We start from the raw sequence: 53959 nt of genomic DNA on the forward strand, positions 1-53959 counted from the left end.
GACCGCGAAGGAGAATAAACACCGAGTGAGTGGGAATAAATCAAAATGAATGGGAAAACAACTCTCTAGAGAGCAACACCCAATCATTCACATAGTATAAACTTTCTAAAAAGTGCGATTTCGTATCAAGGCGAGCGTTATGTGATTTTTCTGCTATAATAGATAAAGTTTGTACGTAAAGGAGAGAGCATAATGGGAAAAGTATTTGTATTTGATCATCCATTGATTCAACATAAATTGACTTTTATTCGAGATAAGAAAACGGGTACAAAAGAGTTTCGTGAATTAGTAGACGAAGTGGCTACATTAATGGCATTTGAAATTACACGCGATATGCCTCTTGATGATGTTGAAGTAGAAACACCAGTGACAACTGCGAAAGCAAAAGTTTTATCTGGTAAAAAAATAGGTATCGTGCCAATTTTACGTGCTGGAATCGGCATGGTAGACGGCATTCTGAAATTGATGCCTGCTGCTAAAGTTGGTCATATTGGTTTATACCGTGATCCAGAAACATTACAACCTATTGAATATTATGTGAAGCTCCCAGCGGATGTTGAAGAGCGTGATTTTATATTAGTTGACCCAATGCTAGCAACAGGTGGATCTGCACTAGTTGCCATTAACGCATTGAAAAACCGTGGTGCTAAAAACATTAAGTTTATGTGCTTAATCGCTGCTCCAGAAGGTGTAGAAATTCTTAAAGAAGCTCATCCTGATGTCGACATCTACATTGCGGCACTTGATGAAAAACTGGACGACCATGGTTACATCGTTCCTGGACTAGGTGACGCTGGTGACCGTTTGTTCGGAACCAAATAAGTAAGGAAGTGCTTTGACGTTGACGAAAAAATGGAAAGTAATGACGATTTTTGGTACACGACCAGAAGCAATTAAAATGGCACCACTTGTTTTAGAACTTGAAAAACATACGGATGATATCGAATCAATCGTGACGGTAACGGCGCAACATCGCCAAATGCTTGACCAAGTATTGGATACATTCGGCATCAAACCAGATTTCGATTTGAATATTATGAAAGACCGTCAAACTTTAATAGACGTGACAACACGAGGACTTGAAGGTTTGGACGCTGTTATGAAAGAAGCGAAACCGGATATCGTGTTAGTTCACGGTGATACGACAACGACTTTCATTGCAAGCTTAGCGGCTTTTTATAATCAAATTGCAGTTGGTCACGTGGAAGCGGGACTTCGTACATTCAATAAGTACTCTCCGTATCCAGAAGAAATGAACCGTCAATTAACAGGTGTGATGGCAGACCTTCACTTCTCACCAACTGAAGTGTCAGCTGAGAACCTTCGTCGTGAAAATAAACCAGAAGATCGTATTGTGGTAACGGGTAATACTGCGATTGACGCGTTAAAAACAACGGTACGTGATGAGTACACACACCCAGTATTAGAAAAAATGGGTACAGACCGCATGATTTTATTGACGGCACATCGACGTGAAAATTTAGGACAACCAATGCGCAATATGTTCCGTGCGATTAAGCGATTAATTGAAGAGCATGATGATGTTCAAGTTGTTTATCCAGTTCACATGAATCCAGCTGTTAGGGAAGTAGCGAATGAAGTACTTGGAAACGATCCACGTATTCACTTGATCGAGCCATTAGAAGTACTCGATTTCCATAACTTCGCATCACGTTCTTTCATTATATTGACGGATTCAGGCGGCGTTCAAGAAGAAGCACCTTCTTTAGGGAAGCCAGTTCTTGTTTTGCGCGATACGACTGAACGTCCAGAAGGAATTGCAGCTGGTACATTAAAGTTAGCTGGCACAGATGAAGAAACAATTTATGGCTTGGCGAAAGAATTACTTACAAATGAAGAAACATACGCTACGATGTCACAAGCATCAAACCCTTATGGCGATGGGGAAGCATCAAGACGTATCGTGGAAGCATTGAAAGTTTATTTAAATAGATAGAAATTAGGACTGCTTTGGCAGTCCTTTTCTATATGATTTTCACCACGTTTTAAAGTGAATTTTAACTAAAAACTCATTCGAAATTTTTGAAATTAGTAACTTAGGATTGGAGTATTAACAGGTCTATTTAATACCAACTCATCCGTGTGTTCATAAATTTGTCGACTATATGTCGAGCTGTACGACTTTGTGAAGTTTTTCACGGGAATCAATTGACATCATTTTAGCCCTATTGTATGCTTACAAAGGTATAAATGAGAGGGCTTTCAACGGGAAACTATGCTTTGAGACCTTATCAAATATACTTCTACCAGATTCACGGTTTTACAAAAAATGCAAAAACGTGAGGATCATCATGCGTCAAACAAGACGTCCTTTACAAGGAATGGCTCTGTACTCGGCTATTCTCTCACAACTTGTTGGTTCTATTTTAATCGGTGTCTTCACAGGTATGTGGCTCGACAGCAAAATAGGCACCACCCCGTTATTTTTAGTTCTGTGTCTGTTCATTGGTCTAGTTACCGGTGTTACAGCCATAATTCTGACCATTCGAAAATACGACTCAGGAGATACATAATCTATGCTAGATTTACAGCAAGTTTACGCTAGGCAAAAGAAACTCATATTTTTTTTGCTCGCATTTTGTGCACTAGGCTGGGGTTTTACACCTTATCCAACCGTGTTTGCTGGCTTAGCATTAGGCGGCCTTTTCGGTCTGTATAATTTTTGGCTCCTCGTACGAAGATTGGAGAAATTTGACCGCTCCTTAAGTGAAGGGAAGAAAGTAGCGTCACTCGGCACGGCACTCAGGTTCGCCTCAGGTATCGCCGCGGTTGCAGTTGCTATGTCCATTCCTGAACAATTTCATTTAATTAGCACGGTCATTGGGTTGATGATTCCATATGTTTACTTACTTGTAGACAGAATTGTATACCATGTGAAATACCATTAATCAAATTGTGAAAGAGAGGTGAATACATCGTGCATCATGAGAATCCAACCGTTGAATGGCTTGGACTAACGTTCAATCTATCTAACGTTTTGATGCTATCGGTTACGGCACTCATAGTTTTCTTAATTGCTTTTATCTCCACACGTAAATTAAGTATGAAACCAACCGGTATGCAAAACTTTATGGAGTGGGTTATGGACTTCGTAAAAGGCATTATCAAAAGCAACATGGACTGGAGTACAGGTGGTCGATTCCATGTACTTGGAATTACACTGATCATGTTTATCTTCGTGGCAAACATGTTAGGACTTCCGTTTTCAATCATCATAAACGGCGAACTTTGGTGGAAATCACCAACTGCTGATCCGCTAGTTGCTATGACACTTGCTACAATGGTCGTTATTTTGACTCATTTCTACGCAATTCAAATGAAGGGTATCAAAGAATACGGAAAAGACTTCTTACGTCCGCTTCCTTTCTTAGCACCTTTGAAAGTAATTGAAGAGTTTGCAAATACGTTGACACTCGGTCTTCGTCTTTACGGAAACATCTATGCAGGGGAAATCCTACTTGGTTTACTCGCAAGTTTAGGCTCTGCAAGTTATCTACACTTTGCTGGTGCAATAATACCAACAATGGCTTGGCAAGGTTTCTCGATTTTCGTTGGAGCAATCCAATCGTTTATCTTCGTAATGTTAACGATGGTTTATATGGCCCACAAAGTGAGTCAAGACCATTAATATAATGTTCATTTATTTGAACAATTAACACAAAAAACATATATTCCAAGGAGGAAATTATTATTATGGTAGGTTCAGTAGGTTTATTAGCAGCAGCTATAGCAATCGGATTAGGTGCACTTGGTGCAGGTATTGGTAACGGATTAATCGTTTCAAAAACAGTTGAAGGTATCGCTCGCCAACCAGAAGCTCGTGGCGTTCTTCAAACAACAATGTTCATCGGTGTTGCACTAGTTGAAGCACTTCCAATCATCGCAGCAGTTATCGCGTTCATCACTTTAAACCGTTAATCAACAGCGAATATACGAAATGGCGGAGTTTATCTTTGACGATTCTTCGCCATTCTCTTATGAAAAACGATCATTTTGCTTTACTTGCGATTTGAAAAACATCTTATATTAATCACACATATAATGAAGCTCTTGAAGGGAGTGAAACAATCGTGTTTTTGGATTATCTCGTACTAGGTGCCACTGAAGCTCATGAACCAGAATTTTTGAACACAGGTGACATCTTTGCTACTTTAATTATTTTCATCATCTTGATGCTCTTGCTTGCGAAATTTGCTTGGGGTCCTTTGATGGGAGTTATGAAACAACGTGAAGATTTGATTGCGAGTGAAATCGAAGCAGCTGAAGCTAGCCGCCTAGAATCACATCAATTATTAGAACAACAACGTAGTTTATTAAAAGAAGCGAGAACGGAAGCACAAGCGATTGTTGAGAACGCGAAGAAACAGGGCGATGTACAACGTGAGGAAATCATCACAGTTGCACGTGCTGAAGCGAACCGTTTGAAAGAATCAGCTGTCCGTGAAATCGAAACAGAAAAAGATAAAGCGATCGCATCAGTTCGCGAAGAAGTTGTATCTCTATCTGTTCTTGCCGCATCTAAAGTTCTTGGAAAAGAAATTTCTGAGGAAGATAACCGTGCGTTAATCGAACAAACGATTGCGAAGGCAGGCGATGTAGGGTGAGTCAATCAACTGCAGCGCAACGCTACGCCTTAGCGTTATTTCAACTTGCACAACAACATAACCAACTAACTTCAGTAGAGGAAGATTTACGTGAAGTGAAAGTTGTTTTTAAAGAAAATAATGATTTGCAAGCATTGCTTGCTTCTCCAAAACTTTCTTTAGAACGTAAAAAAGAATTAATTCGTGAACTGTTTGGCAAAGCCAATCCACTTGTTGTAAACATTCTTCAATTGTTGGTTGACCGCAAACGTATTAACGAAACAGTAGAAATCGCAACTGAATTTGAAGCACTTTCAAACGACGCACAAGGTATCGCTGATGCGAAAGTATATTCTACACGTCCGTTGACTGACGATGAGCGTGCAGAGATTTCGTCTGCATTTGCCCACAAAGTTGGAAAACAAACGTTACGTATTGAAAATGAAATTGATCCATCATTACTTGGTGGCATTCGTCTTCAAATCGGCAACCGTATTTTCGATAGCAGCGTTAGCGCGAAGCTAGATCGTTTAAAGACACAATTACTTAGTTAACTATAATTAATGAAAGAGGTGACATACATGAGCATCAAAGCTGAAGAAATCAGCGTTCTAATTAAGCAGCAGATTGAAAATTATCAATCTGAAATGAAAGTTAGCGATGTAGGTACAGTTATCACAATTGGTGATGGTATCGCTCGTGCTCATGGTCTCGATAACGTCATGGCTGGAGAACTTGTTGAGTTCTCAACTGGTGTACTTGGAATGGCACAAAACTTGGAAGCTAACAATGTTGGTATCATTATCCTTGGTCCATATACAGACATCAAAGAAGGCGATGAAGTACGTCGTACAGGCCGTATTATGGAAGTACCAGTTGGACCAGAATTAATCGGTCGTGTTGTCGATCCACTAGGACAACCAGTTGACGGATTAGGACCAATCCACACGACAAGAACTCGTCCAATCGAAAGCCCAGCTCAAGGGGTAATGGCTCGTAAATCAGTTCATGAACCTTTGCAAACGGGTATCAAAGCGATTGATGCATTAGTACCAATCGGCCGTGGTCAACGTGAGTTAATCATCGGTGACCGTCAAACAGGTAAAACATCTGTTGCTATTGACACAATCTTAAACCAAGCTGACCAAAACATGATTTGTATTTACGTAGCAATCGGACAAAAAGAATCGACTGTACGTAACGTAGTTGAAACGCTTCGTAAAAACGGCGCTTTAGAATACACAATCGTTGTTACAGCTTCTGCATCACAACCAGCTCCATTATTATACCTAGCTCCTTATGCTGGTATCACAATGGCTGAAGAATTCATGTTCGAAGGCAAGCACGTATTGGTTGTTTATGATGACTTATCTAAACAAGCTGCTGCTTACCGCGAACTTTCATTATTACTTCGTCGTCCTCCAGGTCGTGAAGCATATCCAGGGGATGTATTCTACTTACATAGCCGCTTACTTGAGCGTGCTGCGAAGTTGAATGAAACACTTGGAGCAGGTTCGATTACAGCTCTTCCATTCGTTGAAACACAAGCTGGCGATATCGCTGCTTATATTCCAACAAACGTAATTTCGATTACTGATGGACAGATCTTCTTACAATCTGACTTATTCTTCTCAGGTGTACGTCCAGCAATCAACGCGGGTCTTTCAGTATCACGTGTTGGTGGTTCAGCTCAAATTAAAGCAATGAAAAAAGTTGCGGGTACACTACGTTTAGACTTAGCTGCATTCCGTGAACTTGAAGCATTCTCTCAATTCGGTTCTGACCTTGATAAAGCAACACAAGGAAAACTTAACCGTGGCGTACGTATCGTAGAAGTATTGAAACAAGCCTTGAATAAACCGATTAAGGTTGAAAAACAAGTTGTTATTCTTTACGCTCTAACACGTGGTCACTTAGATGATATTCCAGTTCAAGATATCACTCGTTTCGAAAACGAATTGCATAGCTGGTTAGACTCAAACCACACAAACGTTTTGGATCACATCCGTACTACAAAAGATCTTCCTGCTGACGAAGACTTAGTAAACGCGATCTCTGCGTTTAAAAAGACATTTGCAAAATCAGAGTAATCTTTTTGGATGAATAAAAAACGATAAGGTGGTGAAATACCAGTGGCATCATTACGCGACATAAAAACCAGAATTACATCAACAAAGAAAACGAGCCAAATTACAAGAGCGATGCAAATGGTCTCAGCTTCTAAATTGAACCGTGCTGAATTGAATGCGAAGTCATTCGTTCCGTATATGGGTAAAATTCAAGAAGTCGTTACTGCAATTGCAACAGGTACTCAAGACAGTGGACATCCAATGTTAACTTCTCGTCCTGTAGCTAAAACTGCATACTTAGTCATCACTTCTGATCGTGGACTTGCGGGTGCATACAACAGTAACGTTTTACGTGCTGTAACGAATGCTATTCGTGAGCGTCACACATCAAATGACGAATTTGTAATCTTTGCAGTTGGACGTGTTGGGCGTGATTTCTTCACGAAACGTGGCCTTACAGTGATTGAAAGCATGGTTGCTTTACCAGACCAACCTTCATTTGCTGATATTAAGGAAATTGCGCGCAAGGCTGTTGGTATGTTCACAGAAGGTATGTATGATGAACTTTATATGTACTACAACCATTTTGTTAGCGCCATTCAACAAGACGTTACAGAGAAAAAGGTGCTACCGTTAACGGACATCGCCCCATCAAGTTCAACTGCTTCATATGAATTCGAGCCTTCAGCCGATGCCATTCTTGAAGTGTTACTTCCACAATATGCGGAAAGCTTGATCTACGGTGCTTTACTAGACGGCAAAGCAAGTGAACATGCTGCACGTATGACAGCAATGAAGAGTGCAACCGATAACGCAAGTGAATTAATAGGCGCATTAACATTACAATTTAACCGTGCACGTCAAGCGGCGATTACTCAAGAAATTACAGAAATCGTTGGCGGCGTAGCGGCTCTAGAATAGAAGTAGTAAGTAAGACAGGAGGGAACAGTATGAACAAAGGACAAGTTCTTCAAGTAATGGGTCCCGTTGTTGACGTTAAATTTGACAATGGTCACTTACCAGCAATCTACAATGCATTGACAGTTTTGATCGAACGTCCAAACCAAGCACCTTCAACGTTAACTCTTGAAGTAGCATTACACCTTGGTAACGACTCTGTCCGCACAGTAGCAATGTCATCTACGGATGGTTTAATGCGTGGTGCGGAAGTTACAGACGCTGGTTCAGCAATTAAAGTTCCAGTTGGTGACATCACTCTAGGTCGTGTATTTAACGTTCTTGGTGAAGTAATTGACTTAGGCGAATCAATCCCGGCTGAATTACGCCGTGACCCAATTCACCGTCTAGCACCAACTTTCGAAAACCTTTCAACAGAAGTTGAAATTCTTGAAACAGGTATCAAAGTAGTAGATTTATTAGCTCCTTACATCAAAGGTGGTAAAATCGGTCTCTTCGGTGGTGCAGGTGTAGGTAAAACTGTACTAATTCAAGAATTAATCAACAACATTGCACAAGAGCACGGCGGTATCTCAGTATTCGCAGGTGTTGGAGAGCGTACGCGTGAAGGAAATGACTTATTCCACGAGATGAGCGATTCTGGCGTAATCAAGAAAACAGCAATGGTATTCGGTCAAATGAACGAGCCGCCTGGTGCACGTATGCGTGTTGCCTTGACTGGTTTAACAATGGCTGAGTATTTCCGTGATGATCAAGGTGCAGACGTACTATTGTTCATCGATAATATCTTCCGTTTCACTCAAGCAGGTTCTGAGGTATCAGCCCTTCTAGGTCGTATGCCTTCAGCCGTTGGTTACCAACCAACACTTGCTACTGAAATGGGTCAATTGCAAGAGCGTATCACGTCTACAAACGCCGGTTCAGTTACATCTATCCAAGCGATTTATGTACCTGCCGATGACTATACGGATCCAGCTCCAGCAACAACATTTGCTCACTTAGACGCAACAACAAACTTAGAGCGTAAATTATCTGAAATGGGTATTTACCCAGCAGTAGATCCTTTGGCTTCAACTTCACGTGCTTTGACACCTGAAATTGTTGGCGAAGAACACTACCAGTTAGCTCGTCAAGTACAATCAACTTTACAACGTTACAAAGAACTTCAAGATATCATTGCGATTCTTGGTATGGATGAGTTATCTGATGAAGACAAGCAAACGGTTAACCGTGCACGTCGTATTCAGTTCTACTTATCTCAAAACTTCCACGTAGCTGAGCAATTCACAGGTCAAAAAGGTTCATACGTTCCTGTTAAGGAAACTGTTAAAGGATTCAAAGAAATCCTTGAAGGTAAGTATGACCACTTACCTGAAGATGCTTTCCGTTTAGTTGGACGCATTGAAGAAGTTATTGCAAAAGCGAAAAGCATGGGCGTTGAAGTTTAATTACAGGGACCAGGAGGGGAAAAAATGAAGACCATCAAAGTCAATATTGTCACTCCCGACGGCCCGGTATACGATTCAGAAGTCAACATGATCATTGCTAATACTGCAACTGGTGAAATCGGTGTGTTACCTGGACATATTCCAATGGTTGCTCCACTACAAGTGGGTGCCATTCGTTTGAAAAAAGACGGACAAACAGATATCGTTGCTGTAAGCGGCGGTTTCCTTGAAATCCGACCTGACCAAGTATCGATCTTAGCTCAAGCAGCTGAAGTATCATCTACCATCGATGTAAACCGTGCAAAAGAAGCAGTGAAACGTGCTGAAGAACGTCTGAACTTATCAAAAAAAGACGACGTCGATTTCACCCGCGCGGAACTATCATTGAAACGCGCAATGAATCGTATCAACGTTTATGAGGGTAACATCTAAAAAAACAAACGAGTCGAGGAGAATCTTCTCTTCGACTCGTTTTTTTATGGCTTACGGAGAGCTCAAGAATGGCAACTGAAAATTGATGAAGTCCTTGTAAAAGATATGGGCGGTTATCAAGATTAAAGTGGAAACAAACCATAATACATGACCAAAATCAAAACTGTAGTTATATCTCTATTGAATTGAAATTCAACCAACTTAATTAAAGGGAGTTCATCGATATGTATAATGAAATCGGTCAACAAGCAATTCTTGGTGTTTTGTCGCATGCATTTTTTATCGGAATTACATTCTTTGCACTGCGAGCAGTTATGATAGAAAAAATCGTCAAAAAACATCATGTTTTTCAAGTCCAACTTTTATATATCCTTTTAAGTATTGCCATAGGTACGACTGTTTCTGACTTTTTCCTGTCAATGTCGAGCTGGTCAAGACAATTACCATACCTATTTACGTAGCATGTTCTCTTTATGTCCATAAAGATGAACCAGTTCATAACTATGGCCATGGAGAGAAATTTGTATTCCCCGGGAAATAATATTGTCGAAGGATGTTTCAAACTATAATTATAGGGAACAAATTAATAGATTCATTTAAAATAAAAAAGAGTTTCAATATGACCGACACAAAGAACTCGTGACTTACGTATCATATAAGACAGTTTCTTGTCGATTTTTATTTAAAAAAATGAATGTATCGATACTTGTGTTAATCACAAAATGACTGTAATATGAGAAATGTTTTCATTCCTAAATAATGACATCATACGAGTTAAATCGACAGATAAATATATAAAATTAATTTAAAAGAACATGGAGGGTCAATCATTGGAAAAGATAGTTGTAAAAGGCGGCCACAAGTTAACAGGTAAAGTAAGAGTAGAGGGTGCTAAAAACGCGGTATTGCCAGTTTTGGCAGGAGCTCTTTTAGCTTCAAAAGGAAAAAATATTATTCGCGACGTTGCGAATTTAGCTGATGTTTATACGATAAATGAAGTGTTAAAGAGTTTAGGTGCTAAAGTAGAATATTACCCGGAACGCAATGAAGTGATTATCGATTCATCTGAAACTTTATTAAATGAAGCTCAATTTGAATATGTACGTAAAATGCGTGCGTCGATCTTAGTTATGGGTCCAATTTTAGCTCGTAATGGTTTTGCTCGAGTTGCGCTTCCTGGTGGTTGTGCAATCGGTTCCCGTCCAATCGAGTTGCATCTAAAAGGTTTTGAAGCAATGGGTGCTGAGATTTCATTTGGTCATGGATTCGTAGAGGCAAAAACTCAAGGTCGCCTTAAGGGTGCTAAAATTTATTTGGATTTCCCAAGCGTAGGTGCTACTGAAAACATCATGACGGCTGCAGCATTAGCTGATGGTGTAACTATCATTGAAAACGCAGCTAAAGAGCCTGAAATTGTTGACTTAGCTAACTTCATTAATGAAATGGGTGGACGTGTAACAGGAGCTGGTACTGACACGATGCGCATTGAAGGTGTACTTGAACTTGAAGGTACACTTCACCATATTATCCCTGACCGTATTGAAGCAGGTACATTCATGGTAGCTGCTGCAATTACAAAAGGTGACATTACAATTACGAACGCTATCCCTGAACATATGACAGCACTAATTGCTAAAATGGAAGAGATGGGTGTTCAAATTAATGAAGAAGAAGACGGCCTGAGAATCCGTGCAACTGAAACATTAAAATCCGTTGATATTAAAACAATGCCTCACCCAGGTTTCCCTACTGACATGCAATCTCAAATGATGGCATTAATGTTAACGGCAACTGGCAATGGTATGCTTACTGAAACTGTATTTGAAAATCGTTTTATGCACGTGGAAGAATTCCGCCGCATGAACGGTAATGTTAAAATAGAAGGTCGTTCTGTAATTATGGAAGGTCCATCAGATTTACAAGGTGCAGAAGTGGCAGCAACTGACTTACGCGCAGCTGCGGCATTAATTTTAGCTGGTTTAGCTTCTGAAGGAGTAACTCGTGTAACTGAACTTTATCACTTAGATCGCGGTTACGTGAACTTCCACTTGAAATTAGCATCACTTGGTGCAGATATTGAACGTGTTAACACTGAATCTTCTGATGAAAAATCTATGCAAACCGTTTAATTCACTTATCCTATACTATGCAAAAACCGACATCTTATACCCAGATGTCGGTTTTTTTTGTTGAAATTTGTTTGAGATTTTCCTTAGACCAAGCTTTAGCAGAGGATGTGTCGGAAGCGACCTGGAAACTTGCTGTGTCTGCGTATAACCCAAAATTTTGTGCTACTAATGTTTTTCAGACGTCAGAGCCAATTTTTCAGACGTGGAGCTGCTTTTTTCAGACGTCAACGCTATTTTTTCAGACGTCAACCTCAAAAAGTCAGACTGAGATTTATCGGAAGAATGTAAAACGGGATTTTCTACATCAACCACTTTTTATAGTAAGTGTCACTACTAACTTTAAAAAGTGGTTTAAATAAATTAAGCAAGAAGAGGTCGAAATGTCATCTTCGGCCGAATATCTACATAAAGAAAGAATCGATTCTCTAGTAAAGCAAAGGATTGTAACTGTGAGCTTCAGGTTGCAAGGGCGCGAGTGATGCATACCATGTGTAAAGAAACAAAGTTTGGCGCTGACCGCAGTCACAAGTCCAATTTTTTATCATTAGATTATGGTTTGAAAACCTACTTTCATATAACGCATTCTATCTTTATAAAAAGATTACCATGATAAACACTTTTCATATATTGCTCTCTTAATACATATATTCCTTCATGAGATACTTAGCCACTATAATCATATGTCTCTCTTTATTTCTCCTGCCACTGCAGTTAATCAAGAAATTACCTCAAAAAGAGCAAGAGTCTACGCCTGAAGTCGCAATCGCCTGTGAACCGATCATGATTCGCGTCGAGGGGCTTGCTGAGCCACTGCCGATAGAAGAATACATCAAAGGTGTCGTTCAAGCAGAAATGCCGTCTACGTTCAATTTAGAGGCTTTAAAAGCACAAGCAGTTGCAGCTCGAACATTTGCACTGAAGACCACTAATTTTGGAGCAACTTCTATTAAACCAACTACCTCACACCAGGCGTTCATTTCTGAAAGCGAACGCATACCTCCAGCAAACATCGCCCAAGCAGTCACAGAAACAGCCTCTCAAATTCTCACCTATAACGATGAGCTCATTACAGCTATGTTCTTCTCGACGAGTAATGGCAAGACGGAAAGCGCAGAAGGCTATAGCGGAAACAAAATTCCTTATTTAGTGACGACCGACAGTATAGGTGATATTACTTCGCCTAAGTTTAGCCAAACAAAAACATTTACACTTAAAGAATGGAATGACGCATTTGGTTTCAATTGGACAGCCGAACATTTCAACAAATTGTCCTTAAAACCTAATGAATCACAGCGAATTCAAGAAGTGAGTACGGTAAAACACGAATGGACTGGCCGTGAGATTCGGGACATCTTGGGGCTCCCATCAACGGACTTTAACATTGATGCATCTAATCCTAATTTAATCACCGTATCAACGAAAGGATACGGGCATGGGGTAGGGATGAGTCAATACGGAGCAAACGCGATGGCGCAGGAGGGGCGCAAAGCGGAAGACATTTTAAAGCACTATTATCCGAAAACAGAAATAAAAAATTTCCAATCTATTCAAACTGCATGTTTAAAACCTTAAATCGCTGACAACACTAGCAACAGAGGTGATGAATATGCGAGAGGAAAAATCTAATAATCCTTCTCTACCAAAAAAATCTAGAAAAAAACAAACGTGGCTGTGGCCGGCTATTTACGTAGGATTTTCGCTATTATTTGTCGGCATGATTTGGGGTTATAACGCGTTTATTGGCACGGATAGTGACGTCGCAAAAGGTCCTAAAACTGAAGCTGACGGTAGCGGAAAAGAAATTGCAGTAAATGCTCAAAAGGAAACCATGAAATTCCCGTTCGACGAAGCAATGCTAGATCACATGGCAATTTTAAATGATTTCTATGATGTGAATGCTACGGAAGAGTCACAAGAAAATTCTCTTCTTGTATTCAATCAAACGTATGAAACGAATAACGGAGTAGCTATTGCAATTGATGGTGAACCTTTTGAAGTCTTAGCTGCAATGACTGGGACAGTAAAAGAAGTAAATATCGATCCATTCCTTGGGGATGAAGTAGTTCTTGAACATGAAGATGGTCTTGTAACTCGTTATCGCTCAGTGAAAGAAATTTCAGTTAAAGTGGGAGATAAAGTCCCACAAGGTCAAGTACTTGGGTCTACAACAGAAAATGATTTTAACCCTACAGCGGGTATTCATTTACAGTTTGAAGTATTTGAAAATGGGGAAGCAGTTAACCCACGTAACTATTTAGCGTTCTAAGTCCCAAGTTTAAAGCATACGGTATAGGAAACGTTCTGTACGGAAGGATGCGGTCTTGCACGAACAGATCCGGAAACGTTGCCTAGAGCTTGGTGAATTGGTCCATGAAACGGGTTTAACAGTACGCGCCGTTGCAAAGAAATCAGGTTACTCGAAAAGTACGGTGCACAAAGATTTAACAGAACGCCTAAAACTAGTGAATGAAGCACTGGCCAAAGAAGTTAGTGAAATCCTTGCTTATCATAAGTCGATTCGACATATTCGAGGCGGGGAAGCAACTAAACAGATGTGGAAACAAAAGGAAGAAAAATCAGAAAAAACGTTATGACGAAAGACTCGTCATAACGTTTTTTTGTCTGTGAAAAAAGGATGTAATTGCTAGTTCTCTATGATAGAATAGTCAGTTAGTAGAGATAAAAAAAGAACGTCAAAATATTAGGGAAAATGCGGGAAGGGGAAACAAGGTGTTCATGTTTGCTAAGGATATTGGAATTGATCTTGGAACGGCAAATGTTTTAATACATGTTAAAGGCAAAGGAATTGTATTAAACGAGCCGTCAGTCGTGGCAATGGATAGAAAAACGAAACGAGTTTTAGCAGTAGGAGAAGAAGCAAGACAAATGGTAGGGAGAACTCCTGGAAATATTGTGGCTATTCGTCCACTTAAAGACGGAGTCATCGCTGATTTTGATGTGACTGAAGCTATGTTAAAACACTTTATTAATAAAATAGATGTCAAAGGATTTTTCTCTAAGCCTCGAATTCTCATTTGTTGTCCAACAAATATTACGAGTGTAGAGCAAAAAGCGATACGTGAAGCTGCTGAAAAATCTGGAGGCAAGAAAGTTTATTTAGAAGAAGAGCCAAAAGTAGCTGCAATTGGCGCTGGCATGGATATTTTCCAACCAAGCGGTAATATGGTCGTAGACATTGGTGGAGGAACAACTGATATTGCGGTTCTTTCGATGGGTGACATTGTTACAGCTGAGTCAATTAAAGTAGCTGGAGATGTATTTGATAATGATATTTTACAATACATAAAAAAAGAATATAAACTTTTAATTGGTGAACGTACATCTGAAAATATTAAAATACAGATAGGTACCGTTTTTGCAGGAGGACGGAATGAAGAAATGGACATTCGTGGTCGTGACATGTTAACAGGTCTACCACGCACCATTACAATCCGTTCTGAAGAAATTGAAAAATGTTTACGCGAGTCTATTGCGTTGATTATCCAGGCAGCTAGAAATGTGTTAGAAAGCACACCACCTGAATTGTCAGCTGACATTATTGATCGCGGAGTAATCTTAACTGGTGGTGGCGCTTTGATGCATGGAATTGATTCGTTGCTAGCAGATGCTCTTAAAGTACCAGTATTAGTTGCTGAGCATCCAATGGATTGTGTAGCCATTGGAACAGGCATGATGCTTAATAACATCGGAAAAGCATCAAATCGATAATAAAAGACAGCACAACTACTATGCACAATTGATACAAGATAAGGAGAGCGACGCATGACGAACGAAGTAAAAGACGAACAACTGAATACCACAGCATCTTTAAAGCGAAAACAGCATAAAGCTGAAAAAGCTGAGACTAAGGAAAATAAGAAAACTTGGTGGGTTCAAATCCGTCTTTTCCCGATATGGCTTCGCATCATCCTAGTTTCAACTCTTGTTGTTGGCGCAATTGCAGCTGGTTTAACAATTGGTTATGGATACGTCGGTGACGGTAATCCAAAAGACGCTCTAAAATGGGAGACGTGGCAACATATTTTGGATATCTTAAACGGTAAACAATCGTAAATCTGAGTGCATTTTAATGCATTTTTTATGAAAAGAGGAAATTAACGTGATATTATCAGCACAGCAAATTCAAGAGATTTTACCACATCGTTACCCATTTTTACTTGTTGATCGAATTATTGAAATTGAAGATGGGAAACGAGCAGTTGGGTTGAAAAACGTCTCCATTAACGAGGATTATTTCAATGGACATTTCCCTGGCTATCCAGTAATGCCTGGTGTGTTAATTATCGAAGCATTGGCGCAAGTGGGTGGAGTGGCTTTATTAAATAAAGACGAAAACAAAGGTCGTCTTGCTTTCTTAACGGGTGTTGACAACTGTCGATTTAAGCGTCAAGTAGTGCCGGGTGACCAACTTCGGTTAGAAGTTGAGTTTGTTAAAATACGTGGAGCAATGGGCAAAGGACATGCCATCGCGACGGTAGACGGCGAAATCGCATGCGAAACAGATATTTTATTTGCACTAGGACCAATCGTTGAAAAAACAATTTAATTACCAACAATAAAAACTAAAGCATCGGGAATACTAACTTTCACAGTGATGATTTTGTTCACCAAAAAATTTATTCTCAAGGTAATTATGCGTAAAAAGCACAAATACCATACGTTTAATTCCTTTTAAAAGAAAATCAAAAAAGCATAAATAGTTCCTTCCTTTCTCGGGCAACCTACCATGAATCACACGAAGTGTGGTGAATGATTAGAGAAAGGAGGGAACTTTTTTATGTGGAAAAAAGCAACGATTGTATTTGGTATGAGTGCTTTATTATTAGTTGGTTGTAATATGGGAGACGATGATATTCCAACAAATGAAACACCAATGGAAGATGATGCAAACGAAGTGCGTGAAGATACACAAGATGTAGTACCTGATGGCAATGTTGAACCAACCGAAGAAGACAAAAATTTAGAAGAAGATAAAGACATGATGAAAGACCCAAATACGGAAGAAGAAGAAATATTAGAAGATGACATGGATGCTCGTGACGCTGATGACAAAGACCAGTAATTTGACTAGTGCAAGCGCCATGTAGCTCGACATCGGCGCTTGTAACAAGGTTCTCTTTGAGACGAATAAGTTTCTGAAGCGGAAGTAAACGAACGGTTCGAACTAAAAACTTTCACTTACTTCTACAAGTGTTGAAGTACGAAAAAATAAAAAAAGACTCGGTTGCTGAAATTAAACAGTAGCCGAGTCTTTTTTCAATTCAGGTCGATTACGCATATCTCTTTCAAAGCGAGTAATTAATTCATCACCTGATAATCCATTTGATATGAGTTCTGATAGAAGTTGCTCTGCATATTTACGTCTGACGCGTTTTAACGTCCCAGTAAACAACACGGAAACATAATCTCCGATAGATTTCACAGCATTAACGACTACTTCGAAACTTGCGGGCTCATTTTCAGGATAGGAAATAATGACTTTTACTTCGATTAATTCACCTGATCCATTATATTGCTCAAAAAATGTGCTGTCAGTTTTATCTACATACATTTCCAAAATCCACGATCGATGGCTGTTTTCCTGATTAATAATGATGCCATCTATCAGGGGAACGGAAATGGATTGGTCACCTTGAACTACTGTCATGGACAACATTTTAAACGTTTTCAATAAGCTCACAGCCTTTCCGTAAAGTTTACTTGAATCTAGTATAACACAGAGTTGAAAAATCTTTGAAAACAAGGCAAAACGGCATTTTGACGTATAGAGTTTCACCTTACAGCTCAATGAGATTGTGCAGTTTTTGTCAAAATATAGCACATAGAAAATTGAATTTTCCCTAGCACAAAAGTGACCAAAATGAATTTTTGTCTCTTTGCATACAATTTAAGTCCTTTGTACAATAAATTCAATACTTAAGAAGGAGGTGAATAAATGAATCAAGTCGGGATGATTGGGAGAATGACAAAGAATCCGGTACTTCGACATTTGTCAGAAGGCAGAGTGCAAGCAAGTTTTGTTTTAGCTATACAACGTACCTACAAAAATGCTAAGGCAGACGAAGCAGATTTTGTATTATGTACGGTATGGGGAAAGCTTGCTGAACACACGGTAAAGTATTGCGGCAAAGGCTCACTGGTTGGGATAAATGGACACATACATTCCAGATCCTATCAAAAAGAAGATGGCAATCGCGTTTTCGTAACAGAAGTGATTGTTGAAGAGGTCCAGTTTTTACAAACGAAACCTAGAATTGACGAATCCTCTGAGCAAAAACAGGTGAATAAAGAATCACAAGCAAAAGAAGATTTCATTTTCACTGAAGAAGAGCATAAAGAATTACCTGTTGTGTAGTGTCGATTTCTCGGTAGACCGCACCGATGGTTAGTATACAACTATTCTCAAATCCAAGAGAAAGGAATTCACCCAATATGAAAGCGATACCTGATCACCTTATTCGAATGGAATTACATATGGAACAATTAATTCGTATGATTGCCCATTTGAATGAGCGAATCCTTGTACTTGAACATAAACTCACCGAACCAAGCTTAAGAATAGTGGGGAAATAACGCTTTAATTAATTGACAAGAGAGGAAAACCGGTCGCGTGAAGCACGACCGGTCTTGTACATAGAATGAGTAGCAGGTCATAATAAGATTGGCTCAGAAGTTGGAATAACTAAACGTAGATGCGGTTGATTTCCGTTATGGGCGGACGCTTTCCGCGGGTGGTCCGTGTGCCTCCTCGTTGAAAAACCTATGCTCCTGCGGTTACTCGTCGCAAACGAATTGCACACAATTCGTTCGCTACGCTCTCTGTGGGCTCACACCTGGACACACTTTTCCCGCCGGAGTCGCCGCCCTTCACTCCAATCAAACGACCGAAATTCTTAACGAATTTAAAGAATACTCTTTAAATATTCGTATATCATCCATCAAATGGCATATATGAAATTGACACAGTAGTTTAATTAAATGTTTGAAACAGGAAGGGAATATGCGACTCCCCCGCGGAAAAACGGGCAGTCAGGTCCCCGCGAGAGTGAGAATGATGATGAGAGCCACAATTTGAAGAACAATTGCGGCTCTTCATCGGAGGAAAGAACTCCCGCAGATGATTAGCATTCACTTTTTATAAAGAACACCCCAACGGGATCAGTCGCAGCCAAAAATTGGGGAACATTAGTGGCTAAGTCTGCCACCGTCTATTTTTCCTTTAGAGTAACTTTTATTATTAGCTTTAAAGGATGGTCTGAAATAAAGTAAGCAGAAAGAGGCCGAAATTGCATCTTCGGTCGACTATCTACGAATAGATAGAATCTATTCTCTCATAAACCAAACAAACTAAACTGTGCGCATTCAGATTTTTAGGGAGCTAAGGACGAATCCCAGCCGCAGAATGATTTAAAAAAATAGAATGGGGCGAGTGACGAAGTCACAAGCCCCACTCTTAAATATTTAGATCATAGTGCAGCAGAGGAAGCGTCAGAAGCGCAGTGAAAACCTATTTGCATAGTTAACCTAAAGTTAATAAATCCTTCAGATCTTCATCTGCCATTTCAGTAATCCATTGACTCGATTGGATTAAGTCTTCAGATAGTGCTTGTTTATCAGCCAGTAATTTATCGATTTTTTCTTCAATTGTACCTATGGTTACAAACTTATGAACATGCACAAAACGCGTTTGCCCGATACGATAAGCACGGTCTGTAGCTTGATTCTCAACCGCTGGATTCCACCATCGATCGGCATGTAATACATGATTTGCTGCTGTTAAATTAAGTCCTGTACCGCCAGCTTTCAGAGACAAAATAAACACTGGAAATTCTTTTTCTTGGAACGCTTCTACAAGATTGTCACGTTGTATTTTTGGCATACTACCCGACAAGAATGGTGGATCAATGTCGTATAATTCACTTAAACAATGCTGTAACAAGTGGCCCATGCCAATATATTGCGTGAAAATTAGACATTGCTCACCGCGAGCGGCAATTTCGGCAGCGAGTGTGACAATGCGTGCTAACTTCTCAGAACGCTCCATCATATACTCCGCTTCACCAAATCCCTCTTTTAAATAAAGAGCTGGGTGATTACACAATTGCTTCAGCTTGCTTAACATTTTTAAAATAAGACCTTTTTTCTCAAATCCGGTTAAGGTTTCAAGCTTGAACAACGTTTCTTGAATCAAACTTTCATAGAGTGCAGCTTGCTCTGTTGTGAGTGGACAATACTCGCGTTGTTCTTGTTTATCCGGAAGATTTAATAACAAATCCGGATCTTGTTTCGTACGTCTTAACAAGAAAGGACGTATTTTGGCACGTAGTTTTTGCTTATGATTTTCTGATTCGTCACGTTCAATGGGTGCAATGAAATTTTCTTGGAACTTACGGAAACTACCCAAATAACCTTTATAAATAAAGTCGAAAATTGCCCATAACTCGGACAAGCGGTTTTCTACAGGTGTACCCGTTAACGCTAGATGATGTTCACCGCGCAATTTTCGAATCGCTCGGCTTTGCTTTGTATGCATGTTTTTAATATTTTGTGCTTCATCAAGTGTCACGCTACACCACTCAATTTCACTTAACGCTTCTGCGTCTTGTGAAGCCGTACCAAACGTAGTTAAGACTACGTCAGGTTTTAAAGCTCCTAATTCGACAGCAAGTGACTCATCTTTAGAACGTGTCTGTCCATAGTGTACATGTACATTTAAGTCAGGCGCAAAACGTGCAAGCTCTTTTTGCCAGTTTCCTAAAACAGAAGTCGGACAAATGATGAACGATGGCTTAAAGGTTTGATTCGTACGATGTACGTGTAATAAATAAGCAATCAATTGAACCGTTTTCCCAAGACCCATATCATCAGCTAAACATACGCCGAATCCTTGTTCACGCATAAACACAAGCCAGTCTAGTCCTTGTTGTTGATATGGACGTAACTCGGTTAATAGGTGAGGGGATACGATTGTTGTAGGCAATTCTTTTTTCTCTTGAAGTTGTTCCAAATACCTTTTCAACGATTGATTCAATTCAAATTGGAATAATGGATCTTCATCTTCTTCGCCAGTTTCATCTTCATTAATAAGAGCATCAGGCAATTCACGGAAAAGCAATTCTTTGACTGTCCAGTTTTCATTTTCAGTCTGCTCCATTAATTGACGGATTTCATGCATCCAATTCGAATCAATGCGGAACCACTCGTTTCCAGCACGAATGTATTCACGATTTTCTTCAACCATTTGTTTGAATTGATCTTCTGAAATCGCTTGACCGTTTAAAGAGAAATTCCAATCGAAAGTTAAAATTTCATTTAAACCAGCTGTCGTTTTAAATGTCGCCGTTTTCGCGTTTGATTTCACACGGAGTTTGGATTCCTTCACTGCTTTTAACCAAGCCGGCAAAATGACTTCAAAGCCGAGAGCTTGCAAACGCGCCGCATCATCCCGTAAAAAGTGACGAACGTCTAGATCACTCAGTGCCAATGATATAAACCGATTTCCATCGGCTTCAATATTCATCAAATCAAGCATATTAGATTGAGTTTCATGCACGTACGACGCATGCACTTTCCATTTATCAGGTAATGCCTCTTCGATAGGAGACTGTTTCTTTCGAAAAGCGGGAGTCCAGTGAACTGAACTTTTTTTGCCCCGAACGACTGTTTCAAGAATCCATTCGTCTGATAAAGATTCAGGCTCGCTAAGACGCAGTGCCACGTTGACTTCTCCTTGACCAGTCTGTGATTGCAGTGGCCATCCACCTTGCTTGAAGAAAGGAAGAAGAGTTGGAATATCATGTAACGTTAAGCCGACACTATAGAGTTTTTGCTGTATAGCCGAAGTCAGCATCAGTTTTGCAGCAGGTGGTGCATCAGGTGAAGAATGAACGAGCGAATCCTCTTCAAATGATAAATCGTCCCACAGAGTTGGTGAACTCCAAAAACTCGAAGCTTGTTGAATGGTTTCAATCATCGACTCATCTTCTGGAGCGAACCCACTAACGTGGACGTAAGGATGTTTAGTAATAGGAGAAAATAGCTCGACAAGCTCTAATGATGAAAAGTTTGTTTCTTCATCGTGATGCAGACCATAAAAAGATGGTTCATGCTGAAAAGATATAAACGAAATCCATTGTTCAGTAAATAACCGCATGCCCTCATCGTTATAGGCATGAACGGTCGTAAATCCATCATCCATTTTGTCGAATGAAAGGATTAAATTCTTCATAAAAGGCGATACATGGGAAGTCATAAAGGCAAGTTTCCTTTCTGTATCTCTTCTTGTAGTGCACGTAAGCGGCGATATTTTGTTTGAATCTCACCTACATATAGGTTCCAATAATCGGTTTTGCCACTTTTCTTGGCAGCGGATTTCATTTTCTTCCAAATTCGCACTGCTTGCTTGTAGTTATGGCGATTGCGTTCTCTCACTTCATTAAGTGCCAAGACATGATAGAACGGTAACACGGCTTCTGGAGCTTCTTGTAGGATAGTTTTCATACCGCATGACTCTGCATAGTCGAGAGTTGATGCAAAGCGGTGATGGAGCGCAACCCAGTCCTGATAACGATGTTGGTCAATTAAGAAATCTGAATAAGCCCGAACACCAAATGATCCGAACTGCCAAAACAATTGTTCACGTTCTTCATCCGGCAAATCGATATGTTTATACAACGCATATAATTTTGACACGAACAAGGAGCGGTTCCATGCAGATAAATGGCTATTCACATAGTCAAAAATATGTGGACGCATCGCATGTAAAATAATCGTAAGTGATGTTAAATCGTCTTGTTCTTTCGCGAGTTTCGCTAAATGCATCCACTCTGGCATTTGACTAGCATGAATTTTATCGGCAATCTCTTGTAACTCTTCTGGCTTCTTGAGAAGTACACAGAAGAATGCACGGAAGATAGCGTTGTCAAAATTCTTGATTTCAAGTAAGTATTCATATTCTTTCTCACGACGACCTTTTTCAGTCAGCATGATTACCCAGAATGCATGAAGCAAATTAAAGCGAAGATCATCCATGGTTTTTAGATCATAAACGATATGACGCACATGCAAAACTAGTGCATCATAAAAAGGGTCCGCTGCGAATAAACGAGGCTTATTCGAAAGAGTAATTAACTGATGTTGCATATCTTCAATATCGGTCTGAATGGTGGCCCGGAACATGTTTTCGTTTAGGTCTTCACTTACTTCAAACAAAAGACGTAATAACATGGTACGCGTGTAGACATCGTAAAGAGGCTGCCATTCACGTTCAAAAGGCATAAACTTCTTTAATTTTTGTTTCATTTGATTGATTGAACTGTCGATATAATAGCGTTCTTTCCAAGACCATTCACCAGAAACGGCATTAAACGTCGATTGAACAATCGCATTCCAGCTTTCAGGTGTACGTTCATTGGCTAAGATCGAAAGTTGTTCTGTCTTTTTTAAACGCCATTCCTGGAGCCACTCAGAGAGAGATGACTTTTGCATATATAAACTAAAAATAACAGCTAAGCTATGACGGCATAACCGTTTTTCTGGACAAGAACATGTTATTTGTTCATCTACTAAGTGAATCGTCACAACGGCTGAACTGACATCATGCACTCGTGCTTCTAAAGTATGTTCGTAAGGATCATAGGAGAGAGCGCGGACTGCCCCGTTACGCACGGCAAAGGAAGCACGACGAACAAGCTCTTCATCATCTAAATGAGAAGGGTGTAGGTCTTCAGAAAGCGTCTTCATCCATTGTTGGATATGTGATTGGTAACGCACAGCAATATTAAATAATGAATGGCTCAATAGCAACATCTCCAAAAAAAAACTTTCCTTTCATTATACGGCTTTTCGAGGAAAACCGTAAGTGAAAGGAAAGAATTAAGATTTTAAATTCAAATAAGCTTTCAAAAATTCTTTTAGATCGCTCTTATTAAGCGAAGATTGATTAGCAAAGTCTTGAAAAAATTAATGAAAAGTAGGATTTAATTTATATGCGAGATAGACAGGGTTGATTGTTACTTGTCTTTAATCATCGATGGGTTCTTTTACTCGTAATAATTTCTCTCGGAAATTGATAGAGTTTGCACATTTTACGAAATACAGGGAGTATGCTGCTTTCTAGGATTGTATCATAGCGCGATTATGTGCAAGTAGTAAAATTTATTTTACAACCGAAACAGAAATAAACAGAATCTCTGTTTTTAAAATGTTCTTATTTACATCCATTTTTGGGAATTAAATTAGCGAGAAATTCAAATTAAATTTATTAAGGGAAAGGTTGATCTGTTTGCCCATTCTACGAAATTAACTTACCAGGGTTAAATCAAAGCGCCAAAGTGAATCCATGTGGACAAGAAGTTCTACTTTATATTACACCGAATGGCAATAAGAAATCAGCGATTATTACGTCGAATGATAAAGGAATAGCAAGAATTAAAAGAATGACATTTGATTGTATTCAAATTGAAGATATTCAAATTGATTTTCTTAAAAATAAATGTTCATTTACTTGCTACGAACGACTAGGTAATGAAATGACTTCCACGATACAATACATACTGCTTGGATTCTTTATTCGATATCATGATAAATCAATGGCCTATTTTACGTTCGGAAAACCTCTTACATAACCACCGCCCCGCCTAACTCTAGGCGGTATTTTTTCCGATTTTATCCTGCACGAAATAGACGGGAATGTGATACAATAGTAGTAATCAGAATATTTTGATTAAAACAAGGGGGGATCACAATGTTACACGTACAACTAATGAAACCGTTCTACTCAAAACTAGAAGGACAAAAGATGAAATTGGTATTTGCTTATCAATACTTTTCCATAAAAAAAGATGACGAACTCTTTCACTTCATTCCTGTCGAAGGCAAAGAAATCATCGTCAATATGAACACATACCAAGTGGAAAACTTATCTGAAGTTTTCGTTTTTCAAAAAGGTAATCGCTTTATTCGTTTGCCACTCTATCAATTATTGCTAGTGTCAGATATTCATACGCATCTGCAAACAATTTTACAACACGGCGAACCGGAAGACAGAGAGCCTGGTAGCGATGTAAAAGAAGAAGCAAACGAATTCATCTCTTTATTAGAAGAAGCAAATCTTAGTCGAATGATTGACTACGCTCTTCAAAATCGCGATGAAAATCTCTTTAATCGTTTATTACACTAACCGTTGGAGGATACCCATGGAATTCTATAAAAAATGAAAACACCTACCTTAATTTATATGAGGAAGGTGTTTTTATGTGGACTTTTTTTCTGGTTAAAGGCAGATGTTGATGCGAGGAAAAGAATTTAGTATGTAACATAGGAATAATCGGGAACCACGTAGGAAAAATAGGGATTTACGTAGGAAAAAATAAGCGTCACGTAGGAATCTTGATTTCACGTCTGACTTTTTACCGTTCACGTCTGAAAAAATAGACTTCACGTCTGAAAAAACGGCATCGACGTCTGAAAAATACGTGCTCACGTCTGACAAATGAAATATTGGTCATGATATGCCGAATACTGTAAGAATAGCTATCTCCTTTAAAAATGACCACCTCTTAATAAGATTCACTTCCATCTTATAATAATAGTAAAACCCTTCATCGAACGAATCAATCGAGGAAGGGTTCTATTCGTATTTGTCCATAGAATACGCTCCTAGAATGAAGTAAACATATACAAACCAATGATAAATACACTTGAACCAATGACGCCGAACAATAAATCGGCTGCACTTAAATCAAATAGTTTGCCAAATTTCAAACCTAACACGTCCTTTCTAAATAAATTCTCTGCTCGAAGTAGTGAAATTCTTCATCTGTTTGTGCATTATGACATGCTATCAATTGCGCATTGCAGGAAATACGATGAAGTTATTATATGTAAGCGTTTTCCTTTGATAGGTTATATAAAGTGTAGGTTTGAATAAAAATATTTATTCATTTATGTGAGATAAAACAAAATTCGATTTTGCTGCCCTTTTTCAAGAGGAAATTTGGTTTTTGGAATGGTATTAGTATGCAAAATTCAAATTTAGAGAGAAATATTTCATTCTACAAACAAGAGATTTAAACTATAGAAGAGCTGTTACTCCCTTTTTGGGGAAGGGGAAATAGAGGGAATAGGATTTCCATACATAGTGCAGCGGCTAGCTCGACTCATTCCTATTTAACCGCTTGCAGTTTAAACTCCATGAACAATATCCTTACTCCCTATTTAGGTTGGGGCCTAAATCTTGAAATGAAAATAACGCAAAAAGTGTAAGTAGAGTTGGGAGCTTACACTTTTTTGCGTTGGTTAAACTCTCAATGTTTAGAATAAATTAAGCTGAAGAGACCGAAATTTCATCTTCGGTCGAGGGTTTGTTTAAAAGGGTTAGCGCTTCTCTAAATTCTCAAGTCTCAGAAATGCTTTACTTATATGGAATAAAATACGGTCCTCAAACAAATATCTTGTCGAAAATAGTTGGATTAAATCCTGTTAATACATGGAAAATTATGACTCAATGCATTAAAATCTCACATTAATAATCAATTCTTTCAAAAAATACACTAATTTTCTGAAACTATGTCCTTTTGACGTTACAAATGATGTCGATATTTGGTAAAGTAAATAAAAGAATACTAGCTTAAGATAGTAAAGGAAGGATTTCGAACTTATGATTTTTGATTTTCGATTTTGGCGATATCTTGCAAATCAGCAAGAACTAATAGATAATCTTGGCTTTTCCACGATACGAGACTTTAAGAAACGTGTATGGATGGTAGGCTTTTTCGGATTACTATTATTTATAGTACAAGAGCTGTGGGGTATGAATACACAGCAAATCACCTCTGTATATGCAGCGGGTGGGACAGATCCATTTGCAATTGCACGACTCGTATCACTAGCCGGAATTATTATTTGGGCATTCCTCTACCTTTCATTCCACTTTTTTGGCATTTCATTCCTATTAAATAAAATCACAGGAATCGAGTTATCAAAACTAGCCGTTTTACAACTGTTTGTCGTGGGAATTCTATTACTTGAAAAAGCTTTGTTATTCTTTATCTTTGTCCTTTTGGGTGTCACCACGCCAGTGTCCTTATTTTCATTTGGACCACTCGCAGCCACTTTATTGGACCATGCATTTCTAGTATTTTTCTTTAATCAATTATCAATTTTCACAGCACTGATTATTGCGTTACAAGTTCGTTTTATTCGTTCATTTACGGAGATGAACCCTCGCATTATATTCCTAATTATTATTACAATTCATATAGTCATGGCCTTAATTACAGCGACTGTTAGCATTCTTCCTCTAGAAGAATGGTACCTACAATTAGTAGAAGGGGGTGCCTTCAATGAATAAATGGTTAAGCATTTGCCTATCTATCGCTATTTCAGCGTTCATTGGAGCCAACGCAATCCTGTTATTTAGTGATAAGAGCTTCGTTTTAAAAGATGTCTATGTACATAACTATGAACGTCTAGCTAATGATTCTTTTGAGGAACTATTACCAAAAGAATCACTCGTTGCACCACAAAGTATGAATACTATTTATATTAAAAATGAAGACACAATAAAAGATTGGTTAGTGAAAGAAGGGGACGTTGTTACTGTTGGGCAAGAACTGGCCACACTTAACACGTCTACTGCGGACGAGCAAAAAAGTCTGTGGGAATCAGAAGAAAAAGCTCTTGAAAGCCAGCTGACTGAACTTAATTCAACGGTTCGTACATTACAATCGGATCGAACAAAAGCAGAAAACTCAAACTCGAGCAGCTCGAACGGCAGCACCTCAGATAACGTGACTGAATCTACTGAAGACCAAACCGTAAATGTAGACATTAATGTGGATGTCGGGGTTGATGTTGTTGTTTCTCAAGATGGTGCGTTTGCTCAAGCCATCGCACATGCACAAGAAAAAATTGCTGATGTGAATCAGCAATTGGAAGTCGTTGAAGCACAACTGGCTCAAGAAGGTGCGGCTGCAGTCATTAGCCCTGTGGATGGCGTGGTGTCGAGAATACGAGATACCAATGACCGACTTGCAATTGAAATTTACAGCACGGAAAAAATCATGATCACCTATGCTATTGAAGAGCAATGGCAAGATATCCAAGTAAACGATCGCGTTCGTTTGCAAGCAGATGGAATGGATCGTTCAATTGAAGGAACTGTTACGGAAATATCGCAAGTTCCTGCACGCGATTCCGAATATCTCACTACTTATAAATCACTAGATCCAAAAGAGCATGCGAATCCACTTGCATACTATGAAGTGCGTATACAAGCTAATGAACCGATAGAAAACTTGCCATTTGGCAACAACACGAATGCTATGATCATCGTCAACGAAGCGAAGCAAGCGCCATCTGTAAATACGGCTTGGCTTTACGACCGTTTAGACGAATCAGCTGTTGCATACGTAATGAGTCAAAATGGATTTGCCGCGAAACTACCTGTTACCATCGCATTTGACTGGAAAACACGTTCTGTCATTAGTGAAGGATTACAAGCGGGTTCAATTGTGGTGTATGAACCGAAAATTACCGACTATCGCTACGCACCAGCCATTTTCCTTCCGATGCCTGTCGATTCACCATCATGGGAATCTGCCAAAGCAATTGGCTGGAAAAACTATATTAAATACTTGGTGTTTTAAACCAGTACAAAAGTCTCTTTCCGCCATGGAAAGAGACTTTTGTTGTTTGGATTACCACTTAACGTGAAGAAAATAGGATACCCCCAAGAGACTTGCTAACGCTATCTTGAAAGAAACCATCCCCACACCCGCGTTCGTTTTGATATGATAGAAAAAATACTATTTTCAAAGGAGCACAAAGCCATGCCCACTTTTGAACAATACTTCCTTATGAACACTGAAAACGTCATTCATTATGTGAAATCTAAAATAGATTCTTTTCAAAATGCAAAACATATTTCGTGCACGGAAATAGGTGATGGCAACTTAAACTACGTTTACCGAGTCGTCAATACAGAAACGAACGAATCAGTTATCGTCAAACAAGCAGGAACCACTGCGCGCATTTCAGACGAATTCGTCCTATCAACAAGTCGCAACAAAATTGAAACCGAAGCGCTAAAATTACAACATACACTAGCACCAGGACTAGTCCCGGAAATTTACTTACTCGATGAAATCATGAGTTGCTGCATCATGGAAGACTTATCAAAATTAACAATCATGCGTACAGCGCTAACTAATTTTGAGACATTTCCACATTTCGCTGAACACATCACCGACTTCCTTGTGAACACCTTACTTGGCACATCAGACGTCGTGCTAAACCATAAAGATAAGAAAGAATTAGTTCGCACATTCATCAACCCTGAGCTTTGCGAAATCTCGGAAGACCTTGTGTTTACTGAGCCTTTCCATAACAATTTTAACCGTAACGAAGTAACACCTGGCAACGAACAATTCGTTCAAAAACTTCTTTACTCAAACGAAGAGCTTCATCTAGAAGTCGCGAAATTAAAGTTCCATTTCATGAACAATACCCAATCACTTGTTCATGGCGACTTACACACAGGCTCCATCTTTATTGACCAAAACGACACCAAAGTCATCGATCCTGAATTTGCATTTTTTGGACCTATGGGCTACGACATCGGAAATATCATGGCGAACCTTATTTTTGCATGGGCTAGAGGACGCGCATACGAACATAAAGAATTCACGCAGTGGGTCGAGAACACTTTGTTCGACATCATGGACTTATTCGAAACGAAATTCCGCGCTGCATGGGAAGAGCATGCTACTGAAGTCGTTGCTAAAAACGCTGAATTCAAAGAGCACTATATCCAAAACATATTAAAAGATACAGCAGGCATGGCGGGGCTCGAACTTGCACGTCGTATCGTTGGACTCGCTAAAGTAAAAGATATCACCACCATTGAACCAATCGAAAAACGCCTAAAAGCAGAACGACTCTGCCTGCGCGTCGCAGTAGAACTGATTCTCAACCCACTAGAATTCCAAACAGGTGGACAATATATAGCAGCGCTCCAAAACGCACAACAGGAGGAAAACCAATGACAGAAGCACTCAATCCAATCGAATGGAAAAATAATGCCCTTGTATTACTTGATCAAACCAAATTACCAAATGAAGTCGTTTACGAAGAATTTACAACAGCCGAAAGCGTATGGGATGCCATCGTCACCATGAAAATCCGCGGTGCTCCTGCGATAGGCGTAGCAGCAGCATACGGCGTTTACTTAGGCGTTCGCGATTACAAAGCAGATACAGACCAAACCGTTTTGGTCGAAATAGTGCAAAAAACTGCAGCGTATTTAGCTACGTCAAGACCGACCGCGGTTAATTTATTTTGGGCACTAGACCGCATGAAATCAGTGACAGCTTCAAACTCTACTTATCAAAACGCGCTATTAGCAGAAGCACAAGCCATTCATAAAGAGGACGAAGAAATTAACCGCACCATCGGCGAGAATTTACTAACATTGCTTTCTGACGGCATCGGTATCTTGACGCATTGTAACGCTGGCGCTCTCGCTACATCGAAGTACGGAACAGCTACCGCTCCAATGTATTTAGCCAAAGAAAAAGGCTGGAATTTCAAAGTTTACGCAGATGAAACACGCCCGCGTTTACAAGGATCCACGTTAACGGCACTAGAACTAAGCAGAGCAGGAATTGACGTGACAGTTATAACAGATAGTATGGCAGCGATGGTCATGTCACAGGGCAAAGTCCAAGCTGTAATTGTTGGCTGTGACCGCGTTGCAGCAAACGGAGATACTGCTAATAAAATCGGTACTCTTAGCGTGTCCATTTTAGCCAAACACTATGGGATTCCTTTTTATATAGCAGCACCGACACCAACAATCGATTTGAATACGCCAAACGGAGCTGGCATTCCAATCGAAGAACGCCACAAATCTGAAGTCATCGAAGGTTTCGGCAAACTCACTGCACCTGCAGATGTCCATGTTTACAACCCAGCCTTTGATGTCACACCCGCTGAGCACATCACGGCGATCATAACTGAAAAAGGCATCGTCCAAGCACCATATACCGAAAACTTAAAGAAACTATTTGTGTGAAGCCCTATTTGCCTTTAAATTAAGCGCCACCAAACAAGGAGGGACGCCACTATGTATATGAAAGAAAGAAAAGAAGTTGTGGATTATTGTAAAATGCTTATCTCGAGAGGTCTTACAAAAGGAACAGGTGGAAACATCTCGCTTTTCAATCGAGAAGCCAATCACATGATTATTAGTCCCAGCGGAATCGATTACCACATCATGACAGCTGAAGATGTTGTCGTTTGCGATCTTCAAGGCAATGTCATTAACGGCGATAAAAAGCCTTCAAGTGAATACCCAATGCATGCGATTTTTTATGAAAAACGTACAGACATTAACGCCATAGTTCATACACATTCACTTAACGCTACTGTTCTTGCATCACTAAGATGGGAGCTGCCAGCAGTATCCTACCTTGTGGCATTTGCGGGAGAAAACGTTCGATGTGCAAAGTATGCAAGTTTCGGAACACCCGAACTAGCGACTAACGCTTTTGAAGGAATGAAGGATCGCCAAGCTGTTTTATTAGCAAATCACGGACTACTCGCTGGTTCAAATAACTTACCAACAGCCTTTGCAATTGCAGAAGAAATTGAATTTTGCTGCGAAGTATATGTAAAAGCAAAATCAATTGGAAATCCAGTTATCCTTGACCAAACAGAAATGAAAAGTATGGCAGAAAAATTCAAAACGTATGGCCAAAAATAATTCGAGTGCCAGGCACTTTCGCTTTCAATGGGAAATTCATTCCCTTACAAAGTGGAAGTGTCTGGCGCTTTTCTATTATGTGGAATGATAGTCTTGCATTAAGTAGAAGGTTACTTACAGAAAATATGGCATGGCATTTTATTTCAGTGAGTAAGTCTATTTGACTAGAATTTAAGGTGGATAAAAAAACCATTTAAATGGTATTGAACTGGTCTTATTACCTGTTTATTGGAATCTTCATAAAACTTTACAAATAATTATGAAAACCCTTACAATCCTTTGTTATAATCAGTGGGAATTACAATAAATTCTCTTTGAGGAGTGAAATGGATGACGAAAGAAGGCATTTTGAAGCATGCTTTCAGTAAGATCGCTTTAGCTTTCTTACTAGTAATATCGATGGTTACACCATTTGTCACGGTACCAAGTGCTCAAGCCGCAGAATCAATTACGGTTGCAGAAGCAATTGCGAATAATACAGGAACAGCTACAGTAAAAGGTTTCATTGTCGGAACTGCATCTAGTGGAACAAGTTACGACCAAGAAGCACCATTTACAGTCGCTACAAATATTGGACTAGCAGATAATCCAAATGAAACAGATACAACAAAAATTATTCCTGTTCAATTACCTACGGGTAGCGTACGTGCAGGAGTAAATTTAGTAGACAATCCTACTAACTTCAAAGCAGAAGTTACAATTACAGGAACACTAGGAGCATATTTCTCAGTTCCAGGTCTGAGAAGTGCAAGTGCATTTACAATCATAAACGGAGGCACTCCTCCTCCAGTAGCTGTAGAAGTGGCAGATATCGCGGCTGCTCGTGCAGTTACAGATCCGAATAAATTAATCAAAGTAACAGGTACTGTAACGACAGGCACAGGGTTCTGGGGTGGAAAAGCCTTTTATATCCAAGATGCGTCCGCAGGTATTTATGTATATACAACAGCAGCTGACGTTCAACCTGGTGACATCGTTGAACTTGAAGGGAAAGTAAGTCCATACAGCGGCGAACTTCAAATTCAACCATCTAAAGTAACCGTTATTTCTTCAGAAAACCCACTACCAGTAGCACAAGACATCACTCCAGCTGGTGTGAATGAAGATACTCAAAGTGAACGCATTCTATTAAACAATGTAACAATCACTAACCTTACATCAGTAAATGACTTCGGAACTTTCGAATTCACAGCTACACATGAAAACGGTGAATCAGTGGTGATTCGTAACGATAACCGCAATGGTTTGGCGTACAATGACTTCATCAAACGTTATGCAGAAGGCGACCTTGTAAACGTTTCAGGAATCGCATCTAAATTCAACACAACGTATCAAGTGAAAACACTAGGACTAGAAAGTTTTGACTTAGTGAACAAGCCCGCTGTCTATACAGATATTTTCCCAGGAACAGTATCTGAAGGCACAGACATTTCGTTAATTACACCAATCGATGGAGCGACTATCTACTATACGTTAGATGGGTCAACACCTACATCGGCAAGCACACCATACACAGCACCAATTACTTTATCAAAAGACACGACAATTAAAGCAATCGCTGTAAGGGACACGACTTCTGAAGTCTTCTCATTCACTTATAACGTGTTAAAAGTGGACAACCTTTTAATCCGTGACATTCAAGGCGAAGGTCACTATTCAGATTACCAAGGTGCTAATGTAAGAGACATCACAGGTGTAGTAACACATCTTTATAACTCAGCAAACTTTGTAATCCAAGACGTAAACCCAGATGAAGATAATACAACATCTGAAGCTATCATCGTAAACAAAACTTCAAATGGTCTTAATGTTGGTGACTTAGTTACCGTTGAAGGAACTGTTGAAGAATGGTACTACGAAGGATACTCAGATATGAAAACTGCTGACTTGCCAGTAACGCGCATCAAAGCGACTACTGCAGTGGCAAACGGAACACATGAACTTCCTGAACCATTAGTAATCGGAGACGACATCTTCCAACCGACTGAAATTATCGACAACGATGGCTTAACATCATTTGATCCGGCTGAAGACGGCATCGACTTCTATGAATCTATTGAGTTAATGCGTGTCGCAGTATCAGATGCAAAAATTGTAGGACCACAAAAATACGGTGAAGTGGTAGTTGTAGCAGGAAACTCTACAAACACTGAATTCAACGTTTTGGGTGGTATTAACATCTCGGAAAATGATTACAACCCAGAACGTATTATCGTAGACTTTGATAACGAATCATACGATGCAAAATCAGGTGACTACTATACGGGTGATATCGTTGGGGTTATGGGCTTCGGCTTCGGTAACTTCAAACTGTGGGCTAAAGAAGATACACTTCCACAAATCACACGTGTTGAAAAACCAAATCTAGTAACTGATATTGAACCAATTGAAGACAAGCTGAACGTAGCAGCTTATAACGTGGAAAACTTCTCAAACAACGTTGAACAAACACCGGATGAAAAAGTAGAGAAAATCGCTAAATCATTTGTTGAAAACATGAAGTCACCTGACATTATCACACTAGTAGAAGTTCAAGATAATGACGGTGCAACTGCTTCAAACAACGCCGACGCAACAGAAAGCTATGAGCGCCTGATTGCTGCAATCGTAGTAGCAGGAGGTCCAGCTTATGAGTGGACTGATATCGCACCTGAATATAATCAAGATGGTGGACAACCAGGCGGGAATATTCGCGTAGGGTATCTATACAATCCTGAACGTGTAACTCTTGCAGAAGGAACAAAAGGCGGTTCAACGGAAGCGGTAACGTGGGTAGATGGAGAACTTTCTAAAAACCCTGGTCGTATTCTTGACTTGCCTCAGGCCAACACACGTAAACCATTAGCAGCTCAATTTGAGTTCCAAGGTGAAAAAGTAGTCGTTATCGGCGCTCACTTAAACTCAAAAGGTGGAGATCAACCTTTATTTGGTAAAAACCAACCACCATTCTTAGGTTCTGAAGCAGAACGTATTGAACTTGCGACAATGATCAACAATTTTGTAAAAGCAGGACAAGCACAAGATCCGAACCTTAAAGTAATTGTAGCTGGGGATATGAATGATTTCGAATTCACACCAACGCTTGCAGCACTTAAAGGCGGCATCTTAACAAACATGATCGAAAAAGTCCCAGCTGGCGAACGTTTCACGTATTACTATCAAGGAAACAACCAAGTACTTGATCATATGTTGGTAACAGACAACTTGGCAAGCAAAACAAAAGTGGACATTATCCACATTAACGCGAACTACATGGAAATTCACGGTAATGCATCTGACCATGATCCAGTATTAATTCAAGTTGATTTACACAAAGAAGACACGTATACACTTTCTACTGATCAACCTAATTTTGAATTAGAAACTGGTGAAACAGCTCAAATCAACCTAACTGAAACAGCAACAAAATATGATGGTACAACGACTACTAAAGATGTAGCAGCTGAAGCCACTTACAGTGGTTTTGATTCGGACATCATTTCAGTAGAAAAAGGTGTTATCACGGCAAAAGCTGAAGGCTCAACAACAATTACTGCACAATACCGAGACAACTCCGTGACGATCAACGTGACTGTCTTTGCAATTGAAGATGGTGGAGTTATTGTTACAGAAGATGAAATTGACACTTCTACTCCTGTTATCAAAGTAGACGGAGTAGTTGAACATGAAGCAGGACACACCGAAATTCGTTTTACAGAATCTGCAGTCACTAAAATCGATGCTGCTGATAAAAATGTAGTCATCGATCTTTCAACAGGTTCATTCACTATCACGGCTGAAAACTTTGACGTCCTTGCGGTAAGTGGCGAATTCACTCTCAACTTAGACTATCAAGGACCAAAAGGTTTGTTGAAAGAGAAAAATCAAAGCAAAATCAAAGACGATTTAAAACTAAAAGATATGTCATTCGTTGATTCAACAGACAATGAAATTACAAATGGATTCAATGACTACTTCATTATTGTTTCAGAAGGCAAAAAGACTTCGGTCGATGGCGCTTACTATGACAATACTTCGAAAAAGTGGAAGTTTAAAAACATCAAAAATAAGTAGTTCAAAAAGTGTATATCACTGCGATTAAAGACTCTGGGTAAAATCCAGAGTCTTTTTTTAGGTACTATAACTTACGCAAGGAGCGGCTGAAATTGTATCTTCAGCCGCAGTTCAATTGAGTTGAAATGCTCTATTCAGTCGTTACCCAAAATGGTGTAAAGTAATATAGGTAGTGTCTTGAACACATAGAAAAGGGAGTATACAGCATGACAGGTAAAACACACATCATTGGCGGTTTGGCATCAAGTCTTGCGTTTGCACAAGTTACGAGTTATGATCCAGTTCTTTTAGTGGGAGCGGGCGTTATTGGCGCGATACTTCCAGATATTTGCCACGGTGGCAGTAAGGTTGGCCGGGCATTTCCAGTAGTTTCTAAAGTAATTAATGTGCTTTTTGGACATCGCTCATTTACACATAGTTTGCTGTTTTTAGTGATTATGGCGTTTCTTATGAATTCGTTCGTGACAAATGAATCGGTAACTGCGGGCGTATTAGTTGGAATGGCTAGTCACTTGATTTTAGATATGGCAACGAGAAACGGCATTAAATTGTTGTTTCCATTGAAGATAAGAGTACGATTCCCACTTACAACACGTACTGGAGGAACAGTAGAGTATATGGTGTTAGCTGCTCTATCGCTACTTTCTGTATATTTTGGCTATGAGGCATTTGGTTATTATTTATAAGATCATGTATTGGACATTTCGATTGAAACGCTCATAGTCGACAGAGAAACGCCGATAGTCGACAAGAAACCGCCCATAGAACTCGCGAAACGCCCATAGTCTACAGAAATCCGCCGATAGTCGACAAGGAACCGCTCATAGAACAAAACCTAGCAAAAAACTCAGCAATTGAGTCAATTGCTGAATCTTTTGCATGGATGTTCTTGAAATAAGGTGTTTTTGGTTAAAACGCCCATAGTCGACAGAAATCCGCCGATAGTCGACACGAAACCGCTCATAGAACAAAACCCAGCAAAAAAACCACCTGATATTTTGTTCGTTGAGAATATATGGCAATACAAAATGATATGTTATAATTTTTAGTAAAGTTTTATATTTGAAAGAGAACTGGGTGACAACATGAAAGAAAATACACAAAACTTATATGATTTTTTGATAACGCATTCGATTGAGATCACTGAAAGCTGGTTGGGATTGCGATTTACAAAAACAGGGTCACATTATTCAGCGGATGCATCCACTGAAGTTGCTGAGAGAATTAAGAAACAGAACATTACCTATGTAAGGGTGATTGCAGATTCACTTTTACAGTCTGAAGAAGAAATGAAAAAGAGTGTCCTTGATTGGACTAGTCAGACTGCTATAGATCGTGCTAATTCAGATACGTCTTTAAGCGATGTTGCGGAGCAACTTAGGTATTTCCGGAGAGTATATTGGCAGTATATCGAAAAGTTTATGGAAACTTCTTTAGGGGATGTGACGATCAAGCAATGGTTTCAATGGGAAAAAACCATTAACATGACGTTTGATTTTATTTTTGAAAGTTTCTCAATTGTTTATATGAATGCTTTAACGACACGTTTAGTTTCGCAACAAGCTGTCATTAGAGATTTGAGTGCACCGATTATCCCGCTATCTAATCACGTAGGGGTGCTGCCGTTGATTGGAGATATCGATTCGATTAGAGCAACTTGTATTTTAGATAGCACACTTACGCAAAGCCTTAAACTAGAGTTACAGTCATTAATCATTGATTTATCAGGCGTTCCTGTGATGGATACACATGTGGCGAATCAAATTTTTAAAGTTATTGATTCATTGCGTCTTGTTGGGATTACAGCCACTCTTTCTGGCATTAGTCCTGTTGTAGCGCAAACTGCTGTTCAGCTAGGTATTGATTTTAAAGCCATACCAACATTTGGCTCTTTAAAACAAGCGATTAAAACTCTTCAGGAAAAAGGATCAATTTAGATTCAAATGAAGGATTATCATGTTAATTAAAGTAATTTTATATAACACCAGAAAGCCGCTGAAAAATATCTTCAGTGGCTTTTTGCGTGTCATTTGGGATACGTGGCTATTTTCTAATGGAGCATTTTGCATGGTAACCCAATTTTCATGTATAGTCGAACTAAGAGTTTTATGGAGGTGGAATCATGTTTGATTTTCAAGTATTAGGGGCTCAAATTGTTAAAGAACTTTCTACACTGATCGATCAACATGTCATTCTGACCGATAAAAACGGATTTGTGATAGCGAGTACGGATTCATCTAGATTGAACACATATCATGAAGGTGCGTTTATTGCGATGAAGAATCGCCAAGAATTTCATATGACCATTGATATGTGTAAAACATTAGAAGGTGTCCGTCCAGGGATGGTCATGCCCATAGTTATTGGGAATACCTCTATTGGAGGAATTGGCATAACGGGGAAACCATTTGAAGTTGAGAAATATGCCAAACTTGTTCGCAAAGTCGTCGAACTTTTTATTACTGAATTTATTTCGCGCCAGGATCGAGAACGTGGATTTCGGGAAATTGAGTTCTTTATATTAGACTTATTTACGACAGAACTTTCTCAAACAACACTGCAAGATCGCGCTAAACTTTTAAATATTGATATCAGCATTTACTCCCGTGTAGGGATCATTCATACAGAAGGCAACCCATTAGAAATTAACGAAATAGAAAATATTTTACGGGTTCAATTAATTCATACAGAATTAAAAATAATCCGCTGGGGGATGGATAAACTCGTCCTGTTAATACCCCAGATGACAAAAGTAGATCTACATCGTGGTTTACAGGACCTATTAGTCAAAATGAAAGAAAAGACGAAACGTCAAGTTATCATAGGAATCGGTGAACAAAAGGAGTTTTTCCAATTAAAAGAATCGTTCACTCAAGCTGAAGTAGCGGTCACTGTTGCTGAGAAACAAAACACAATTATTTTTCAAGAAGATTTAAAACTAGAACTGTTATACAATTCAATTCCGTTAGACACTAGAGAAGAATTCTTACGCCGCACGATTTCACCTATTGTGAAGGATGAAGAATTACTTAATACTCTAGAAGTATGGTTGAAAACTAAAGGGTCATTGCAAGAAATTGCTGATCAATTACATATTCATAAAAATACCTTGAAATACAGGCTTCAAAAAGCCGAAAAACTTCTTGATGTTGATTTTACAGATAAGAATGACCTTACGTTAATCTATACTGCGGTACGGATATATACAAATATTTAATGAAATACTCTCCATTCGGAGGGTGTTTTTGTCTTTTGGGACAAAAATTCTAATTATATTCTCTTAATATCTGTAGTTTTTTCCATAGTATTCATAGCAGTCAAAATAGTATGGTTACGTAAGCTATTACAATTTAGGGGTGAAGTACATAATGGAAGAACAAATTAAACAAAAATTCACTGAAATCGTGGGCATTCAGTATGTCAAACAATCGCAAGCGCAGCTACTAGCTTACTCGTATGATGCCACAGCAAACTTTCAAGCAAAACCAGATCTCGTCATCTCTCCCAAAAACATTGATGAAATAATAGAAATAGTAAAGCTTTGTAGCACGCACCGAATACCAATCGTTTCACGAGGTTCCGGCACAAATTTGGCAGCTGGAACGGTTCCAACTCAAGGCGGAATCGTTATATTATTCAATCGAATGAATCAAATCTTAGAACTCGATAAAGAAAACTTAACGATTACTGTTCAACCTGGAGTGATTACGCAAGACATTAGTAACTATGTAGAAATGCACGGTTTCTTTTATCCACCAGATCCAAGCTCAATGAAAATCTCGACAATCGGTGGAAATGTCAGTGAAAACTCAGGAGGATTACGAGGACTAAAATATGGGGTCACAAAGGACTATGTTAGAGCGCTCACCACTGTACTTCCGGATGGCTCTGTCTTGAAAACTGGAGGAAAACTTGCTAAAGATGTTGCTGGATATGATTTAAACTCTTTACTCGTGGGCTCTGAAGGTACTCTTGGAATTATCACAGAAATTACACTTAAGCTAATCCCTCTACCTGTATATAAAAAAACAGGCATCGCTTACTTTAATTCGTTGGAAGATGCTGCAGAGACTGTTTCAGCGATCATCGCAAACAAAATTATACCTGCGACTCTTGAATTTATGGATCGAGGAACGATGGATGCAGTTGAAGAATTTATGAAACTCGGATTACCGAAAGATGCAGAAGCAATGCTTTTGATGGAGCAAGATGGCGATATTGAACTTGTTGAACGAGACATACAGCTCATGATTGATGTAGCAATTGAAAAAGGAGCGAAAGCAACAGCAATCGCCGCTTCAGTCAAGGAAGCTGACTTGTTGAAAACAGGTAGACGTTCTGCGTTATCAGCACTCTCAAGGAAACGTCCAACAACTATTCTTGAAGACGCAACGGTACCTCGTTCTGAAATTGCCAACATGGTACGCTCAATTCAAAAAATCGCTCTTAAATACAACGTCCAAATAAGTACATTCGGTCATGCGGGGGACGGCAATCTACATCCAACTTGTCTGACTGATATACGAGACCATGAAGAAATGGAACGTGTGGAACAAGCGCTTGAAGAAATATTTGAAGTGGCTATTTCACTAGGAGGGACCATAACGGGTGAACACGGAGTCGGTGAAATGAAAGCGCCTTACCTGGAATGGAAGCTTGGGGAAAGCGGTATCCAACTGATGAAGCAGATAAAACAAGCGATTGATCCACTCAACATCATGAACCCTGGTAAAATATTTGCCAAAGAGAAAAAGATGAGGGTGGTGATTCATCATGGTGAGTGAACTGCAACAACGTATGCAGGACAGCTTTCGTGAACACGTCAACGAAGAATATATTATGGACTGTATGCGTTGTGGGTTTTGTCTTCCTGCTTGTCCTACCTATTTAGCGACAGATCAAGATGAAACACATTCCCCGCGGGGACGGATTGCTTTAATGAAGGCGATGAGGGACGGAGACGTTGTCTGGGACGGTTCAGTAGAAGAATCATTTGATGTCTGTCTAGGTTGTCGAGCATGTGAACCAGCATGTCCAGCTGGGGTTCAGTACGGTGCACTCATTGAAGAAACCAGAGTCGCAATACAACAAGTAAAGCCACAAACGATTAAGGAAAAAGGGATACGGAATGTAGCCTTCAACCATTTATTTGCAGATCAAAAGAAAATGGCGACAACAGTAAAGTTAGTTCAATTTTATCAAAAATCTGGACTGCAAAAAGTGACTCGGAAAATAGGATTCTTAGACTTGTTTCCACCATTCATGAAAGAGATGGAAAGTGTCTTACCTAAAATTGAAAGAAAATCAAAATCTGCACCTGTATCTTCTCCAAAAACTGTAAACGTCGCTTTTTTTACAGGCTGTTTAATGGATACATTATTTCAAGAGACCAACCGCAAAACGATTGCCTTACTTGAGAGACTCGGTGCTCAAGTTCACATACCAAAAGAGCAACAATGTTGTGGTGCCCTTCACGGACATAGTGGAGAACTAGCAAAAGGCGTTCGCAATGCACGTGCTAATATCGATGCATTTGATTCGGATGAGTATGACTTTATCGTAAATAATGCAGGTGGGTGTGGTGCCTTTTTATCTGAATATGAAAAGCATCTTCATTCTGACCCACTTTACAAAGAAAAAGCAGTTCGATTCTCAAGAAAAAATATCGATATTTCTTCTCTTTTAGTCAAACTTAACTTAAATGACTTATTAAAAAAGAGAGAATCGGATGGAGTTCAAGCCATTGTGACCTATCAAGATTCTTGTCACTTACGAAATGTGAACCGAGTCTTTCTTGAGCCAAGAATGCTTTTACAGGATGCTCCGGGCTTTGAATATAAAGAGCTAATTGATGCAGCAAGTTGCTGTGGCTCCGCAGGAATTTATAACTTGCTGCAACCGGAAATGGCATCTCGCATTCTTGAGGCCAAAATGAAAGGCGTTAAAATGCTCCAACCAGCGGTCATCGTAACCTCAAATCCAGGATGTTTAATGCAGATGCAAGTAGGGATTCAACGAGAAGGACTTGAAAAAGAAATGAAGGCTTTGCATATTGTTGATTTTCTGTTTAATGTGATTGAAAAAAATAATTTATAGCAAATACTGAAAGTAAAATCCAACATCCTGATTAGGTGTTGGATTTTTCCCTTTTGTTGCCATATACTTAATTTATTTAGCTAGAGGAGGTTGACGTCATAAAGAAAAAATATGTGTATATATTATCCTTTTTGATTACGATAGCCTTATTTATGACGATTTTCAGATGGAATGACTATCGAGAGAAAAAGCTAGTGGATGTTTTAGATGGCGAGGAAATAGAAAAAATCTTGTTTAATGAGCCACCATTTGATGAAGAAATTGCGTTTAACCGAACAGTAAGCGATCAAGATTCTATTGAAGAATTCGTGAATTTTCTCAAACAATATAAAGTGAAGAAAGTCGGAACGAGAAATTTTTCGTCTAAATATCCCAACGAACAATTTTCTTTTCAACTTGAATATAAAGATGAACGAATTAGTTTACCGTCGCTTATGGAACGAGATACAGTACTTGCAGAACACGATCAATATGTCGTTACAAATGGACCGATTGATTATAAATGGATTGAAGGCTTTAAAGATAAACACAAATAGTTGATCGTCTGGGTTTGAAACCATTAAAATTATGCAAGAAGCGTCTGAAAATGTGTCTTCAGAAGCTTCTTTTTTATGAATAGTGGAAATCATTACTTTTAAGTTGTTTTTTCTTTATTAAATTACTACGTTGAATAATGCAGCAGTTGATAAAGAAAGAGACAATTTGTACCTAGCAAGCCGCACGTGTGCCCAGCGCAAATGTACGATATGCAACAAAATAATCTCGAAGATCCTGTTATAGAGAAGAGGGAATTGGCTCCCATTCAACGAACGAACTGACAAGCTTTTTTATGCCTTACTAAATGAGAAAGAAAAAAGGGTTTTGTTTCAGGGGACAAGTATAAATGATGTAGATGTGTCTGAAACTAGAATGATCAAGTGTGCATTTTTGAATATTTTTCATTTAATTTCGCATAAAAAGATTCAAGTTGGGGTATTGAAAAGGAATAGAAGTACGGTTGGCACATGATGTTAATCGATTAGTGAAGTGGAGGGCGATGTAGATGAAGACGATGAATCGTGGAATGGTAACAGCATTTTCGGCCATTGGGATTGCGCAAGGGTTGAAAATCTTGACTCATAAGAGGTTAACGGGTAAATGGGATTGGAAGCAAGCGTTCACGACGGGCGGAATGCCGAGTTCCCATTCAGCTGGTGTAACAGCGCTGGCAACATATGTAGCAGCTAACAAAGGAACACGTCATACGGAAACGGCACTTGCTGCTGTTTTTGGAGTAATTGTCATGTATGATGCACAAGGAATTCGACGACATACAGGAGAAATTGCACAATTGGTCAATAATTTAGAAGACAGTATTGTAGCGATGTCGGGAGATTTCCCAAGTTTTGAATATGTACAAAGTGATAAAGAATTAAAGGAACTTCTAGGTCATCAACCGATAGAAGTGCTTGGTGGTGCTACTTTAGGTGCAATACTAGGACTTATCTCCGCTAAAATCGAAAATGATGAGAGACGTCAAGTGAGAACTTCACGGTATATGGATTAGGACAAAACTCCATACTTAAGATTTTCTGAAATCCAGTAGCTTTATATGCTACTGGATTTTTTGATGCAATCTTCTATTCCATAGGCGTTATTTTTTATTGTAATTAATTGGTATAATTGAGATAGTTATATATATGTATTTACAAGGGGGATTTTTGGTTGAATGATCAAAAAATACGGTTGTCTATAACGGGTGCTATAGTCTTGTTAAGTTTAGCAATTTTGTTTGCGGGCTCCCAAATTTCAAGTGCTATTTCAGATGCTTCGAGCAATAATCGGAACAGTGGTATTTATAATGAACTTAGAAGCATTAATGAAAAATTAGAAGCATTAATTGAAACACTGAAAGACAACAAGTAGGGCAAGGTTTCCATTGTTGTATGCAAGGATGGGGTATCCAAATGGATTCATGAAAGTGATGAAAGGTATAACTTTTAGAAAGTTCATATTTAGATTTACAATCACCTGAATCACGTTTTCAACATTTTTTAGTGGAATTATACTAAGTATATCTAAGAGCAGGCGCCCCAATAATCGTTTTGATTATTGGGGTTGCTTGTTCAGTCGACAAATAACAATTGCCATAGCTTCTAACATAGGACAATGGTAAAATCAGAAAAACACTTCGTACGATTATGAAACTATTAATGTAATAGTTTTTCCTTATAAGTATTGAGATATTTAAACCATGCAGTTGTTTATTTTATTTCCTAGAAAGGTGGAACCCCGGTATGAATGAACTTTTCTTAACGATGTTTGAACGTCTAGGAATTATTGTGATGATTGCGTTTGTATTAACTCGTTTTCGGTTTTTCCGTCAAATGATTTATCAAGATAAGCTAGGGAGTAAGCAACAGTTTGCGGCTATTTTGTTTTTTGGTTTTTTTGGTATTATCGGGACGTATACAGGCGTGTCATTCGATATGAGCACGCTAGACTTTAACCGCTGGGCTGCAGCGACAGGATTGTCGTCTGAAGAAGCAATCGCAAATACGCGGGTCATTGGCGTGGTAATGGCAGGTTTACTTGGTGGCTATAAAGTAGGGATAGGAGCGGGACTCATTGCCGGGATTCACCGATTTACGTTAGGAGGATATACGGCGCTAGCGTGTGGTCTTGCTGCAATTGTCGCTGGGGTTCTTGCAGGTGCTTTTCATAAGAAGAATATAAAAAACAAGGTTAGTTATGCGTTTTTTGTTGGTGCTTTAGCAGAGACCATTCAAATGATTATTATTTTAGTGTTGGCTAAACCTTTCGATAAAGCACTTACTCTTGTTGAGGTTATTGGCATTCCGATGATTTTGGCTAATGGAGTCGGTTCTGCGTTGTTCCTATTGATTACCAAAAGTGTATTTAATGAAGAAGAAAAAGCCGGTGCGTTACAAGCTCAGAAAACGTTAAGAATTGCAGATCAGACTCTTGTTTATTTAAGGAAGGGTATGGACGTTGAATCAGCTAAAATTGTATGCGGTATTTTACATAAAGAAATAGAAACAAGCGCAGTTGCGATGACAAATCGTACAGAGATCTTGTCCCATGTTGGTATCGGGGACGATCATCATCGGGCGCATTTACCTATACAAACGGATCTAACAAGAAAAGTCATTCAGCAAGGCGAACTCATTATTTCTCTGGATCGTTCCATTCATTGTGGCAATAAAAATTGTCCACTTGGCGTTGCAGTTATTGCGCCATTAAAGCAGCGTGGTGAAACGATTGGCACATTGAAGTTTTACTTTCCTTCAGAAAAGAAGATAACAAACGTTACACTTGAACTCATTTCTGGTTTAAGTATGTTGTTAAGTACACAACTGGAAATTGCAGAGGCAGATAAGTCATATCAGCTTGCTAAGGAAGCGGAAATTAAAGCGTTACAAGCTCAAATTAGTCCCCATTTTCTGTTTAATACGTTGAATACTATTGTCTCGCTCGTTCGAATTGAACCGGTAAAAGCAAGAAAGTTACTTATATCGCTGTCTCACTTTTTGCGTCAAAATCTCAATGTTACCACTGAAACAATGACGACACTTGAGCAAGAGCTAAAACATGTAAAAGCGTATTTAGAGATAGAAGAAGCACGTTTTTTTAATAAACTAATCGTTGAATACAACATAGACGACAAAATACTGTTAGAAAATATTCCTCCGCTTACATTACAACCAATTGTTGAAAATGCAGTGAAACATGGAATTAAAGATAAGAGCGAGAACTGTTTGATTAAAATTAGCATACAAAGAGAAAATTCGACGACGATAGTTTGTGTCGAAGATAATGGACAAGGCATGACTCCAGAACGGATTGCACAGTTAGGTAAGGAACGCGCAGTTTCAGATAGTGGAACTGGAATTGGACTTTACAATGTGAATAGACGATTAACGATGATGTTTGGCGAGGAGAGTACTCTTCGTATTGATAGCGAACAAAATAAAGGCACAAAAGTTTCTTTTATTATGGGATAAAGGGGGGAAGAACATGGACAATTTGATTCGCGTTTTAGTTGTAGATGATGAACATTATAGCCGTGATGAACTCAAGCATTTATTAGGTGAGTTTGCATCCGTGCAAATCGTAGGAGAAGCTGATTCTGGTGAAGATGCAATTGTTAAAGCGCTCTACCATCAACCCGATGTAATTTTCCTCGATGTTGAAATGCCGAAAATGAATGGGATGGAAGTGGCGAAGGCATTAATGGAGTTGAAAAAGAGGCCGTTAATTATCTTTGCAACAGCCTATCCACATTTTGCAGCTGAAGCATTTCGATATGAAGCAACTGATTATTTGCTGAAACCCTATGATGAAGAACAATTGCAACAGACCATACAACGAATCGAGAAATTACTTGCTAATTCCTCTGAGAATGAAGTAACTAAACCACTAGGAAAACTAGCGGTTGAAGCAGAAGGCGAAATCTTTTATTTAGAGCCGAAAGAAATTATCTATATTTACCGAGATGAAAAAGTATCGAAGATCATAACCACTACACAAAGTTATGAAGTTCGTACATCATTAAAGGAGTTAGAGAGTCGATTGATCCCTTTCTCCTTTTTCCGAATCCACAAGAGTTTTCTTGTTAACTTAACTTATGTAGCACGCTTAACACCTTGGTTTAATGGAGCTTATGAAGTAGAAATGGTTGGAAGAGAAGAAATGCTATCGGTTAGCCGTAATTATGTGAAAGCTCTTAGAGGACGCCTTGAAATATAGAAGTTTTTACTTAATGAAAATACGGAAATATAGAGAAACGCCGATAGACGACAAAGAACCGCTCATAGCCAAGTCTTTTGCGCCGATAGTCGACAAAAATCCGCCGATAGCCAAGTCTTTTGCGCTGATAGACGACACAACTCCGCCGATAGCAAATATCAACAGTTAATATAAACCACCAAAACCAAGAATCTGATTTGATAAGGACATCCACAAAAGCGGATGTCCCCATTTTTGTTAAACCGCTGATAGACGACACGAAAGCGCTGATAGACGACAAAGAACCGCCGATAGTCGACAGAAAACCGCCGATAGCCAAGTCTTTTCCGCCGATAGTCGACACAAATCCGCTCATAGAAAAAACCCTCTACATCCAGAGACTTCAACTTCAGTTGGAGTCTCATTTTATTTGGAAAATTTAATATTCTGATATTGTATACACATTTCACTCCTTTATATGAACCTCTTAATCTTCCAAACTGACATGTTGTCACGCAAATGACCTATTTTTGTCACATAACCTCTACAATAATGTAAACGTTTTCATTATGAGGAGGGGGAGTTATATGTATACTTTTATTGGCGGTCTTATTCTATTAGTCGTAGGGTATTTCACGTATGGTAAGTTTGTTGAAAAGATGTTTGGTGTTAAAGAGGATCGAACAACACCTGCATATGTCAATAGCGATGATGTAGATTATGTACCAATGTCTACGAAAAAGAACGCATTAATTCAGTTGTTAAATATTGCTGGTGTTGGACCGATTTTCGGACCAATTATGGGAGCACTTTATGGACCAGTCGCATTTATATGGATTGTGTTTGGTGCGATTTTTGCAGGAGCGGTACATGATTATTTGACTGGCATGATTTCAATTCGTAATCGTGGTGCACATCTTCCCGAATTAGCAGGTAAATTTTTAGGGAAAGTCATGAAACATGTAGTAAACGTCTTTGCAGTTTTACTTCTACTATTAGTAGGAACTGTGTTTGTATCTTCACCAGCAACCTTGCTGTACAACTTAATGGATGGTTGGATGGCAATGGGCGTAATTCTTGCAGCAATTTTTATTTATTACATACTAGCAACATTACTTCCGATTGATAAAATTATCGGACGTTTCTATCCGTTCTTTGGCGCATTGCTAATTATTAGTGCGGTAGGTATCTTGATTCAATTAGTACTAACGGGTGCTCCAATTCCAGAGTTAACATTGAAAAATATGCATCCTGATAATCTTCCAATCTTCCCACTGTTGTTCTTGACGATATCGTGTGGAGCTTTATCTGGATTCCATGCAACACAAACTCCTATCATTTCTCGTACAACTCAAAGTGAGAAACAAGGACGCAAAATTTTCTATGGCATGATGATTGCTGAAGGGGCTATCGCCATGATCTGGGCTGCAGCTGCTATGAGTCTTTTCAACGGCTACGATGGATTAAACGATATGCTTGCAAACGGCGGACCAGCTGGAATTGTAAGTGAAGCTTCTACATTATTGCTAGGTTCAATTGGGGGCACATTAGCTATACTTGGTGTCATCATTTTACCAATCACTTCAGGAGATACAGCATTCCGTAGCGCTCGAATGATTATTGCAGATTACTTCAATCTTTCACAAAAGAAGATCATGAGCCGATTATGGATTGCACTTCCACTATTCGTTTTATCTTTTGCACTTACGAAAATTGACTTCACATTATTATGGAGATATTTCTCTTGGGCAAATCAATCCACAGCAGCTATCGCATTGTGGGTAGGAGCAATGTATTTGTTCATCGCTAAGAAAAACTACTGGATCGCTATGATTCCAGCCGTATTCATTACGATGGCGACAATGACGTACATTATAAATGCTCCAATAGGATTTGGTTTATCACTTAATGCAGCATACGTTGGAGCTGCAATTATAACCATTATTATTATCTTGTTGTTCTTTAAAGCAGCTAAGAAAAATAGAGCAGATAACCTACCTCTAGAAGTAGATGTCTCATCTTGGAGTCGTACTGAGTAATGGGCTGCTGCAGTCCGAATTACCGTAAGACTGTTAATGAACAAGAGGAAATAATAAATAAAAAAGGGATGGATACACCACCCATGGCATTAAAAATAGTATTAACTCTTACCTTTATAGCAGGTATCTTACTAGCTGTATTTATCAAATGAAAAAGTGCGCGAGCAATCGCGCACTTTTTTTGTGGAGAATTTAAACAACTGCCGATTTTAAAAATCTACTGCAAGGAAATATTAGTGAAATCCACGATTCCCGTTTGCAACTGTAACCCTTACTTCATTTGAGCTATATGTTTTATTATTGAGTTCTGCCTTAATGGTGACTGTAGAAGTTCCAGGTTTAATTCCTATTAATTGTGAATCTGAATTAATTTCCAACACATCAGGATTGCTTACAGAGATGGTGTACTGGTTATCACTCAATACAACTGATTCACCATTCACTAATTTTGCAGTGACGGTTGGCTTCACTGGCAGCCCCGTAATTAACTTGTTCTCAAGCTGCAATTCTATTTGCTTTACCTTCACTGACATTTTATATAAGTGAGAGCCGATTGCATAATAAATACTTCCATCTTCAGATAAATCCATTAGTTGAACTGAATCTTCTACTAGTTGTTCAGATTCCAATGTTTCTGGATTCACCACAGTCAGTTTTCTACCGAGTGTAGTATAGAGATTTCCATCTGGTCCCCATTTCAAATAATATGGTCTTAATTTAGATGAGTTATAAGCAGTGTCATAAATTTCTTTACTTTTAACAACTTCATATGTTTCTGGATTCATGGCAAAAATGGTGCCTTCTATCAATCCCCAAAGGAGACCGTCCGGACCAAACGAAAAATCTCCGATTGTCAGAGTAGGGGAATCCAGACCTGGGATATCTGGTTTGAATTCAGCTATTTTCTCTCCTTTTTCAACATCAAAAACGAACATCTTGGCTTCTGTTTCTACCGGGTTACTGCCAAAGCCTCCGTATATTGAAGTACCGCCAAATACTTTCCCGTCTTTGTAAGCTAGTCCAAAAATACTTTGGTTCTCAACGATATTCCGGTATGTTTGCGATTCAACTGTAATCTCTCCATTTTCCCCTGCTGTTTCTTCTAGAATAGTCAATGCACCGCCATGCTTTCCATTGCCCGGGAAAGTCCCGATAAAGAGTTTCCCATCTCCGCTTGTCATTGCGAATGGACGGTCTTGGTCTGACTCAATATCCAGGTAGAGACCCGGATTAGCTTTGCCATATTCATCATATTCTATCGGCAGCTTAGGATCGTATCGATACATTTTAGCTCCAGTATAGGTTCCGAAATAAACCTTCCCGTCTAATTGATTAATTCCCTCTGTCTGGTGGAAGGAAAAGTTTGTGTAGGTGTAAGCTTGCTGTTTTTCATCATAAATACTAAGTCCCCGCTGATAGCCGCCTGAATATACTTTGCCATTAATAGCTGCCAGCGCATTGATGGTTGCTCCTTGTGCATCAACGTCAGGAAAATGCACGGAATATTCCTTTGTTTCTGGATTGAAGAAAAATGAATCAGTAAAAGCAGTCATACCTGCCAAAACAGTTTCTCCAGTACTTAATGTAAGCCAGTTATGCGCTTTTACTGCAGTGGAACCAGGTAGAGAAGGAATATTTTCCACCTTGTCTATTGTGTCGGTTGCTATGTTATAAGAAAATAATTGATCTTGGAGTTTGTAATAAATTAAATCTGGATTGTATGGAGATGGCGATGAAATTTTACTTTGGAAAGAAATTGTACGGATATGCTCTTCTGTAGCTTCATCAATGACAAATAATTGGGAAGCCCCATGAACAAACAATTTCCCATCATAAATCGCAATTTCAGAAATTGTTCCGCTTTTCCCTGAAGTCGGAATTGGGATATCCTTCTTTTCACCAGTAGAACGGTCGTAACGGACGACTCCAGAGATAGTACCAATTCCAGTGTACACGTACTTATCCGTTACTCCTAACCCACGAGCATATTTTTGACCTTCTTTCATTGGTCCTAAATCTTTAAAACTATTGCTCTCGATGTCATATTCAAAAACTTTTGATTCATCGTAGGTAGCGCCGTATATTTTTCCGTCGGTACTGCTCTTTAAATCCCAAACGAAATCATCAGATGGATTTTTGCCGATGGTTTCCATTCGGTTTTCATCAGGAAGATAGCGGTAAAGAATACCGTTCATCGTGCTTGCAAAATACACGTTATTATCGCTTCCGACCGTCATTGCCCAAATAACATCTGAATGCGGAATCTGTTGTGAAAACTTCCGCTCGCCAGTTTCAGCATTAACGGCATAAAATACGGCAGGCGTTCCAGTAACAGCAATATACTGCAAATTTTCACCTTTACTGTTCTGACCGTAGGCTGCAACTTGAGATAATGGGCTCTTAACTGCTTCCCCTAAATCCACGGGCTCTTCAAACTGATCTTTCACTGAAAACCTTTGTTCTTTTGCATTAACTGCTTGAGATGAGGCAAATGGCATTACTGTTGTAATGACCATAATTAACAAGGTGACGATAATACTAATTTTAAATTTCAAAGCTTCTCCTCCTGTGATTAGGTTTATCTTGTTATCGCTATCACTCATTCAAACTCTAATTAGCATGTGGATTATTATGAATCTATTTATCAACTATTCATGAAAATCACTCCTTTCTTTAGTTTCCTTTACTGTCATATTTATACTATTAACTGTAAAAATAATTGTCAATATATTTTGTATTTTCTGAATATTAAAGGTTCTATCATCCTATATATGTAATTAATTTCTAGTTTTTAAGAACTACTTCAAACTCTGTTTCAGCAGTATTCTAAACTTCGGTGGTCTAAATCACAGTGAAATTGTCAAAGGAGAAAACAGAAAAAAGTGCGCGATTGCTCGCGCACTTTTTTTGTGGAGAATTTATACTGTTGCTTATGCATCCATAACTCAAGTTCTACATATTTTTACTTTGTTGAAGAAGTTTCGATTCTCCTGTACGTTCCCATTCTTCTACTATTTCATATGCTTTTTCAGGAGAGTAGCCTTTCCCCACAAGAACTCCCATTAGAATAAATTCTTGAAGTATGTGTGTAGAATTTATTCCTCTTTTAACATCCTCTAATCCTTCTTTTACTAGAAATTCAGTGTGCTTTATCCATTCATCTGGAGTCTTCCCAGAAATAACGGTCTTTCCATTGCCAAGACCGTGCCCTTCTTCGGCAGCTATTGCATCTGCTTTGGTAACATGAACGGTGCCAAATGGATGGTTAGGAGGAGCATATATGGAGTAAAGTTTTAGTGGGATAGTACCTGTATTGGTTAGATTATGCCATGTTCCAGCAGGTAGCATGATGGCAGAATCATCATAGACATGTCTTTCAAAGTTTAAATTATCTCTACTCTTGCCCATTTGAACAATGCCCTGTCCCTGTTCAATACGAAGGAATTGATCAACGTCAGGATGCATCTCCAAACCGATATCTTCGCCAACATTGAGACTCATTAAAGTAACTTGTAAATGTTTTCCGGTCCATAAAGCAGTACGATAGGTATTGTTTTGCTTTGTTGCTTCATTGATGTTAATGACAAATGGTTTTGGTCCATAATCTTTTAACGAAATAATGCTCTCACCATTGTAAGAGCGAAAAGAATCGTTTACATGCTGGATTCTCTGAGGACAAGCCCAGCACACAGATTGTCCTCCATAGTTATACATTGGTGGATTAGCATAATGAGGATATTGATACATATGAGGATGATAGTACATTTTCCCAATCCCTTCACAGTTTATAAAATTATCCTATGCTACTTATGAAAGGGATGTGCTTTTGAAAAATATCATCCTACGTATTCAAAGTCCAGGTTGAGGAGTTCATTCCGTTACTGCAGGAAGCACTTTCCAGTCTTTTTACAAATCATTCCTTATGTTAGGTATAAAACAGGTACCTTGAATCGTAAAATGAAGATATGAGTGTAAAAATTTGGAGGGGATGAAATGGATTCAGGGAGGTATAGATTTCCAAAAGTTGAAAGGAAATTTAAAGAACTAGTAAGAGGACTGAAACTTTCAGAACGTAGGCAGATCGTGAACGATTTTCTAGATAAAAGAAAAGAAAAGAAGCTTAAGAGGGAAAAGGCATTCGAAACGAGAGAGCCAGTAAGCATAATTGGAACGATTTATGAGATTTTTGGAATGACTGCCGTTATGTCGGTAACTGTTCTGTCGATAATGTTCGTTTTAATCTTGTCATTTGTCATGAACGATTTTCTTACGTATTTTCGGGATTTCGGATGGCTTTCTTTAGGCTTGGCAGGAGTTTTGCTTACAGTCGGCTGGTATAAACCTTATAAAATGTGGAGTTTATTCGTAACGTTTATGGGTGCTTTTCTATTCGTGATTACATTCGGTCCACTTGTTATTGAAGCCTATTCTGGTAGAAATCTAATTGATGTTAATTTTAGAAATGGCTACTGGATGACATTAAAATCTACACTAGTCTTTGTCAGCTACCTAACATGTGGAACTGCGTTTATTACCTGGATATATTTACTTTCGAAAGGAAGACGACAAAACCCATTAAGAAAGTTTCGTCATGTTAGTACGATAACGAAGCAAAGAGTGACGCAACTTGTGGTTAGGATCAAATCAACTTAATTAGTGGTTAGAGCGGCTGAAATTTCATCTTCAGCCGCCTTTTTCATTAACAAAGAAAGTCACTTCTTTCGTTTACAAAAGCGGTGGGTAGCTGTAAATCATGTTTTATTTATGCTTCGCGGGGTACTAAATAGTAAAGACTAAGAGGAGATGAAGTGATGATTCAGGAAAAAAAGACTTATTATGTTGATATAACGGCAGAAAGCATTTTAACTGAACCTGTGGAGACGCCTAGTTTTGTTATTCAGGCTACTGATCAGGAAGTACATGTTTTGCAGTCGGTTTTCGATGACAAAGATCGAGCAGATTTAGAATCATATGTGAAAGCACATATTCCATTTGAAAACCAAGATGAAAATGCGCATTATGATAAAGCTCAAAAAGTCCTGTACGCGATTATTTATCACTTGGGTGATGAAACTGCAAGGCGCCACATTGATGAAATGGGGATTTTAACAGACCGTAAATCAGATGACCCTAAAGATATTCGTGATTTAAGATAGAAGTAAAGCGGCTGAATATATTTCAGTCGCTTTTTTTTGATTAGGTTCAGTTAGACGATATTGTTGATCTTCGTTCCAAGGCCCTATCATGTTTCGAAGCGAGCAGAGCGAAGCAGCGCACTTTCATGTTTCGAAGCTAGCGTAGCGATGCAGAAACAGAAACAGAAACAGGCGGACGTTTTCCGCGGGCGGTCCACTAGCCTCCTTGGGGCAACAGGATCTTGGTTACGAAGGCATTGTCAAATTTCTTAGCCCTGCATTTTGCGACGAGTAACCGCAGGAGCACCATATTTTCCCGCCGTCTTCTACTACAATCATTCTAGTGAATAAGTAAATGAGATAGCTTTCGATTTAGTGATATGGAGCAAAACAGTGAAGACTCCAGCGGGAACAGCGCAGTGCAGAAATCCACTCGGACGTTAAGTCCGAGTTAGTTCGGCGCAAGCCCGCGGAAAGCGTAACTGTTTTGCGGAATATCAACAGCAACATTTAACATAGCCT

The 53959-nt window shown here is 39.1% G+C and carries 50 protein-coding genes; 44 read left to right on the top strand and 6 right to left on the bottom strand.

Going from position 1 to position 53959, the window contains the following annotated elements:
* Positions 1-192: 192 nt before the first annotated feature.
* The 21 genes from upp (at position 193) to WBG45_RS00465 (ending at position 16683) form a co-directional block, all read left to right on the top strand.
* Positions 193-822 carry a uracil phosphoribosyltransferase gene (gene upp, locus WBG45_RS00365; RefSeq protein ID WP_424411821.1) on the top strand — a complete coding sequence of 210 codons (630 nt, stop codon included), beginning with the start codon at positions 193-195 and terminating at the stop codon, positions 820-822.
* Positions 823-841: 19 nt separating this feature from the next.
* Positions 842-1957 carry a non-hydrolyzing UDP-N-acetylglucosamine 2-epimerase gene (wecB, locus tag WBG45_RS00370; RefSeq protein ID WP_424411822.1) on the top strand — a complete coding sequence of 372 codons (1116 nt, stop codon included), beginning with the start codon at positions 842-844 and terminating at the stop codon, positions 1955-1957.
* A 355-nt stretch (positions 1958-2312) separates the two neighbouring features.
* On the top strand, positions 2313-2534 hold the full coding sequence (locus WBG45_RS00375) for an AtpZ/AtpI family protein (RefSeq protein WP_424411823.1): 222 nt from the start codon (positions 2313-2315) through the stop codon (positions 2532-2534).
* 3 nt (positions 2535-2537) lie between these two features.
* Positions 2538-2909 carry an ATP synthase subunit I gene (locus WBG45_RS00380; protein ID WP_024535552.1) on the top strand — a complete coding sequence of 124 codons (372 nt, stop codon included), beginning with the start codon at positions 2538-2540 and terminating at the stop codon, positions 2907-2909.
* A gap of 29 nt (positions 2910-2938) precedes the next feature.
* On the top strand, positions 2939-3649 hold the full coding sequence (gene atpB / locus WBG45_RS00385; protein ID WP_024535551.1) for a F0F1 ATP synthase subunit A: 711 nt from the start codon (positions 2939-2941) through the stop codon (positions 3647-3649).
* Positions 3650-3714: 65 nt separating this feature from the next.
* Positions 3715-3939 (top strand): F0F1 ATP synthase subunit C, encoded by a 225-nt coding sequence (atpE, locus tag WBG45_RS00390; protein ID WP_024535550.1) that lies wholly within the window; start codon positions 3715-3717, stop codon positions 3937-3939.
* 152 nt (positions 3940-4091) lie between these two features.
* Complete coding sequence (gene atpF / locus WBG45_RS00395; protein ID WP_424411824.1) at positions 4092-4625, top strand: F0F1 ATP synthase subunit B; 534 nt, start codon at positions 4092-4094, stop codon at positions 4623-4625.
* A complete protein-coding gene (locus WBG45_RS00400; RefSeq protein WP_424411825.1) occupies positions 4622-5158 on the top strand; it encodes a F0F1 ATP synthase subunit delta in 537 nt (178 codons plus the stop codon). The genes atpF and WBG45_RS00400 overlap by 4 nt, the downstream gene beginning before the upstream one ends.
* 27 nt (positions 5159-5185) lie before the next feature.
* Complete coding sequence (gene atpA / locus WBG45_RS00405) at positions 5186-6694, top strand: F0F1 ATP synthase subunit alpha (RefSeq protein ID WP_024535547.1); 1509 nt, start codon at positions 5186-5188, stop codon at positions 6692-6694.
* A gap of 42 nt (positions 6695-6736) precedes the next feature.
* Complete coding sequence (gene atpG / locus WBG45_RS00410) at positions 6737-7594, top strand: ATP synthase F1 subunit gamma (RefSeq protein ID WP_424411826.1); 858 nt, start codon at positions 6737-6739, stop codon at positions 7592-7594.
* Between the two features lie 29 nt (positions 7595-7623).
* Entirely contained in the window at positions 7624-9039 is a 1416-nt protein-coding gene (atpD, locus tag WBG45_RS00415; protein ID WP_424411827.1) for a F0F1 ATP synthase subunit beta, read from the top strand.
* A gap of 24 nt (positions 9040-9063) precedes the next feature.
* On the top strand, positions 9064-9471 hold the full coding sequence (locus WBG45_RS00420) for a F0F1 ATP synthase subunit epsilon (RefSeq protein WP_024535544.1): 408 nt from the start codon (positions 9064-9066) through the stop codon (positions 9469-9471).
* 224 nt (positions 9472-9695) lie between these two features.
* The gene (locus WBG45_RS00425; RefSeq protein ID WP_424411828.1) at positions 9696-9932 is read left to right on the top strand and encodes a DUF1146 family protein; all 237 of its coding nucleotides are present in this window, start codon (positions 9696-9698) and stop codon (positions 9930-9932) included.
* Positions 9933-10301: 369 nt separating this feature from the next.
* Positions 10302-11600, top strand: a complete 1299-nt coding sequence (gene murA / locus WBG45_RS00430; protein WP_424411829.1) for a UDP-N-acetylglucosamine 1-carboxyvinyltransferase — start codon at positions 10302-10304, stop codon at positions 11598-11600.
* A gap of 654 nt (positions 11601-12254) precedes the next feature.
* Entirely contained in the window at positions 12255-13172 is a 918-nt protein-coding gene (spoIID, locus tag WBG45_RS00435; protein ID WP_424411830.1) for a stage II sporulation protein D, read from the top strand.
* 34 nt (positions 13173-13206) lie between these two features.
* Entirely contained in the window at positions 13207-13866 is a 660-nt protein-coding gene (locus WBG45_RS00440) for a peptidoglycan DD-metalloendopeptidase family protein (protein ID WP_424411831.1), read from the top strand.
* 55 nt (positions 13867-13921) lie between these two features.
* Entirely contained in the window at positions 13922-14194 is a 273-nt protein-coding gene (locus tag WBG45_RS00445) for a sporulation transcriptional regulator SpoIIID (RefSeq protein ID WP_024535539.1), read from the top strand.
* Between the two features lie 142 nt (positions 14195-14336).
* The gene (locus WBG45_RS00450; RefSeq protein ID WP_424411862.1) at positions 14337-15329 is read left to right on the top strand and encodes a rod shape-determining protein; all 993 of its coding nucleotides are present in this window, start codon (positions 14337-14339) and stop codon (positions 15327-15329) included.
* Positions 15330-15383: 54 nt separating this feature from the next.
* On the top strand, positions 15384-15674 hold the full coding sequence (locus tag WBG45_RS00455; RefSeq protein WP_424411832.1) for a DNA-directed RNA polymerase subunit beta: 291 nt from the start codon (positions 15384-15386) through the stop codon (positions 15672-15674).
* Positions 15675-15723: 49 nt separating this feature from the next.
* Positions 15724-16167, top strand: a complete 444-nt coding sequence (gene fabZ / locus WBG45_RS00460) for a 3-hydroxyacyl-ACP dehydratase FabZ (RefSeq protein WP_424411863.1) — start codon at positions 15724-15726, stop codon at positions 16165-16167.
* 231 nt (positions 16168-16398) lie between these two features.
* A complete protein-coding gene (locus tag WBG45_RS00465; protein WP_424411833.1) occupies positions 16399-16683 on the top strand; it encodes a hypothetical protein in 285 nt (94 codons plus the stop codon).
* Between the two features lie 171 nt (positions 16684-16854).
* On the opposite strand, the gene WBG45_RS00470 is transcribed toward WBG45_RS00465, so the two are convergent.
* Positions 16855-17292 (bottom strand): YwpF family protein, encoded by a 438-nt coding sequence (locus tag WBG45_RS00470; protein ID WP_424411834.1) that lies wholly within the window; start codon positions 17290-17292, stop codon positions 16855-16857.
* A gap of 264 nt (positions 17293-17556) precedes the next feature.
* On the opposite strand from WBG45_RS00470, the gene WBG45_RS00475 reads away from it, so the two are divergent.
* Both WBG45_RS00475 and WBG45_RS00480 read left to right on the top strand, forming a co-directional pair.
* Positions 17557-17976: a single-stranded DNA-binding protein gene (locus WBG45_RS00475; RefSeq protein WP_424411835.1), complete on the top strand. Its 420-nt coding sequence runs from the start codon at positions 17557-17559 to the stop codon at positions 17974-17976.
* Between the two features lie 26 nt (positions 17977-18002).
* Positions 18003-18194, top strand: a complete 192-nt coding sequence (locus WBG45_RS00480) for a hypothetical protein (protein ID WP_424411836.1) — start codon at positions 18003-18005, stop codon at positions 18192-18194.
* Between the two features lie 946 nt (positions 18195-19140).
* Here the strand turns inward: WBG45_RS00480 and WBG45_RS00485 are convergent.
* Together WBG45_RS00485 and WBG45_RS00490 are read right to left on the bottom strand one after the other, a co-directional pair.
* On the bottom strand, positions 19141-21873 hold the full coding sequence (locus WBG45_RS00485; RefSeq protein ID WP_424411837.1) for a DEAD/DEAH box helicase: 2733 nt from the start codon (positions 21871-21873) through the stop codon (positions 19141-19143).
* The gene (locus WBG45_RS00490; RefSeq protein WP_424411838.1) at positions 21870-23420 is read right to left on the bottom strand and encodes an SWIM zinc finger family protein; all 1551 of its coding nucleotides are present in this window, start codon (positions 23418-23420) and stop codon (positions 21870-21872) included. The genes WBG45_RS00485 and WBG45_RS00490 overlap by 4 nt, the downstream gene beginning before the upstream one ends.
* 533 nt (positions 23421-23953) lie before the next feature.
* Here WBG45_RS00490 and WBG45_RS00495 point away from each other — a divergent pair.
* From WBG45_RS00495 to WBG45_RS00580, 18 genes are all read left to right on the top strand, one after another.
* Positions 23954-24247, top strand: coding sequence for a hypothetical protein (locus tag WBG45_RS00495; RefSeq protein WP_424411839.1), 294 nt, complete (start codon positions 23954-23956; stop codon positions 24245-24247).
* Between the two features lie 119 nt (positions 24248-24366).
* Positions 24367-24801, top strand: a complete 435-nt coding sequence (locus WBG45_RS00500; RefSeq protein WP_024535530.1) for a transcriptional regulator — start codon at positions 24367-24369, stop codon at positions 24799-24801.
* A 1479-nt stretch (positions 24802-26280) separates the two neighbouring features.
* Entirely contained in the window at positions 26281-26973 is a 693-nt protein-coding gene (locus tag WBG45_RS00505) for a hypothetical protein (RefSeq protein WP_424411840.1), read from the top strand.
* Entirely contained in the window at positions 26966-28270 is a 1305-nt protein-coding gene (locus tag WBG45_RS00510) for an efflux RND transporter periplasmic adaptor subunit (RefSeq protein WP_424411841.1), read from the top strand. The genes WBG45_RS00505 and WBG45_RS00510 overlap by 8 nt, the downstream gene beginning before the upstream one ends.
* A 183-nt stretch (positions 28271-28453) precedes the next feature.
* Complete coding sequence (gene mtnK, locus WBG45_RS00515; RefSeq protein ID WP_424411842.1) at positions 28454-29668, top strand: S-methyl-5-thioribose kinase; 1215 nt, start codon at positions 28454-28456, stop codon at positions 29666-29668.
* Positions 29665-30696: an S-methyl-5-thioribose-1-phosphate isomerase gene (mtnA, locus tag WBG45_RS00520; RefSeq protein ID WP_424411843.1), complete on the top strand. Its 1032-nt coding sequence runs from the start codon at positions 29665-29667 to the stop codon at positions 30694-30696. Before mtnK ends, mtnA begins: the two co-directional genes overlap by 4 nt.
* 51 nt (positions 30697-30747) lie before the next feature.
* Positions 30748-31386, top strand: coding sequence for an L-fuculose-phosphate aldolase (locus WBG45_RS00525; protein WP_424411844.1), 639 nt, complete (start codon positions 30748-30750; stop codon positions 31384-31386).
* A gap of 330 nt (positions 31387-31716) precedes the next feature.
* Positions 31717-35439, top strand: coding sequence for a DUF6359 domain-containing protein (locus tag WBG45_RS00530; protein WP_424411845.1), 3723 nt, complete (start codon positions 31717-31719; stop codon positions 35437-35439).
* A gap of 206 nt (positions 35440-35645) precedes the next feature.
* Positions 35646-36125, top strand: coding sequence for a metal-dependent hydrolase (locus tag WBG45_RS00535; protein ID WP_424411846.1), 480 nt, complete (start codon positions 35646-35648; stop codon positions 36123-36125).
* A gap of 399 nt (positions 36126-36524) precedes the next feature.
* Positions 36525-37376, top strand: coding sequence for an STAS domain-containing protein (locus tag WBG45_RS00540; protein ID WP_424411847.1), 852 nt, complete (start codon positions 36525-36527; stop codon positions 37374-37376).
* Between the two features lie 185 nt (positions 37377-37561).
* Positions 37562-38656: a CdaR family transcriptional regulator gene (locus WBG45_RS00545; RefSeq protein WP_424411848.1), complete on the top strand. Its 1095-nt coding sequence runs from the start codon at positions 37562-37564 to the stop codon at positions 38654-38656.
* 151 nt (positions 38657-38807) lie between these two features.
* Positions 38808-40223 (top strand): FAD-binding oxidoreductase, encoded by a 1416-nt coding sequence (locus WBG45_RS00550; RefSeq protein ID WP_424411849.1) that lies wholly within the window; start codon positions 38808-38810, stop codon positions 40221-40223.
* A complete protein-coding gene (locus WBG45_RS00555; RefSeq protein WP_424411850.1) occupies positions 40213-41535 on the top strand; it encodes a (Fe-S)-binding protein in 1323 nt (440 codons plus the stop codon). Before WBG45_RS00550 ends, WBG45_RS00555 begins: the two co-directional genes overlap by 11 nt.
* 131 nt (positions 41536-41666) lie before the next feature.
* Positions 41667-42071 carry a hypothetical protein gene (locus WBG45_RS00560; protein ID WP_424411851.1) on the top strand — a complete coding sequence of 135 codons (405 nt, stop codon included), beginning with the start codon at positions 41667-41669 and terminating at the stop codon, positions 42069-42071.
* Between the two features lie 506 nt (positions 42072-42577).
* A complete protein-coding gene (locus WBG45_RS00565) occupies positions 42578-43081 on the top strand; it encodes a divergent PAP2 family protein (protein ID WP_424411852.1) in 504 nt (167 codons plus the stop codon).
* A gap of 158 nt (positions 43082-43239) precedes the next feature.
* Positions 43240-43440, top strand: a complete 201-nt coding sequence (locus tag WBG45_RS00570; RefSeq protein ID WP_424411853.1) for a hypothetical protein — start codon at positions 43240-43242, stop codon at positions 43438-43440.
* A gap of 371 nt (positions 43441-43811) precedes the next feature.
* Positions 43812-45539 (top strand): LytS/YhcK type 5TM receptor domain-containing protein, encoded by a 1728-nt coding sequence (locus tag WBG45_RS00575; RefSeq protein WP_424411854.1) that lies wholly within the window; start codon positions 43812-43814, stop codon positions 45537-45539.
* A 13-nt stretch (positions 45540-45552) separates the two neighbouring features.
* Positions 45553-46284: a LytR/AlgR family response regulator transcription factor gene (locus WBG45_RS00580; protein WP_424411855.1), complete on the top strand. Its 732-nt coding sequence runs from the start codon at positions 45553-45555 to the stop codon at positions 46282-46284.
* A gap of 10 nt (positions 46285-46294) precedes the next feature.
* Here the strand turns inward: WBG45_RS00580 and WBG45_RS00585 are convergent, their stop codons facing one another.
* On the bottom strand, positions 46295-46639 hold the full coding sequence (locus WBG45_RS00585) for a hypothetical protein (protein ID WP_424411856.1): 345 nt from the start codon (positions 46637-46639) through the stop codon (positions 46295-46297).
* Between the two features lie 211 nt (positions 46640-46850).
* Here WBG45_RS00585 and WBG45_RS00590 point away from each other — a divergent pair, with 211 nt between their 5' ends.
* Entirely contained in the window at positions 46851-48302 is a 1452-nt protein-coding gene (locus WBG45_RS00590; protein WP_424411857.1) for a carbon starvation CstA family protein, read from the top strand.
* 233 nt (positions 48303-48535) lie between these two features.
* Here the strand turns inward: WBG45_RS00590 and WBG45_RS00595 are convergent, their stop codons facing one another.
* Complete coding sequence (locus WBG45_RS00595) at positions 48536-50857, bottom strand: hypothetical protein (protein WP_424411858.1); 2322 nt, start codon at positions 50855-50857, stop codon at positions 48536-48538.
* 397 nt (positions 50858-51254) lie between these two features.
* Entirely contained in the window at positions 51255-52049 is a 795-nt protein-coding gene (locus WBG45_RS00600) for a cupin domain-containing protein (RefSeq protein ID WP_424411859.1), read from the bottom strand.
* 246 nt (positions 52050-52295) lie between these two features.
* On the opposite strand from WBG45_RS00600, the gene WBG45_RS00605 reads away from it, so the two are divergent.
* Both WBG45_RS00605 and WBG45_RS00610 read left to right on the top strand, forming a co-directional pair.
* On the top strand, positions 52296-52955 hold the full coding sequence (locus tag WBG45_RS00605) for a hypothetical protein (RefSeq protein ID WP_424411860.1): 660 nt from the start codon (positions 52296-52298) through the stop codon (positions 52953-52955).
* A 158-nt stretch (positions 52956-53113) separates the two neighbouring features.
* Positions 53114-53458: a hydrolase gene (locus tag WBG45_RS00610; protein WP_424411861.1), complete on the top strand. Its 345-nt coding sequence runs from the start codon at positions 53114-53116 to the stop codon at positions 53456-53458.
* The last annotated feature ends 501 nt before the right edge of the window (positions 53459-53959 follow it).

It is taken from the genome of Paenisporosarcina sp., from assembly GCF_049671445.1.
Taxonomy (GTDB): domain Bacteria; phylum Bacillota; class Bacilli; order Bacillales_A; family Planococcaceae; genus Paenisporosarcina.

What these genes read in the sequence shown, in the direction of transcription:
- upp (WP_424411821.1), top strand. Translation starts at nt 193, where the DNA reads ATGGGAAAAGTATTTGTATTTGATCATCCATTGATTCAACATAAATTG.
- WBG45_RS00375 (WP_424411823.1), top strand. Translation starts at nt 2,313, where the DNA reads ATGCGTCAAACAAGACGTCCTTTACAAGGAATGGCTCTGTACTCGGCT.
- WBG45_RS00380 (WP_024535552.1), top strand. Translation starts at nt 2,538, where the DNA reads ATGCTAGATTTACAGCAAGTTTACGCTAGGCAAAAGAAACTCATATTT.
- atpE (WP_024535550.1), top strand. Translation starts at nt 3,715, where the DNA reads ATGGTAGGTTCAGTAGGTTTATTAGCAGCAGCTATAGCAATCGGATTA.
- atpA (WP_024535547.1), top strand. Translation starts at nt 5,186, where the DNA reads ATGAGCATCAAAGCTGAAGAAATCAGCGTTCTAATTAAGCAGCAGATT.
- atpD (WP_424411827.1), top strand. Translation starts at nt 7,624, where the DNA reads ATGAACAAAGGACAAGTTCTTCAAGTAATGGGTCCCGTTGTTGACGTT.
- WBG45_RS00420 (WP_024535544.1), top strand. Translation starts at nt 9,064, where the DNA reads ATGAAGACCATCAAAGTCAATATTGTCACTCCCGACGGCCCGGTATAC.
- WBG45_RS00425 (WP_424411828.1), top strand. Translation starts at nt 9,696, where the DNA reads ATGTATAATGAAATCGGTCAACAAGCAATTCTTGGTGTTTTGTCGCAT.
- spoIID (WP_424411830.1), top strand. Translation starts at nt 12,255, where the DNA reads ATGAGATACTTAGCCACTATAATCATATGTCTCTCTTTATTTCTCCTG.
- WBG45_RS00440 (WP_424411831.1), top strand. Translation starts at nt 13,207, where the DNA reads ATGCGAGAGGAAAAATCTAATAATCCTTCTCTACCAAAAAAATCTAGA.
- WBG45_RS00450 (WP_424411862.1), top strand. Translation starts at nt 14,337, where the DNA reads ATGTTTGCTAAGGATATTGGAATTGATCTTGGAACGGCAAATGTTTTA.
- WBG45_RS00455 (WP_424411832.1), top strand. Translation starts at nt 15,384, where the DNA reads ATGACGAACGAAGTAAAAGACGAACAACTGAATACCACAGCATCTTTA.
- WBG45_RS00465 (WP_424411833.1), top strand. Translation starts at nt 16,399, where the DNA reads ATGTGGAAAAAAGCAACGATTGTATTTGGTATGAGTGCTTTATTATTA.
- WBG45_RS00475 (WP_424411835.1), top strand. Translation starts at nt 17,557, where the DNA reads ATGAATCAAGTCGGGATGATTGGGAGAATGACAAAGAATCCGGTACTT.
- WBG45_RS00480 (WP_424411836.1), top strand. Translation starts at nt 18,003, where the DNA reads ATGGTTAGTATACAACTATTCTCAAATCCAAGAGAAAGGAATTCACCC.
- WBG45_RS00485 (WP_424411837.1), bottom strand. Translation starts at nt 21,873, where the DNA reads ATGACTTCCCATGTATCGCCTTTTATGAAGAATTTAATCCTTTCATTC.
- WBG45_RS00500 (WP_024535530.1), top strand. Translation starts at nt 24,367, where the DNA reads ATGTTACACGTACAACTAATGAAACCGTTCTACTCAAAACTAGAAGGA.
- WBG45_RS00505 (WP_424411840.1), top strand. Translation starts at nt 26,281, where the DNA reads ATGATTTTTGATTTTCGATTTTGGCGATATCTTGCAAATCAGCAAGAA.
- WBG45_RS00510 (WP_424411841.1), top strand. Translation starts at nt 26,966, where the DNA reads ATGAATAAATGGTTAAGCATTTGCCTATCTATCGCTATTTCAGCGTTC.
- mtnK (WP_424411842.1), top strand. Translation starts at nt 28,454, where the DNA reads ATGCCCACTTTTGAACAATACTTCCTTATGAACACTGAAAACGTCATT.
- mtnA (WP_424411843.1), top strand. Translation starts at nt 29,665, where the DNA reads ATGACAGAAGCACTCAATCCAATCGAATGGAAAAATAATGCCCTTGTA.
- WBG45_RS00525 (WP_424411844.1), top strand. Translation starts at nt 30,748, where the DNA reads ATGTATATGAAAGAAAGAAAAGAAGTTGTGGATTATTGTAAAATGCTT.
- WBG45_RS00530 (WP_424411845.1), top strand. Translation starts at nt 31,717, where the DNA reads ATGACGAAAGAAGGCATTTTGAAGCATGCTTTCAGTAAGATCGCTTTA.
- WBG45_RS00535 (WP_424411846.1), top strand. Translation starts at nt 35,646, where the DNA reads ATGACAGGTAAAACACACATCATTGGCGGTTTGGCATCAAGTCTTGCG.
- WBG45_RS00540 (WP_424411847.1), top strand. Translation starts at nt 36,525, where the DNA reads ATGAAAGAAAATACACAAAACTTATATGATTTTTTGATAACGCATTCG.
- WBG45_RS00545 (WP_424411848.1), top strand. Translation starts at nt 37,562, where the DNA reads ATGTTTGATTTTCAAGTATTAGGGGCTCAAATTGTTAAAGAACTTTCT.
- WBG45_RS00550 (WP_424411849.1), top strand. Translation starts at nt 38,808, where the DNA reads ATGGAAGAACAAATTAAACAAAAATTCACTGAAATCGTGGGCATTCAG.
- WBG45_RS00555 (WP_424411850.1), top strand. Translation starts at nt 40,213, where the DNA reads ATGGTGAGTGAACTGCAACAACGTATGCAGGACAGCTTTCGTGAACAC.
- WBG45_RS00565 (WP_424411852.1), top strand. Translation starts at nt 42,578, where the DNA reads ATGAAGACGATGAATCGTGGAATGGTAACAGCATTTTCGGCCATTGGG.
- WBG45_RS00575 (WP_424411854.1), top strand. Translation starts at nt 43,812, where the DNA reads ATGAATGAACTTTTCTTAACGATGTTTGAACGTCTAGGAATTATTGTG.
- WBG45_RS00580 (WP_424411855.1), top strand. Translation starts at nt 45,553, where the DNA reads ATGGACAATTTGATTCGCGTTTTAGTTGTAGATGATGAACATTATAGC.
- WBG45_RS00585 (WP_424411856.1), bottom strand. Translation starts at nt 46,639, where the DNA reads ATGAGCGGATTTGTGTCGACTATCGGCGGAAAAGACTTGGCTATCGGC.
- WBG45_RS00590 (WP_424411857.1), top strand. Translation starts at nt 46,851, where the DNA reads ATGTATACTTTTATTGGCGGTCTTATTCTATTAGTCGTAGGGTATTTC.
- WBG45_RS00600 (WP_424411859.1), bottom strand. Translation starts at nt 52,049, where the DNA reads ATGTATCAATATCCTCATTATGCTAATCCACCAATGTATAACTATGGA.
- WBG45_RS00605 (WP_424411860.1), top strand. Translation starts at nt 52,296, where the DNA reads ATGGATTCAGGGAGGTATAGATTTCCAAAAGTTGAAAGGAAATTTAAA.
- WBG45_RS00610 (WP_424411861.1), top strand. Translation starts at nt 53,114, where the DNA reads ATGATTCAGGAAAAAAAGACTTATTATGTTGATATAACGGCAGAAAGC.